The sequence below is a fragment of the Bradyrhizobium sp. I1.14.4 genome (assembly GCF_050435825.1).
In the GTDB taxonomy this organism is placed as follows: domain Bacteria; phylum Pseudomonadota; class Alphaproteobacteria; order Rhizobiales; family Xanthobacteraceae; genus Bradyrhizobium.
Map to the genome: position 1 here is coordinate 714,382 of NZ_JBNDLA010000001.1, position 46,810 is coordinate 761,191.

Below are 46,810 nucleotides of genomic sequence, written 5' to 3' on the forward strand. Positions count from 1 at the left end.
TCGAATGCCCTGGCTTGAACCGATCACCCTTCGCGGCGCACATGCGCGGCTCGAACCGCTGTCACACGATCACCGCGACGGGCTGGTCGACGCGGTGAAAGACGGTGGTCTCTCGAACCTCTGGTACACCGCGATTCCGCAGCCGGAGAACATGGCCAAGGAGATCGACCGAAGGCTTGGGTTGCAGGCGGCCCGATCAATGTTGCCGTTCACCGTGTTCGACGCCGACGGCAGGATATCGGGCATGACGACCTACATGAACGTCGACACGCCGAACCGCCGCGTCGAGATCGGCTCGACCTGGTACGCCAGGCGTGTGCAGCGCAGCGCGGTCAATACGCAATGCAAACTGCTGCTGCTCAACCATGCCTTCGAGAAGCTTGATTGCATCGCGGTCGAGTTCCGCACGCATTTCTTCAATCACCAGAGCCGGCGCGGCATCGAGCGCTTGGGTGCCAAGCAGGACGGCATCCTGCGCAGCCATCAGATCGCGCCCAACGGCACGTTGCGCGACACCGTGGTTTACAGCATCATCGCCAGCGAGTGGCCGACGGTGAAGGCGCATCTCAACTATCAACTCAACGAAAAGCCGCGCTGACACTTCGGTCGGCGCCAGAAGCGAGACGATGGAAACGTTCGATTATGTGATCATCGGCGCAGGTTCCGCCGGGAGCGTGCTAACCAACCGGTTGAGTGAAGACGCTGCTGTCAGGGTGTGTGTGCTCGAGGCGGGGCCGAGCGACTGGCATCCCTACATCCATCTGCCGGCCGGCTTCATCAAGACCTTCCACATGAAGAGCGTGAACTGGGCCTACCAGCAGGAGGTGGGTCCTTACACCGGCGGGCGCAGCATCTACGCGCCGCGCGGCAAGACGCTCGGCGGCTCGTCCTCGATCAACGGCCACATCTACAATCGCGGCCAGCGCCAGGATTTCGACACCTGGGCGCAGCTCGGCAATCGCGGCTGGGGCTATCCCGATGTGCTGCCCTATTTCCGGCGCATGGAGCGGCGGATCGGCGAGGGCGACGACACCTATCGCGGCCGCGACGGCAATCTCACGGTCACCACGATGGACTGGCAGGATCCGCTTTGCGAGGCCTTCATGGAAGGCGCGGTCAGCCTCGGCATTCCGCGCAACCCTGATTACAACGGCCAGATCCAGGAGGGCGTGTCGTACTGCCAGCGCACCATCCTGAACGGCCGCAGGGTCAGCGCTGCGACCGCGTTCCTGCATCCGGCGCGCCGGCGGCCGAACGTCGACGTGCGCACGCATGCCCACGTCACCGGCATCGTCTTCGAGGGCAAGCGGGCGGTCGGCGTGCGCTACAACCGCGGCGGCAAGCACGGCGATCCGCTCGAGATCCGGGCCACCAAGGAGGTCATTCTCTCCGGCGGTGCCTACAACTCGCCGCAACTGTTGCAGCTCTCCGGCGTCGGCTCGCCCGAGTTGTTGCAGTCGCACGGCATCGAAGTGCGCCACGCGCTGCCCGGTGTCGGCGAAGGATTGCAGGATCACTACGCGCCGCGCTCGGTGGCACGGGTCAAGAATATCCGGACCATCAACGAGCTTCGCCGCGGCTTCAGCCTGTGGGGCGAGGCGTTGAAATGGGCGACGACGCGGCGCGGGCTGTTGTCGCTGTCGCCGACCATGGTCTACTGCTTCTGGCATTCCGGCGAGACCACCGAGAGCTCCGACCTGCAGCTCACCTTCACGCCGGCGAGCTACAAGGAAGGCGTGCAGGGCCAGCTCGAGGATGAGCCCGGCATGACGGTGGCGTCATGGCAGCAGCGGCCGGAGAGCCGTGGCTATGTCCGCATCCGCTCCGCCGATCCGTTCGCGCCGCCGATCATCCAGACCAACTACCTGGCCGAGGAGATCGACCGCCGCGTCGTCGTCGCCGGCATGAAGCTGGCGCGCCGGCTGCTCGCCTCCGAGCCGCTCAAGCCGTATTTCGCCTTTGAGGACTTTCCCGGCCCGAAGGTCACGAGCGACGACGAGCTGCTCGCGGCCGCGACCCAGCGCGGCACCACCACCTTCCATCCCGGCTGCACCTGCCGGATGGGTCCGGCCGACGCGCCCTGGGCCGTGGTCGACGACCAGCTTCGGGTCCATGGCATGGAAGGCCTGCGCGTGATCGACGCCTCGATCATGCCGCGGATGATCTCAGCCAATCTCAACGCCTCGACCTTGATGATCGCCGACAAGGCCTCAGACATGATCCGCGGCAGGACGCCGGAGGCTGCGGCGAAACTGCCGGAATATGCGTGAGAGAGCTTGCTTACCTCGCCCCGCTTGCGGGGAGAGGTCGAAATTCGCGGGACGCGAATTTCGGGTGAGGGGGACTCTCCGCGCACTGAACGCGTGGAGAGTCCCCCTCATCCCGACCTTCTCCCCGCAAGCGGGGAGAAGGGGAAGAGAAGGAGCTCAGCCGTAGACGAACGCCTTATCCTCGAGGTCGATCGCCGGGAATTCGTCCTTCTCGGCCCAGTAGTCCTGGTTGTGCTGCCATTCCGGTTTGTCGCCGCGCTTCGGCAGCAGGTGCATGCCGCGCATCATGTAGCCGGGGTTGAAGTTCTCCGGATCGATCCACGGCAGCAGCGGCATGTTGTGGTCTTCGGGCCGCAGCTCGGGCGTCACTTTCTTCACGCCGGTCGCCTTCATGTGTTGCAGCAGGCGGCAGACGAAGTCGCCGACCAGATCGACGCGCAGGGTCCAGCTGGCGCGGAAATAGCCGAACACCCAGACGAGGTTCGGCACGCCGGTGAACATCATGCCGCGATAGGTCACCGTGTCGGCGAAGTCGAGCGGCTTGCCGTCGATCTCGAAGTCGATGCCGCCATTGGCGGAGAGGTGGAAGCCGGTCGCGGTGATGATGATGTCGGCCTCGAGCTCCGTGCCGGACTTGAGCAGGATGCCCTTCTCGCTGAAGCGGTCGATCTCGTCGGTGACGACGGACGCCTTGCCGCCCTTGATGGCCTGGAACAGGTCGCCGTCCGGAATGAAGGCGATGCGCTGCCGCCACGGCCGGTAGCGCGGCGTGAAGTGGGTGGCGATGTCGTAGTCCTTGCCGAGATAGGCTTCGACCGCCGACAGCAGGTCCTTCTTGGCGCCCTCCGGCTCGGCGAAGGTACGCTTGGTGAACGCGTCCTGCTCGAACAGGATCTTGCGGCGTGTGATCTCGTGGATCCAGTGCTCGTCGACCTGCAGCCTGCGCAGCTCCTCGGCGATCTCGATCGCGTTGCGGCCGGTGCGGAAGTAGGTCGGCGAACGTTGCAGCATGGTGACATGGCCGGCGTCCTTGGCCATCGCCGGGATCAGGGTCGCGGCGGTGGCGCCGGAGCCGATCACGACCACGCGCTTGCCCTTGTAGTCGAGGTCGTCGGGCCAGGTCTGCGGATGCACGACCGTGCCCTTGAACTTCGCCATGTCGGTCCACTCGGGCGTATAGCCCGCGTCGTGGCGGTAGTAGCCCTGGCACATCCAGAAGAAGTTGGTGGTGAAGCGCAGCTGCTCTCCGGTGTCGATACGGACAGCATCGATAGTCCAGAGATTGGTCTCGTTCGACCACTTCGCCGCGGTGATGGTGTGGCGGTAGCGGATGTGGCTGTTGAGGTCGTTCTCCTCGATCACCTCGCCCATGTATTTCAGGATCTCGGTCGCGCTGGCGATCGGCGCGCTGGTCCACGGCTTGAAGCGATAGCCGAAGGTGTGCAGGTCGCTGTCGGAGCGGATGCCGGGATAACGATGCGTGGACCAGGTGCCGCCGAAGGTGTTCTGCGTCTCCAGCACCACGAAGCTGGTGCCGGGGCATTGCGTGGTGAGGTGATAGGCGGCGCCGACGCCGGAGATGCCGGCACCTGCGATCAGCACGTCGAAGTGCTCGGTCGTGACGGGCTCTGCGGCGCGAATTTGGGTCTGGACGTTCATCTTCCCTGGTCTTCTTGTTTGTTGGCTTGTTCGTTGTGCTGTGGAAGCAAAACGCCGGAGCCATTGCCCCGGCGCCTGCCGATATCGAAGCTAGACTTCGCGGCGGCTGAGGAACGCCAGCCGCTCGAACAGATGCACGTCCTGTTCGTTCTTGAGCAGCGCGCCGTGCAGCGGCGGGATCAGCTTGCGCGGATCGCGCTCGCGCAGCATCTCGGGCGTGATGTCCTCGTTCAAGAGCAGCTTGAGCCAGTCGAGCAGCTCCGAGGTCGAGGGCTTCTTCTTCAGGCCCGGCACCTCGCGGACCTCGAAGAAGATGCGCAGCGACTCTTCCACCAGCCGCTTCTTGATGCCGGGAAAGTGCACGTCGACGATCTTGTTCATCGTCTCAGCGTCGGGGAACTTGATGTAGTGGAAGAAGCAGCGGCGCAGGAAGGCGTCCGGCAGTTCCTTCTCGTTGTTCGACGTGATCATCACGATCGGGCGCAGCTTCGCCTTGATGGTCTCGCCGGTCTCGTAGACGTGGAACTCCATGCGGTCGAGTTCGAGCAGCAGGTCGTTGGGGAATTCGATGTCGGCCTTGTCGATCTCGTCGATCAAGAGCACCGGGCGCTTCTCGTGGGTGAAGGCCTCCCACAGCTTGCCGCGCTTGATGTAATTCTTGATGTCGGACACGCGGGCGTCGCCGAGCTGGCTGTCGCGCAGGCGCGACACCGCGTCGTATTCGTAGAGGCCCTGCTGCGCCTTGGTGGTCGACTTGATGTGCCAGGTCAGCAGCGGCGCGTCGATCGCCTTGGCGACTTCCTCGGCCAGCACGGTCTTGCCGGTGCCCGGCTCGCCCTTCACCAGCAGCGGGCGCTCGAGCACGATGGCGGCATTGACGGCGACCTTGAGGTCATCGGTGGCGACGTAATCCTTGGTACCCGTGAATTTCATCTATCTCTTTGCCTTGCTGCGTTCGCTGGCGGCCCGGGCCCCCACACGAAACGACCGCTCTCGCAGCGGTCGCATGTCCTGTCCAATGTCTTGTCCGGTGCAATTCTAGTTGAAAAAGCGGGGCGGTCTAGCGTGGATTCCGCGGCGCAGCGGTGCCTGACGCGGACTTCCGCATGGAATGTCAGGCGTCATCTTTCCGCTCTGCGGAATGACTGTCGGCGTGGTGCGACCCGGTCGCGACGGTGCGGGCGCCTCCACGAACTGAAGATGGCAGAGGTAACCGGGTGAAAGCGGATGGCTGATCTCGGGATGAAGCACGGCCGGGGGCCCTTGACGCCACCGGCCCCGCGGGCGATCTAGATGGGTATGTTCCTGCAGTTTTTCACATCGCTGCGCGACGCCCAGGTCCCCGTGACGCTACGGGAATATCTGACCTTGATGGAAGCGCTCGACGCCGATCTCGCCGAACAGACGGTCGAGAACTTCTACTATTTGTCGCGCGCCGCCCTGGTGAAGGACGAGCGCAATCTCGACAAGTTCGACCGGGTGTTCGGCACCGTGTTCAAGGGGCTCGAGAGCCTGCTCGACGCCATGGGCAAGGCGGAGATCCCCGAGGAGTGGCTGAAGAAGCTCGCGGAGAAATATCTCACCGAGGAAGAGAAGAAGCAGATCGAGGCCATGGGCTGGGACAAGCTCATGGAGACCTTGAAGAAGCGGCTCGAGGAACAGAAGGGCCGCCACCAGGGCGGCAGCAAGTGGATCGGCACGGCCGGCACCTCGCCGTTCGGCGCCCATGGCTATAATCCCGAGGGCGTGCGCATCGGGCAGGAGAAGAACCGCAACAACCGTGCCGTCAAGGTGTGGGACAAGCGCGAGTTCAAGGATCTCGACGGCAATGTCGAACTCGGCATCCGCAACATCAAGGTCGCGCTGCGGCGGCTGCGCAAGTTCGCGCGCACCGGCGCGCCCGACGAACTCGACCTCGACACCACGATCAAGGAGACCGCCAACCACGGCTATCTCGACGTGCACATGCGCCCCGAGCGGCGCAACGCAGTTAAGGTGCTGGTGTTCTTCGATATCGGCGGCTCAATGGATTCGCATATCGAGCAGGTCGAGGAACTGTTCTCGGCCGCCAAGAGCGAATTCAAGCACATGGAATATTTCTACTTCCACAACTGCCTCTATGAAGGCGTCTGGAAGCAGAACAAGCGGCGCTTCACCGATCGCACGCCGACCTGGGACGTGCTGCACAAGTATCCGCACGACTACAAGGTGGTGTTCGTCGGCGACGCCTCGATGTCGCCTTACGAGATCATGGTTCCCGGCGGCTCGGTCGAGCATGTCAACGAAGAGGCTGGCTCGGTCTGGCTCGACCGCATCATCCGCACCTATCCGCACGCGGTGTGGCTCAATCCGGTGGCGCAGAAGCACTGGGACTACTCGGAATCGACCACCATCATCCGCCGCCTGTTCTCCGAGCGCATGTATCCGATCACGATCGAGGGTCTGGAGAACGCGATGAGGGAGCTGGTGCGGTAACGCACGAGGCGTCGCGCCGGCGGGCGCGCCAACAACATCCAGGGAGAGCCCCATGCCCCAGAACATCCACCGCGGCATCAAGGTGATGATCGACGAGGCCAATGCCGAGATCGAGACCATCAGCGCGGCCGATGCGATCACGCTGATCGGCAAGAACGACGTCGTGATCGTCGACATCCGCGATCCCCGCGAGATCGAGCGCGACGGCAAGATCCCCGGCGCGTTCTCCTGCACCCGCGGCATGCTCGAGTTCTGGATCGATCCGAACAGCCCCTACGCCAAGCCGATCTTCCAGGAAGACAAGAAGTTCATCTTCCACTGCGCCGGCGGCCTGCGCTCGGCGCTCGCCGCCAAGACCGCGAAGGACATGGGCCTGAAGCCGGTCGCGCATATGGGCGGCGGCTTCGCAGCCTGGCGCGAAGCCGGCGGTCCGATCGAGGCGTGGGAGCCGAAGAAGAAGAGCTGAGCAAGATGTCACACGCGGGCTTGACCCGCGTGTCCATCGTTACGAAGCAAGATGGATTGCCGGATCAAGTCCGGCAATGACGATGGAGAGACACGTAAGATGACCACCACCGACGATCCGCTCGTATCGACCGAATGGCTGGCCGCGCATCTCGGCGACGCCAACGTCAAGGTGCTGGACGCGACCTTCAAGCTGCCGGGCGTGCTGCCGCTGCCGAAGGACGATTATCTCGCAGCGCATCTGCCCGGCGCCGTGTTCTTCGACGTCGACGCGGTGTCCGACCACTCCAATCCGCTGCCACACATGTTTCCGAGCGCCGAGCAGTTCGGTCGCGACATCGGTGGGCTCGGCATCAGCAATGCCGACACCGTCGTGATCTATGACGCCGGCGGCTGGGTCGCCGCGCCGCGCGCCTGGTGGATGTTCCTGTCCTATGGCCATCGCAATGTGCGGATTCTCAACGGCGGCCTGAAGAAGTGGCGCGCCGAGGGCAGGGCGGTCGAGAGCGGCGAGGTGACGCGGAAGCCTGCAACGTTCAAGGCGAGCTACGATCCGAAGCGCGTGCGCAGCATCGAGCAGATGATCGCCAATGTCGAAAGCCGTGCCGAGCAGGTGATCGATGCGCGCGCCGCCGATCGCTTCGAGGGCCGCGCGCCGGAGCCGCGGCCGGGCATTCGCGCGGGCCACATCCCGGGCGCCCGCAACGTGCCCTACAACCAGCTGTTCGATGCCGCGACCGGCGAGATGAAGCCGCTCGACGATCTGCGCAAGTCGTTCTCGGGTGCCGGCGTGAAGCTTGATGCGCCTGTTGTCACGAGCTGCGGCTCCGGCGTCTCGGCCGGCGTGCTGACGCTTGCGCTCTACCGGCTCGGCGTCACCGAGAGCGCGCTGTATGACGGCTCGTGGTCGGAATGGGGGCAGGCGAGCGGCCCGCCGATCGCGACGGGACCGGCCTGATCGGCAACTGGCGATTTCGGACGAAGCGGACGACGTTTGGCGTGAAGAAAACGCGTCAAGACAAGAGCCCTAACGCCGCGTGACCGGCACCAGGGTGGTCTGGCCGAACGGATCGATCTGCTGCTGCATGACCTGTCGAACCGGGCGCGCGCGAACAATCCGCCGCCGCTCCTTGCGGTGTGTCGGCTTGCCGCTCGCGTTGCGCTCGGGCTTCTTCGCCTCGGCGGCCTTCGGCGCCGCCGGCGCGTCGACAACAACTTCAGGTCCGCCCAGCGTTGCGATCTTCGTTGCGGCCGCGATGGCCTCCGGTGACGGCGGCGGCGAGGGCTCCGGCACGGCCATCGCTGGTGCCGGAGCAGCAGGCGGGGGCTCGCTGGTTGCAGCAGGCGGATCGGCCACTGCGGCGACCTTGGCCTCGGTGGTCGACGGTTCGGTGGCCGCGGGTGTCGGTTGCGATGCCGGCGGGAAATCTGTGGTCGGAGGTTGCGGAGCGACGTCGGCGGATAGTGCTGGTGCGGGCGTCTCGGTTGCCGGGGCTTCCGGCTCGGGCGGCGCGGACGGATCATCCGCCTTGGCAGCGGCGACCTTCTCCGGTTCGGCCGGAGGCGAGACTTCGGCGGGAGCGGCCGACTCGGATGCGGCTGGTTCGGACGGGGTCGAGGCTGCCGGAGTATCGGCCGCCACCTTGTCCGCGGCGGCGGACGGGTCGACACGCACCATAGCAAGCACCGGCGGCGTCTCGGGCTGCTGCGCGAACTGCGGCGCGGGCGGTGCCATGCGGGCCGGAATACTTGCGAATTCCTCGTGCGCCGCGCGAAACAGCGCGGCTGCCCCTAACCCGAACACCAGAAGCGAGGTCGCCAGCACGATCGCAGCGAACAGGAAACGAAGGCCGGGGAGCATGGGCGCGGGTTCCCCCTTCTACGGAGGGTGTTGATGTCAAGGGAACGCGGTGACCACACGAGAAAGCCGGCGTCGCGAGTGCGAATCAGGCTGATTCGAGGATATCGCAACGTCCCGCGACTGTTTGTTACAAAATGCGGGCGATTGATGACTTTGGCCACGTAGACAGACTTTGCCGGGCCATGAGACATCTTTGCCGCAGCGTTGACGCGAAATCACAATGAGCCCGAAATAGCCCGGGTTTCGTGGAATTGTCTTGAATGCGCCGCTATCTTCCTTCATTGGGCCGTTAACGGTCCGGTGTGGCTTGGGGACTATACAAGAGCAATGATGATCAACCGCATTCTGACGATTTGCGTTGCCGCGGCTCTCGGCGTGGCAGGAACCTCGCTCGCGCATGCGCAGGGTTATCCGGCGCCCCAAGGCACAGCCTATTCGACCGCGCCCCAGCCCTATCCGCCCGGCAACCTGCCGGATTTCGACGCCCTCAATGACGATGAAGCGCCGCAGGACTCGGCTGCACTGCCGCCGCCCGGTCCGGTGATGTCGCCGAACGATCCGCGCTATGGCCGTGCGCCGGCCTATTCCGATCGTGGTGCGCCGACCGGTCCGGTAATGTCGCCGGACGATCCGCGTTATGGCCGTCCGATGAACGCTCCGGTCTATTCCGATCGTGGTGCGCCGACTGGCCCGGTGATGTCGCCCGATGATCCCCGCTATGGCCGTCCCATGGGGCCGCCGCCGGTGATCTATGGTGATCGTCCGGGCGCGCAACAAGCCAATCGCGACAATGGTGTTCCCGCCGCCGGAGTTTCCTACGGCGACGACCGCGGCGGCATGCGTCCGCCCGAGGGAGTTACCGGAGCCGTGCCGCAGCAGCAGGCGCCGGTCGATGCCAATGGCAAGCCGGTGCAGATCGCGGCGCTGCCGCCCGATGAGCAGCCGGAGAACGGCCCCGCGCAACTGCCGCCCAACCTCCGCCGCCAGGAAGTGGCGTTCGCCACCAAGGAGCCGGCTGGCACGATCGTGGTCGATACACCGAACACCTATCTCTATTACATCCTCGGCAACGGCCGGGCGATCCGCTACGGCGTCCGTGTCGGCCGCGACGGCTTCACCTGGACCGGCGTGCAGAAAATCACCCGTAAGGCCGAGTGGCCGGATTGGCATCCGCCGACGGAGATGATCGAGCGTCAGCCCTATCTGCCGCGCTTCATGGCCGGCGGACCCGGCAACCCGCTCGGTGCCCGCGCGATGTACCTCGGCTCGACCGTGTATCGTATTCACGGCACCAACCAGCCGTCGACCATCGGCAAGTTCGTCTCGTCGGGCTGCATCGGCATGCTGAACGAGGACGTCTCGGATCTGTTCGAGCGGACCAAGGTCGGCACCCGCGTGGTCGTACTGCCCGGCGGCGCAGCCCCGGGCACGACGACGGCTTCGGCCGCGCCGCCCCCGAACCCGATGGCCCCCGCCCAGGCCGCGCCGCTGCCCGGCACGCAGCCGACCTCGGTGCAGCCGCTGCCCGCACCGGTCACGGTGCGCTAGGCCAACCGGCAATTCTTCAAGAAAAAGGCGCGCGAACAGCGCGCCTTTTTTATTGCAACAAGCCGGCCTGTCTCGGCGTTGCCGCCGTGAGGCAATGCGTTGCAGGAATCCAACCTGACATATCCGCCGCTGAACACGCCGAAGCCGGTTACCGACGACGTGTGGATCGTCGATGGCCCTGTGATCCGGTTTGGTACGCGCTGGCTCAAGATGCCGTTTCCGACGCGCGCGACGATCTTTCGTCTGCCGGGTGCGCGGCTCTTCATTCACTCGCCGACCCCACTGGTGGATGAACTCAAGATCGCGGTCGCGCGCTTGGGCGTGCCGAGCTGGATCATCGGGCCGAACCGCCTGCATTATTGGTGGATTCCGGAATGGCATGCCGCCTATCCCGATGCGCGCGTGTTTCTCGCGCGCGGAATTGCGCAACAGGGAGGCGACCGGCTCGCTCTTGATGGCGACCCGCTCGATCAGCGATCCGGCTATCCGTGGGACCAGTGGATCGCGACGCTTCCGGTCGCTGGCAGCTATATGACGGAGGCCGTGTTCTTCCATCGGCCGTCGCGGACTTTACTGTTGACCGACCTGATCGAGAATTTTGAAGCCGAACGAATTCGCTCGCCGTTGATGCGGCTCTTGACTTGGCTCGGCGGCGTGCGCGATCCGGACGGCAGCACGCCACGCGACATGCGATTGACGTTCTCGCGCGACCGCGCCGCGCTGCAGGCCGCTGTCACCTGCATGATCGAATGGGATCCGGAACGGATCATCCTTGCCCATGGGCGCTGGTATGACCGGAACGGCCGCGCCGAGCTCGAACGCGCATTCCGCTGGCTCGGCTAGTTGCAGCGAATGCTGCGGTCAGGTCAGCCGCCGAGGCGGCTCGCCGCCCTTGGTGAAGGTATCGATGCACTCGACCATCTGCTGATAGTGTGTCTGCAAGCTCTCGCGCGTGGCGTAACCGAGATGCGGCGTGATCACGACATTGTCGAGCTTGCGGAGCGGGTGGTCTGATGGCAGCGGCTCGACCGAGAACACGTCGATGCCGGCGCAGGCAATCTTCCTGTCGCGCAGCGCCGCGAGCAGGGCGTCTTCGTCGACGATCGGCCCGCGCGCGGTGTTGACGAGATAGGCCGACGGTTTCATGCGGGCGAGATCGGCGGCACCGACCAGTCCGCGCGAGCGCGGGCTCAGCACGACATGGATGGTGATGACGTCGGCGGTCGCGAACAGTTCGTCCTTGCCGGCGTAGTCGACGCCGGCCTCCTTGCACTTCTCCGGCGTCAGGTTAGGGCTCCAGGCGATGACGTGCATGCCGAACGCCTTTGCCATACCGGCGACCTTGCTGCCGAGCTTGCCGAGGCCGACGACGCCGAGCGTCTTGCCCTCGATCTCGGTGCCTGCAAAGGTCTGCCAGGCCTCGCCGGCGTGCATGCGCGCATTCTCGCGGCCGATGCCGCGCGTCAGCTCCAGGATCAGGCCCATGGCCAGGGCCGCGGTGGGGTCGCGGCTATATTGGGTGCCGCACAGCACCACCTTGTGGTCCTTGGCGGCTTCCATGTCGATCGCGGCGTTGCGCATGCCCGACGTGATCAGGAGCTTCAGTCTGGGCAGCGCGTCGAGCAGGCTGCGCGGGAACGCCGTGCGCTCGCGCATCGCGCAGATGATCTCGAAATCCTTCAGCTTCGTCGCGGCGTCCGCTTCGCTCGCGAACGGCTTGTCGAACACGGTGACCTCGACCCGGTCCTTGATCGCCGGCCAATCGGCCACCGAAAGCGCGATGTCGAAATAGTCGTCGAGGATTGCACAGCGGAGCCGCGTCATCGAAAAGTCCATTCAGGGTGAGGGCGACGGCGGGAGATCAACCGTCGGGATACCCGTCATGGTCGCGCGCAATCGGCAGGCGCGCAAGCGGCCGTGCTTTCAAATAAGGGCGATTGTGTCACGCCGTCCGGGATGGCTTGTGTGCCTTCGCGGTCCGTATATCGGCGAGCATCGACCGCACCGCCGGCGACAATGCCATCTGCTTGGCACGGCAGGCCGGGCCGGGGCCGCGCATATAGTGCAGTTCCGGTCGATAGGGGTTGAAGGCCTTGACAACGAAGGCCCGCCAGAAGGCGCGGAATTCGGCGAACAGCGTCGCCTCGCCCTTGATCGCCGGGCGCGAGAGAGGTGCTGAAATAATGGTAGCCATGACGCGGCCTCAACTGTTTGGTCGCGGTTCTGCCGCGAAAATCGCCGTTTTTCGGCGCTGAAGTCGAGTTTTGGCCTGATTTATTAAAAGATAGTTTCAATTGTCGTGATCCGGCGCATAGATGGTGTCCAACCCGTAATCATCCGTGGGTGAACGGACGGAACATGGTGAACGGATGGAAAACGCCGCGCCCGCGGTTGCGCTTTCAGGGGCCGGCCGTTACATCGGCGGCAGCAAAATTTCCACAAATCGGATCAATTCCAGGGACAGCGGATGGCGCGCCAGTTCATCTATTTCATGCAGGGTCTGACCAAGAGCTATCCGACCCGCAAGGTGCTCGATAACGTCCATTTGAGCTTCTATCCGGACGCCAAGATCGGCGTGCTCGGCGTCAACGGCTCGGGCAAGTCGACGCTGCTCAAGATCATGGCTGGTCTCGACAAGGAATATAACGGCGAGGCATGGGTCGCTGAAGGCGCCCGCGTCGGCTATCTTGAGCAGGAGCCGCACCTCGATCCCACGCTCAGCGTCCGTGAAAACGTCATGCTCGGCGTCGCCAAGCAGAAGGCGATTCTCGACCGCTACAACGAACTCGCGGTCAACTATTCAGACGAGACCGCCGACGAGATGACCAAGCTGCAGGACGAGATCGAGGCGCAAGGCCTGTGGGATCTCGATAGCAAGGTCGACCAGGCGATGGACGCGCTGCGCTGCCCGCCCGACGATGCCGATGTTACCAAGCTCTCGGGCGGTGAACGCCGCCGTGTGGCGCTGTGCCGCCTGCTGCTCGACCAGCCGGAATTGCTGCTGCTGGACGAACCGACCAACCACCTCGACGCCGAGTCGGTATCGTGGCTGGAAAGCCATCTGCGCAACTATCCCGGTGCGATCCTGATCGTCACCCACGACCGCTACTTCCTCGACAACGTCACCGGCTGGATCCTCGAGCTCGATCGCGGCCGCGGAATTCCCTATGAGGGCAACTACTCCTCCTGGCTGGTGCAGAAGCAGAAGCGGCTCGAGCAGGAGGGGCGCGAAGACGTCGCCCACCAGAAGACGCTGGCCCGCGAGCAGGAATGGGTGGCGTCCTCGCCGAAGGCGCGGCAGGCCAAGTCGAAGGCCCGCTACCAGCGCTATGAGGATCTGCTCAAGAAGGCGGGCGAGAAGCAGGCCCAGACCGCGCAGATCATCATCCCGGTCGCCGAGCGCCTCCGCGCCAACGTCGTCGATTTCGAAGGTCTCAGCAAAGGCTTTGCCGATCGCCTCTTGATCGACGATCTCACCTTCAAGCTGCCGCCTGGCGGCATCGTCGGCGTGATCGGTGCGAACGGCGCCGGCAAGACCACGCTGTTCAAGATGATCACCAAGCAGGAGACGCCCGACAAGGGCACCATCACGGTCGGCGAGACCGTGCATCTCGGCTATGTCGACCAGTCGCGCGACGCGCTCGAGGGCAACAAGACCGTGTGGGAGGAAATCTCCGGCGGCAACGAGCTGATCCTGCTCGGCAAGAAGGAAGTCAACTCGCGCGGCTATTGCTCGGCATTCAACTTCAAGGGCGCCGACCAGCAGAAGAAGGTCGGCGCACTCTCCGGCGGTGAGCGCAACCGCGTGCATCTCGCCAAGATGCTGAAGTCGGGCGCCAACGTGCTGCTGCTCGACGAACCGACCAACGATCTCGACGTCGACACGCTGCGCGCGCTGGAAGAGGCGCTGGAGGATTTTGCCGGTTGCGCCGTCATCATCAGCCATGATCGCTGGTTCCTCGACCGCATCGCGACCCACATCCTCGCCTTCGAGGGCGACAGCCATGTCGAGTGGTTCGAGGGCAACTTCCAGGATTACGAAAAGGACAAGATGCGCCGGCTCGGCCAGGACAGCATCATCCCGCATCGCGTGAAGTACAAGAAGCTGACGCGCTGATCCAAGATATCGTCATGCCCGGCCTTGTGCCGGGCATCCACGCCTTTTCTTCCAGGATGCAAAGACGTGGATGGCCGGGACAAGCCCGGCCATGACGAGTGGATAGGGCAAGCATCGCGATGCCCTTCGTTGGCGGGATCATGACGGCATCGCGGCGCAATCTGCGGCCAGTTGTCGCTTTTCAAGCGCGCGGGATTGCGTAGATAGAGCGCTCCGCAATTTCAATTTCGCGAGCACTCCAACATGTCCGCACTTTCAGACGCGCCCGGCCGCTCCAAGGGCCGGTCGCTGCGTCCCGTTCCCATGCTGATCTTCGGATCGCGCTGGCTGCAATTGCCGCTCTATGTCGGCCTGATCATCGCCCAGGGCGTCTATGTCGTGCTGTTCCTGAAGGAACTGTGGCACCTGTTCGCCCATGCCTTCGATTTCAGCGAGCAGCAGATCATGCTTGCCGTCCTCGGCCTGATCGACGTCGTCATGATCTCGAACCTGCTGGTGATGGTGATCGTCGGCGGCTACGAGACCTTCGTCTCGCGCCTCAATTTGCAGGGACATCCCGACGAGCCGGAATGGCTCAGCCATGTCAACGCGAGCGTGCTGAAGATCAAGCTGGCGATGGCGATCATCGGTATCTCCTCGATCCACCTGCTGCGCACCTTCATCGAGGCCGGCGCGTTGTCGTCCGGCAAAGGCAACTACACCGAGACCGGCGTGATGTGGCAGACCATCATCCACTGTGTCTTCATCCTGTCGGCCATCGGCATCGCCATCGTCGACAAACTGTCGAACGACTCGATCGAGGGCGCCAAGCAGCAGACCGTGCATTAGCGCGGCCGCCAAAGGTTCACAGCAATCCAGTGTCGTGATAAGGCTCACGACACGAACATCGCGGGCGTTCGCCGAGTGGCGCGCCTATTGGACCGCTGCGTGAACAGGTTGTTGCATTTGACATTCCTCCGCGCGCTTGCCTTCGGGCTTCTGCTCGTATCCTTGTCCGTCGTCTCGCCTGCGCGTGCCGCCGACGCCGCGTTCACCCAGTTCATCGCCTCGCTCTGGCCGGAAGCCAAGGCTGCAGGGGTGTCGCGTGAAACGTTTGATCGTGAGACGCGCTCCCTCGAGCCCGACTACAAGTTGCCCGACCTGATCCTGCCCGGACGTCCAAAAACCGGCGCGCCGGCGCAGGCCGAGTTCGTGCAGGTGCCGGGCGATTACATCAAGGAAGCCTCGATCGCGCGGCTCGCCGCGGAGGGGCAGCGGCTGTTGCAGAAGTATCGTCCGTCGCTCGATGCGATCGAGAAGCGGTTCGGCGTTCCCGCCACCGTCGTGCTGGCGATCTGGGGCCGTGAGACCGACTACGGCCGCTACTCGCTGCCTTACGACACGCTGCGCGTGGTGGCGACGCAGGCCTATGTCGGCCGCCGCAAGGATCAGTATCGCACCGAGTTCATCCTCGCGCTGAAGATCCTCGGCGAGGGCGCGGTGACGCGCAAGGAGATGCGCTCCTCCTGGGCGGGGGCGACCGGCTACACCCAGTTCCTGCCGTCGGAATACTACAAGCACGGCGTCGATCTCGACGGCGACGGTAAGGTCGACATCTGGCACTCGGTGCCGGATGCGCTCGCCTCGGCCGCGCAGCAACTCGTCAACAAGGGCTGGCAGCCGGGCGTGCGCTGGGCTTATGAGGTGCAGGCGCCGGCCAATGCCGACTGCACGATGGGCGTGCCCGAAGTGACCAAGCCGATCAGCCAGTGGCTGCGGGCGGGCTTCGTGCCGGTGCGCGGGCAGAAGCTCAGCGCCACCGAGCAGGCGCAATCGGCCTCGCTGCTGCAGCCGGAAGGCGTTTACGGTCCGGCTTTCCTGACCACGCCGAACTATTTCGTGATCAAGGAATACAATTTCTCCGATCTCTACGTGCTGTTCGTCGGCCATCTCGCCGACCGCATGACGAGCCCGCAGCCGTTCGCCACGCCATGGTCGGCGTCGAAGCAGCTGCGCTCGGCCGATGTCGAGGCGATGCAGCAGCAGCTGACGAAGATCGGCCTCTACAAGGACAAGCTCGACGGCAAGGCCGGGATGCAGACCCGCGCCGCACTCGGCGCCTATCAGAAGCAGGCCGGGCTGAAGGTCGATTGCTGGCCGAGCGAGGCGGTGCTGCGCGCGATGAACGGGCAGCGCTGATGGGCCGCTAGACTGCTTGGCGGCGGAAAACAAAAACCCGGCCGCAAGGCCGGGTTTCGGGAGTGATGCGGAAATCGCGTCGATGGATCAGTCGCAAACCTGGATGCGACGGAAGCGCCAGCCGTAGCCGTCCCAGAACCGCTCACGAACCATGCGGCACGGGGCTTCTTCGACGTAAACCGGCGCCGGCGCGACATAGACCGGGGCGGGACGAGCGCCTGCGATAGCGCCGCCGAGCAGGGCGCCGCCGATCAGGCCGCCGGCAACGCCGGCCGCGACGGCGCCGCCGTCACCAGCCTTGGCAGCCGGAGCAACGGCCAGCGAACCGGCAATCGTAGTAACGGCGACAAGGGCAGCTAAAGTCTTCTTCATGTCTTTGGCTCTCCTGGAACGTGGTGGCGTCGTGGCCCGACGCCGGGTTTAGGTGACTCGCACGCTGATCTCGAACTGCTGTCTTGCTAAACAGCGCAGAACAGTCAACCGAAAGTAAACGTCCGCAGCCTCATCGCGCAAAAAAGCGGTTTTTTCTGGCCGCGATAACAGACGTCCCGGAGATGCAGTCGGTTTTCCGGGACATCTGGTTCGATTTAATCGAGATGAACGACGATCAATCGCAAACGCGGACGCTGCGGACGCGCCAGGTGTAGCCGTCCCAGAACCGCTGGCGTTGCCAGAAGCAATCAGGGCCGTAGCCGGGTTCGGCGACATAGGCCGGACCGGGTGCGTAGTAGCCATATCCGGGACCGTAATAGCGGTTCTGCGATGCGATCGCGCCGCCGACGATGGCGCCACCGATCAATCCCGCAGCGACGCCAGCGGCGACACCGCGTTGTGCCTGGGCGGGGGCGGGCACCGCCAAAGCCGAAACCGCCAGAGTGGCGGCGGCGCAAAGCGCCAGCAATGTCTTCTTCATGACCTCACCTTTCTCACGGGAGCAGGGACAGCGTTCGTTGGCGATCTGTCTCGCCTGAGGGTTCCATATTCCGCTTGAATGATCAATGAACGACGCTGCCGTATTCGCCTCCAAATGCTTGCAGCTTTCGGAATATCTTGCAACGCACAAGCTTGTTGCGCGCTTGCGGCGGTTCGCGGCGGTGGAAGCTGGGATTGGTCTGCCAGACCTGCTGGGTGCACTTCGTATTCCCGAAAGCCCGGCCCGATCGATTTAGATTCATTCCAATATGAATCCCGCATCAGTTTGGAATTGCTACAAGAACCGCTTTTCCTTTTGCATCCGGCGGGGGCCGACAATATCCATATTGGCGAGCATCACCCGTTGGACCCTGCCTTCCCCGATGATTGTCTGTTCCTGTAACGTCCTCAGCGACCACGATGTCCGCAATGCCGTCAATGGCGGTGGGTCCGTGACACGAAATGCCAAGCAGGTGTACGGCTGCCTCGGCTGCAATGCCGAATGCGGCCGCTGCGCGCGCACCATCAAGGCGATCATCGACGAGGCGCTCGGTCCCTGCGCCAAGGCCTGCTGTTCCGGCTGCCCCCACGGCGGCCATCCGCACGCCGCTAACGAGGACGCCGAGCCGGCCGAATTCGCGCTCGCGGCCTGCTGAGGCGATATTCGATTCCGATCGAATAGGAATCCAAGCTCCAGCTTCTTGTTTCGACGCGTTTTCTTCCCGCGAGCCTGCTTTCGCATCGCCGGAAACGCCCTGCCTCCGACAGATCCACTCGAATTCGGTTATCCACGCGCTGCTTCCGCTGAGGGTTGCTCTCTCCGGTGATCTGATTTAGAAGCATTCTAAATTTAGTGTCGGCCGGTTTGGCCGCGACAGGTGGAGTGGATCATGCAAGGCGACCCGAAGGTCATCGATTATCTGAACAAGGGGCTGCGCAGCGAACTGACCGCCATCAATCAGTACTGGCTGCACTACCGGATGCTCAACAATTGGGGCCTCCTGGAGATGGCCAAGGTCTGGCGCAAGGAGTCCATCGAGGAGATGGAGCACGCCGACAAGTTCGTCGATCGCATCCTGTTCCTCGACGGCTTCCCGAACCTGCAGGTGCTCGATCCGCTGAAGATCGGCCAGGACGTCAAGGAGATCATCGAGTGTGACCTCGCCGCCGAGATCGGCGCCCGCACGCTCTACCAGGAGGCGGCGACCTACTGCCACGGCGTCAAGGACTATGTCAGCCGCGACCTGTTCGAGGAGCTGATGAAGGACGAGGAGGACCACATCGACTTCCTCGAGACCCAGCTCGACCTGATCAAGCGCATTGGTCTTGAGCTCTACACCCAGAGGCACGTCGGTCATCTGAAGGCTGAGGAGTCCTGAGCTTCGGTCGGCTGGCGCGGCGAGACGTCTCCTAAAATGCGAGAGGCCGTCCTTGCGGGCGGCCTCTTTTGTTTTGCGATCCGGATTGATGCGGTGCCCGTCAGTAGCACCGGATGATGTTGATAGTGCGGTCGCCGCCGCGTCCAGGCACCGTGACGCTCTCGGTGGGACAGCTCGACACATAGGGACGATCCGACGGCACCACGGCCGGCGGGTATCGATGCGCCCAGTCCCAGGGCACGTCCTGGGTGTAGGTGTAGCGAACGTCGTTCGAGACCGGCGCCGGGACTTCGGCGGCGAAGGGAACGCCCGCGACGGCGTCTTCGTAGTATCCGCTTGTCCCGGGCAACACGATGCCGGGCACCCGCACATGATGGCGGAAGGCTGGATGGTGCGAGGAAAACGTGCCGCGCGGCGCTGTTCCGGATCTCGCATAAGTCTCGGTCGAGGAAGCGAGCAGCAGCGCTGCAACGCCGAAGGACGCAATCAGCGCCCCACATGTTCGATACGCCATTCTTCGAAAGGCCATGGCACGCACCAACTCGCGGTTACGGAGCATTGTGCGGACGCTAGGCCGGGCCGCGTTGCGCCTGCAAACTCATCCTTAATTATTGGTTAAAAAGTAAGCTTAACAAGGAGTAATTGTCTCAAATTGGCGCGATCTCGCACGGGGTCCGCGCAGACGGCGGCGTTGTTCAGACCGTGTCGGCCGGAACGAAGCAACTGATGATGATGCTGCCGCGATGGTGCACGTACCATACGACGGCCTCACCGACCGGATTGCCGCGATCGCGGATGACGGCGCGCTCCGGCACCATCATCCACTCGCCCTCGATCGGTACCCAATAGGCGCCGTTGCGAACGTCATAGCTCGTGCGATGGCCGTCGGAGATGTCACAGCACGGCACGCCATTCGGCGCGATCACGCTCTTGAACCAGGCGCGGATATCGGGCGGCACATTGTCGTATTGGCCGTTGTCGAACGCCAACGCAGCGCCCGCCATGATGACGAGCGGCGCAAGCACCGCGACATGCGTGAGCCTTCGCATTGCCTTCCTCCGGCAGAAAACTTCTGCGTGACCCGCGCATGGCGTCGCGCGAATCCGGTGTTTGCGCGATTAGGCACGAACCGTGCGCGGGATGCATGCTCAAAGAATCAGCGAAGCAGCGCAGTGCTCCGTGATGCAGTGCGGAATCGCCGCGCTCAGGACGGTCGCTTCGCGCGTACCTTCTTCGCGGGCTTCGCCGCGATATTGTCCCGGGCCATTGTGAGGGCGCTGCGCAGCGTGACCTGATCGGCTTTCGCGAGGCGGACATTGGTGCTGCCGCTCTTGCCCCAGCCGCCCGGCACCGGCCGGAAGATCCCCGGTTCGGCCTCGACCACCATCGCCTGCTGCTCGGGCGTCAGCTTCACCATGCCCCAATCCTTGTCGGGATAGCCGAGCGTTGCGAAGATGCGCTTGCCGACGCGGAAGTCGGCGGTGCCGTGATGTGCGCCTTCAATCACCTCGGGCAGGCTCAGCGCTGTGCGGCGGAAGCGGTTTGCGGACATCGCCTTGATCCCGATCGCTACATCGTCCGCTGCGGCGCGGTCTGCAACAATTCCTGCAGTTGCCTGGCATAGAATTTGGCATCGCCGGTCGTGAGGTGGCCGCGCGTCTCGCTGCTCGCCGGGATCAGATCAATCTTGCCGTTCTTGATCCGCTTTACCGCTGCCTCGGTGACGCCGGTCTCCGGCGGATTGCGCTCGTCGTCAGCCGCGTTGATCGCGAGCAGCGTGGCCTCGATCTTCTCCATTCCCGCCGACGGATCGTAGTCGTGCGAGGCTTCCCATTGATAGATGTAGTCGTTGGCATCTGCGGTGACCGGCAATGCCAGCTGGTCATCGACCATCTTGTCGGCCTGCGGCGCAGTCGACGCCAGCGTCTGGTAGCCGAGCGTGCCGCCGGCGCTTGCGAAGCGATAGGCCGCGATGGCGTATTTCATCATCCGCGGCTGGCTCGTGTAGTTGCCGCCGTTGTAGTCGGGATCGTTGCGGATCGTTTCCAGCATCGTCCGCCGCAGGATCCAGTTGCGCGCCGCCATCGCTGATGGCTGCGAGGCCATCGGCACCAGGACGTCCATCATCTGCGGATAGCGCACGCCCCAGATCCAGGTGTGCATGCCGCCCATCGAGTTGCCGATCACGAGCCGCAGGTGCTTGATGCCGAGGCCTTCGGTGACCAGCCGGTATTGCGCGTCGACCATGTCGTTGTAGTCGTATTTCGGAAAGCTCGTCCGCATCGCATCCGACGGCTTCGACGATTTGCCGTGTCCGATGCCGTCGGGGATGACAATGTAGTATTTCGTCGCGTCGAGCGGCTGGCCCGGGCCGAACAACTGGCCGGCAAATGTCGGCGTCAGCATGCTGGCGGCCGAGCCGCCGGAGCCGTGCAGCACAGCACCGGCTGTCCGGTCGGCGCGCCGACCGTGGTGTAGTGCAGCCGCAGTTCCGGCATCACCTCGCCGCTGTGAAACTTGAAGTCCTTTGCGATCCACTCGCCGTCCTGCGGCGCGGGATAATCTGCGGCCATGACGGGTACCGACATCGAGACGAGAGCGGCCAGGAGCGCCGCGCACAAACGGATCATGATGCTTCTCCCCACGCGCGGCGCGCTTGTCCAGCCGCTTCGGTGCAAGCCTAGCATGACGGAAAGCGTTGTCCGAGAGTACGCCAGCGCGACTGGCGAAGATGTGTTCGGCTAGCTCGCCCTCAGCACGTTCAGCGCATACCATCCCCAATAGATACGATGACGCTGGATCAGGCCGTCCTTGATCTCCATGACCTCGACGAGGTCCATCTGATCGCCGTCCGGAGACTGGCGCGGATATTCCCAGGTGAGAATTCGGCCGTCGCTGAAGAAACCCTGTTTGAACCGCCTCCGCTGCGGCGGGTTGGTGCAGAACACCCGCGTGATGAACTCGCGCAGCGCATCCCGGCCCTGGACGATCCCGTCGCTCGTCTGCATCAAATGCTGGACCAGTGGGCTCTCGATCGAGGCGTCAGGAGCGTAGAGCGCGAGCGCCGCCTCGAGGTCCTTGTTGCCGAGGGCCTCGTCCCAAAGCCTGTAGACGCGTTCCGCGTCGGCGTTGCCGGCTGTCATGATTATTCCCTTGTGTTTCGTTGATTGCCGCCCATTTGAGCGGATCAGGCAATCGCGACGTTTCAGGAAAATCTGAAATGAGTATCGCGGCACGGCGAATGCCGGTAGGACGTTTCGGGATGGATTGGAGGCGATGCGGTGGGATCATCCCAACCGGTGCAGACAGGATTTTCGCGGATCGCCGAGGCGTTGGGTGATCCGGTGCGCGAGGCGATGGTCAGCGCGCTGGCCGACGGCAAGGCGCTGCCGGCGGGTGAGCTTGCTGCGGTCGCTGGCATCTCGCCGCAAGGCGCCAGCGCGCATCTGCAGAAGCTGGTGGATGCGCGTGTGCTGTCGGTGTGGGCACAGGGCAGGTTCAGATATTACCGGATCAGGGACGACGACGTCGCGGCGCTGATCGAGAACCTGGTCGATCTCGCAGCGAAAACCACTGCCCGGCGCAAGCGTGCGATGCCGGCCGAGCAGCTCAGGCGATCGCGCACCTGTTACCATCATCTTGCGGGTGAGCTCGGCGTGCTGTTGTCGAATGCGCTGATCCGCCGCCGCCTTGTCATCGTCGATGGCCGCGATGGGCGCGTGACTGAGCAGGGGCTGGCCTGGTGCCGCGCCGAGGAGATCGATTTTGATCCCGCGTGGCAGCCGCATCTGCGGCTCTGCAACGACTGGACCGAGCGGGTGCCCCATCTCGCCGGTCCCTTTGCCAATGCCGTGCTGGCGCGACTGGTCGAGATGCGCGGCGTTGCGCCGCATCGGATTCCGCGTGCGCTGCGGATCACCGACCGCGGGCGGGCATTCTTTGATCGGCTCGGCGTGCAGGTTCCGTTCTGAAGCCGCGCGAATGTGAAATTAGCGGCCGTCCTCGACCTCGGTCTCCGGGCGGTCGTTGCCGGAGGCGGTTTCGGTCAGCCATTTGCCGTCCGGCGTTTCATACTGGATTGCCTCGGTGCGTCCGGGAACACGCTGTTCGTTGGCGGCGCGCCGGGCGGCGGCGAGTGCCGCAGCGCGGGTTGGAAACGGTTCCGAGAACACCCCGTTGACGGTATAGGCCCAGCCGCCGTCGTGCTGGACAACCTTGTAGATCACGTGGCTCATCCGGAACCTCGTTTCCATCTTGAACGATGAGGCTGCCAGAATAGACCACGATGTCGTATTTTGCAGCAGCCGATCGTCTTTGAGACAGCCGCCCCGTTGCTGCGGGCGAGGGAGACCGACATGTGCCGCAATATCAAGACACTGTTCAACTTCGAGCCGCCCGCTACCGAGGACGAGATCCACGCGTCGGCACTGCAGTTCGTGCGCAAATTGTCCGGCTTCAACAAGCCGTCGCAGTCCAATGAGGCCGCCTTCAACCTTGCCGTGACCGAGGTCTCGGACGCCGCGCGCAAGCTCCTGATCTCGCTGCAAACCGGGGCGCCGGCGCGCGATCGCGAGGTGGAGGCGGAGAAGGCGAGGGAGCGTTCGCGCCTGCGGTTCGGCTGAGGCCGGGGTATTCCGTGATGCAGGTCACGGTACGGCGTCATGCCCCCAGGCACCATCGCCGTTCACCCCGGCCCCGGAGCAACGCCATGAAGCCTGCCGTCCTGCTGACATTCTGTTCGATTGCGTTCGCCGTTCTCTGGACCTGCGGCATGCTGTGGTCGAGCGGTACGATCGACCTCGCCAATGTCATCATTCTGTCGGCCTGCGGGGCGTTCGCAGGTGTTGCCTGGTACTACGCGATGCGCTGGGTCTTTCAACTCATGCACCTCGTTCGGCCCTCGGATCCCCCGGCTAACCACGGCGCCGAGCGATGAGTGCCGCGCTTGCAAAACCGAGGTAACAGGCGTTGTTTATGGCGAGCTGAGGGGACACCATGCGCATCATCATTGCGCTCGCCGTCGCGCTGACGTCGTCAGCCGCTCTTGCTGGCACGTCCGAAGGTTACGGCATGGGCGGCTGGATCGGGAAATTCCAGCCGGAGATCGACCGCGCCAACGCTTCCGGCGAGCAATTCCGCATCAAGGGCCATTGCCAGTCGAACTGCACGTTGTTCCTCGGGCTGCGCAATATCTGCGTCGAGCGCAGCGCGACGCTGTTGTTTCATGCCGGCCATGACCGCCAGCGCAACATCAATGCGACATCAACCCAGCGGATGCTGGACGCGTACAAGCCCGCGCTTCGCGACTACGTCCTCGCGCACCACTACATGGATACACTGGAATTCCACGCGATCCCTGGCGCGATGATCATCGACCGGTTCGGTTACAAGGAGTGTCCACGAAGCTAGAGCGTTTTCGAGCGAAGTGGACGCCGGTTCGCGTGAAGAAAACGCGTCAAGAGAAGGAGCTTGAGCTTCGGTTCTGATTCAATCAGAACCGAAAAGCTCGAGGGACAAGAAGGGTTACTTCTTGTCCTTCTTGCGATGCTTCTTCTTTTTCTTGTGATCGCCGTCTTCGTCGTCGTCATCAGCGAAATCGACCGCGTCGTCGACGTCAAGGGCGATCGCCTCCGCTGCCGCGCGCTCGGCGGCATCGCGCTCGGCGAGCTCCGCGGCTTCACGCTCCTTGGTGCGCCTGTAGTCTTCCCAGGCGTCGAAGACCATGTGCAGCCACGGCATCACCTGCTCGATCGACGGCAATTGGCCGGGCGGGCCTGCTTCACCGCGTGGGCCGGCCGGACCCTGCGGCCCCTGTGGACCAGCCTCGCCGCGCGGACCCTGTACGCCCGGCTTGCCTTGCGCCCCCGGCTTGCCCTGGGGGCCAGCTTTTCCGACCACCCCAGCCTTGCCCTGTGGCCCCGGCTTGCCGCGCGCACCTTCCGGCCCCGGCCGCCCGGGATGTCCCTGCGGACCGGGCCGTCCCGGTTCGCCCTGACGGCCCTGCGGCCCCTGCGCCCCTCGTGACCCCTGGCGGGAAGTTGTCTCGTCAGCCACTGATATACTCCGTCGCGATTTCAAGCCGCTTGTAACAGAGGTTGGAGGACGGCTTCAATTCTGCCTGTCGGGTCGGGTGCAAGCGATCAACAGTCATAATTCTATGCGCATATGACGACGGAGGGCGTGTTGCGGGTTTTGAACGGCAGGTATGGCGAGGCCGCAGGCGAAGTACAGCAACCGCTCGACATCGTCGTGACGCGAGACGATGTGGTGGACGAGGAGGCCTTTCGCAGCACCAGTGTGCTCGAGCTCTATGAAGAGCTGTTTCCTCCGAGCGAGCGCGACAATTCTGACGACATCGTGCGCTGGCTACTATCAGATGACATCGGCGAACAGCGACAGTTCAGCGTCGGTGCTCAGAAGCTGTCATATCGTCTCGACTCGCGCTGCTTCATCCTGCGCGCCGCGGAGCGCGCGATCGGGCTCGGCTTCTTCACCTACGATCACGCAAGCGAGCTGATCTACTGCAACTACATCGGCGTGGCGAAGGCGTGGCGCGGCGGCGGCCTGGCGCGCGAGTTCTATCGCGAGACGATCGAAATGCTCGACGCGCTGTTTCCGCGCAATATCGGCATGGTGCTCGAGGTCGAACCCTACGATCGCGATCGGCTGGAAACGATCATCGCTGATCTCGAACGAACGGGCGCGAGGCGGCTCGCGGCGGATCAACAGGCCGAGATTCGCAGATTGCTGCGCGTGAGCTGGTACGACAAGCTCGACTACCGCTTCTTTCGCGACGCGCGCAGGATGCAGCCGCTTGACTGTCGTTCGCCATGCCTCGATCCGTCGTTGCTGCCATCCGCTTGGGCAGGCGCGGAGGAAAATTACTGGCTGGCTTGGCAGGCGCGGACCGGCGCGCCCTCGGCGGAGGGGAGCGCCGGCGATCTCTGGCAAAAGGCCGTCGCTGCGATCTATGTCGAGATCCTCGCAAAATCCCTGGTCGAGGACGATCCGAATGGACGGCGCGACTATTGGGACTATGCGACCGCACTGGTCGCGCAGACGCTGCAACAGGTCGCGACGACCGAGGTGCGTCTCGCACGGTGCCTCGATGCCGACGGCCGCGCGTTGCTGTCGCGCTGGCGACGCCTCGCGGTCGACCTGCCGATCTGAGATCGACGTGTCGATCTGAGATCGAGGTGTCGATCTGAGATCGAGGTGTCGATCCGAAACCGCTAGGCTGCGGCGTGCTCGCTATGCGGCACGTCGATGCCGTCGGCGGAATATTCGCGGATCTTGTTCCGCAATGTCCGGACCGACAGCCCGAGCACGCGCGCGGCGCGAGTGCGGTTGCCGTTGCAGCGCGCGAGCGTCTGCAGCACCAGTTCCCGCTCAACTTCGTCGACGGTGGCGCCGATCAGCAGCGGAACGATTTCATTTGGAGCCAGCGACGGCAGCAGTGCTTCCGGCGACGGTACGGTGGACGCGTAAGACATGAACTCCTCCCGATCAAAGCCCGCTTCGTCGGAGAAGCGAAGACATCGAGAACCAACTACCCCGTAGATCCACGGTGTCCCGGTTTGGTTAACAGATCCCTAACGTGCCGTTAACTCCCTGCCTTGTAAGCAAAATACCCAGAAATTGCCACGATTTGGGTTCCATCGGTCATAGTGTCCGGTAACCGCCATCGACCATCACGATCGATCCCGAGACATAGGCGGACAGGTCCGAGGCGAGGAAGATCGCGGGACCGACGATGTCCTCCGGTTTGCCGGCACGGCCGAGCGGGGTGTGGTCCATGAAGACCTTCACGAGGTCGGGATTGGCGGCGCGCACCTTCTCGTTCAGCGGCGTCTCGATGAAGCCGGGACCGATCGCATTGACGCGAACGCCATCCTTGCCGAGCTCGGCGGCCAGCGCCTTGGTGAAGCCGAGCACGCCGTGCTTGGAGGCGGTATAGGCAGGCGAGCTCGGCGTCCGCAGATGCACGAAGGACTGGATCGAACCGATATTGACGATGCGTCCCTTGGCCTTGCGCAGCGGTGCGAGGAAGGAATGCGTCACGTTGAAGACACCGGTGAGATTGATCGCGATGATGTCTTCCCAATCCTTGATCACGGCCTCGTCGGCGCCGAGCATGCCGTTGCGGCGCGCGATGCCGGCATTGTTGACCAGGATCGAGACCGCTCCAACCTTGTCGGCCACCTGCTTTGCCATCGCGATGCAGGCGTCGCGATTGGTCACATCGAGAGCAAAGCTGTCCGCCTTGCCGCCGGCGTTACGGATCTCCTTGGCTGCTTCCGCCGCCGCATCGCCGTTCATGTCGAGCAGCACCACGCCCGCACCCTCGCGGCCGTAGCCTGCAGCGATGGCACGCCCGATGCCCGAGCCTGCACCGGTGATGACGGCGATGTGATTGTCGAGAAGGGCCATGGCGTTTCCTCGTTCTGATTTGTGAGCGTTGTCGACAACACTATTCAAAACTGCGCCAACCGAAACGCCAAGCCGCGTTTGCGCGTTGCTGTTATCCGGATTCGGATGACAGTACGGACCGATCATGGACCCGCATATCAGACACTGGAAAGTTGCGATCGAGCGCTTCTGCGCGGCGCCGGATCCCGACTATCGCGAGATGGCGAGAATGATCGCCGAGATCGCCGCGACCGACATCGACGAGACACTGCGGCATGCGGCCGCACAGGTGCTGCCGATCCTGCGCCAGGCGACGCTGAAATCGGCCGACCGCCGGACCAGGTCGATGGCGCTGCGCCGTCTCGGCATCGTCAGCGATGCGCTGCACATGCTGTCCGCGCCACAGTTCGGACGGCGCGGCTCAACGCCGAAGGTGCTGACGCAGGAAGAGCGCTACCGGCAATTGCTTGGCCTGCCGTTCGGCCGCCGCCTCGCGGCGACCGAAGTCCATCAAGCGTTCAAGCGCGCCGCCAAGACGGTGCATCCCGATGGTGGCGGCAACGGCGCCGCATTCCTTGAACTCGCCGCGGCGCGCGACGCATTGATGAAGCATCACTGACGCTTGATCGCGCCAGGTCCGACGGAAGGGCGGACGCCGCGCCGTTGCCGCGTGTTCGCCCGGGCGTGATCGATGGGCGATGGCTCAGAACGAGCAGGTGCCGTTGTTCAGGAGGCTGGTCTTGAAGCTGAACGCGGCATCGAAGGTTGGCAGCTCCTCGCTGACGACGGCATAGTTCGCCGGCCACGGCGCGGTCGGGATGCTCTGGTCCCAGATCTGGCAGAAGCCGGTGTCCTGCCAGAGGATCAAATGATAGGGCGTGGCGCTGGCCGGGCTTGCGGCGGCAAGCACGGACTCGGTGGCGGCAACGGCGGCACAGGCAATCGCAAGACGACGCATCGGAAATCTCCGGTTTGAAAAAATGAATGTTCCGCGGGGCAATCCCGGAGCTCAGGGGCTGATCGCCCCGGACATGCAGTGAGTGCTGCAGCCCCGGGAACAGGTTCAACGCCGGGTCGCGCGGAAACACCCGTCAGCAAATCGGCCAGCGCTGTGCCAAATTGCGCCTGGTTACGCGCTTGCTACAGTCGGCGCATGGCGATTCGCGCCAGCGTCGCGACACATGCCAATCGACGTGAGCAAATCCTGGGGAGACCGCACATGAAATTTTCATCCACCCTTCGCGCCGCGCTGGTCGCACTGCTGGCGTTCACGGGAGCTGCCTTCTCTTCAGCGGCTCGTGCCGACAGCGGCTTCGTGACGCTCACGATCTACAAGGCCGGCTGGATCATCGGCGGCTCCGGCGGCAGCGGCGTCCTGACCTTCCGCGGCCGCTCCTATCGCCTCTCGACCGGTGGTCTCGATTACGGCCTGGTGTTCGGCGGCTCCAAGACCGTGCTACGCGGCCGCGTCAGCAACATCAATCGTCCGTCCGACGTCGCTGGAGTCTACGGCGCAGCAGGCGCGGGGCTTGCCATCGGCCGCGGTGCCCGCGCGATCGTGCTCACCAATCAGAATGGGGCGGTGCTCGAGCTGACCGGCCACCAGGTCGGACTGATGGCCAACGCCGATCTGAGCGGCCTTGCGATCACCATGCGGTAGCGCATGATGGTGTGGAGCGGGACCAGTGAGTGGCCCCAATCCTACTGTGCATGGGGTTGTTTTCGATGTTTTTGTCCAGCTGATCGCGCGAGCCGCCTCGGTCCAGGCCGGGGCGAGGCGGCGTTCACTTGAACAGATGCAGCGCTGCGTATTGCAGCAGCATGATGGTCTTGGCGTCGACGATTCGGCCGTCGCTGATCATCGCGAGCGCGTCGTCGATCGCAAGCTCCAGCACCTCGATGTCCTCGCCCTCGTCGGCGAGCCCGCCGCCATCGCTGACGCGCATCGCGGCGTCATATTCGGCGATGAAGAAATGCAGCTTCTCGGTCACCGCGCCCGGCGTCATGAAGGCTTCGAACACCTTGCGCACGTGCGCGAGCCGGTAGCCGATCTCTTCCTCAGCCTCGGCGCGTATGCGTGCTTCCGGCGCGGCGTCGTCGAGCATGCCGGCGGCGGCCTCGATCAGGAGATCATCATAGCCGTTGGCGAAAGCGGGGTAGCGGAACTGCCGCACCAGCACGACGCTGCGGATGTTCAGATTGTAGGGCAACAGCGCCGCGCCGTTGCCGCGATCGTAGACCTCGCGCACCTGGGTCTGCCATTCGCCATTGGCGCGTCGGTAGTCGAATGTCGCGCTCTTCAGCTCGTAGCGGCGCTTCGAGAGCAGCTCGACGTCCTTGACGCGGACGCGGTCGGCGATGCTCATGCGTAAATCCTCAACTCCCTCACGGCGTCGCTTCGCGGCCATCGAGCCATTTGGCCAGCATCACCGAGGTCGACTCCTCATAGCCGAGCGATTGGTAGAATGCGCCGGCCGTGGCGTTTTCGCGCCGCACCAGCAATTGCAGCTTCGGCACGCCGGCGGCACGCAGCCAGTCCTCGGCCGCTGCCATGATGGTGCGGCCAAGTCCCTTGCCCTGGCTGTTGGGATCGACCGCGACGTAATAGACCCAGCCGCGATGGCCGTCATGACCGACCATCGCGGTCGCCACGATCGCACCTGAGTTGCGGCCGACCAGCACGACCGAGTTCGGTCCGCGCCGCGCCAGCGCGATGTCAGCTGAGGCATCGTTCCACGGCCGCGTCAGGCCGCAAGCCTGCCACAGCGCGACGACGTCGGCGACGTCGGCGTCGGTGATCGGTGCAATGGCGAGGGAGGGCATTGTCGCCTGCACGGTCACAGCACCTTGCCCGGGTTCATGATGCCGAGCGGATCGAGCACCGCCTTGACCTGCCGCATCAGCTCGATGGCGACCTTGTCCTTGACGTCGGGCAGTTCGCCGCGCTTGAGCACGCCGATGCCGTGCTCGGCCGAGATCGAGCCGCCCATCCGCAGCACGATCTCGAACACGACGGCGTTGACGTCGTGCCAGCGCGCCAGGAAGTCGGCTGTGTTGGCGCCGACCGGCTGGCTGACATTGTAGTGGATGTTGCCGTCGCCGAGATGGCCGAACGGCACCGGCCGCGCACCCGGGATCAACTTCACCACCGCCGCGTTGGCCGCAGCGATGAAGGCGGGCACGGCGGCGACCGGCACCGAGATGTCGTGCTTGATCGAGCCGCCTTCCGGCTTCTGCGCCGCCGACATCTCGTCGCGCAGCTTCCAGAACGCCTGGCGCTGGCTCAGATTGGCTGATATCACGGCGTCGTCGACGATGCCGTCGTCCATGCCCTGGGCCAGGATCGCCTCCAGCGTGTCGCGTGCATCGTCGCGCGACGACGACAATTCCATCAGCACGTACCAGGGGTGCTTGTCCTCAAGCGGATCGCGGATATCGATGCCGTGGCGGATCGAGAAATCGACCGCAATGTCGGCGAGCAGTTCGAAGCTCGTCAGCGCGCCGGCCGCCTCGTTGCGCGAGATCGACAGCAGCTTGAGCGCGGCCGCCGGCGACTTCAGGCCGACATAGGCGGTCTCGACCGCCCGCGGCCGCGGAAACAGTTTCAGCGTCGCCGCGGTGATGATGCCGAGCGTGCCCTCGGCGCCGATGAAGAGGTTGCGCAGGTCGTAGCCGGTGTTGTCCTTCTTCAGCTTCGACAGCGCATTCAGCACGCGGCCGTCGGCCAGCACGACTTCGAGCCCGAGCGCCATTTCGCGCGCCACGCCATAGGCGAGCGCCGCCGTGCCGCCGGCATTGGTCGAGAGGTTGCCGCCGATGGTGCAGCTGCCTTCGGCGCCGAGCGACAGCGGGAACAGCCGATCGACGTCGCTCGCCCTCTGCTGCGCGATTTGCAGCACCACGCCGGCTTCGCAGGTCATGGTGTTGGATTCGACGTCGATGTCGCGGATCTTGTCGAGGCGCCGCAGCGAGACCACGACCTCGCCATTGTGCGGGGTCTGGCCGCCGACCAAGCCCGTGTTGCCGCCCTGCGGCACCAGCGCGATCCTGTGCTCGGTCGCAAGCTTGCAGATTGCGGCGACTTCGGCGGTCGAGCCCGGGCGCAGCACCAGCGGCGAGCGGCCGTGGAACAGATCGCGCTCCTCGGTGACGTAAGGCTTGATGTCGGCGGCGTCGGTCAGCGCATATTTCTCGCCGACAATGGCGCGGAATTTTTCAAGCAATTCGGGCGGAAGCGGCGGCACCGCTGATTGGACGACGTTCATTTTTTCTTGGTCTTTCACTCGGTCGGGTATCTTTGCTTAAGCATGACCTCCGCGCAAACGCTTCGCGTTTGTCGCGAGGGAATACCGGCTCCCACTTTTCCGGGTCATGCTTGTTCCCGCCCAACCGCTGCGCGGCGCAGCCGGTCGTTGATGGCTTCGCCCAAGCCGTCCTCGGGAATGGGCATCACTGCGATAGCATCCGCGTTTCTCTTGTCGAGCGTGCGAAGGTAACCGAACAGATTGGCGGCAGCCTCGGCGAGATCGCCGCGCTCGGACAGATTCATCACCGCGGAGGCACATTCGCGCCGCGCGACCTTGGCCGTCCCGAATGCCAACAAGGCTTCGCCGACGTGGACGTCGCTGGCATTGAGCCGGACCGGGGTCCGCGGCGCATAATGCGAGGCGAGCATGCCGGGGGCGACCGGCTGACCGTCGGTCTCGGCGTCCTGCGGCGGCGACTGCAGCGGGTGGCCGAGCACGCGCTCGATCTCGGCGCGCGTCAGGCCGCCCGGCCGCAGCAGCACCGGATCGGAGAAGCAGCCGACAATGGTGGATTCGACGCCGACCTCGACTGGGCCGCCGTCGACGATCAGGTCGATGCGGCCGGCGAGATCGCCGTTCACATGCTCGGCGGTGGTGGGCGAGACATGGCCCGAAAGATTGGCCGACGGTGCTACCACGGCACCGCCGAAAGCCTTGATGATGTCGCGCGCGACCTTGTGGGCCGGGATGCGAATCGCGACCGTATCGAGGCCGGCGGTCGCCAGTTCCGCGACCGGGCAGGAGAGCGCCTTCGGCAGCACCAGGGTCAGCGGACCGGGCCAGAACGCTTCCGCGAGCCGCAGGGCCTGGCCGTCGAACAGGGCGATCCGGCGGGCGGCGCCAAGATCGGCGACGTGGGCGATCAGCGGATTGAAGGCCGGCCGGCCCTTGGCCTGGTAAAGGCTGGCGATCGCGGCGGCATTGCCGGCATCGGCGCCGAGGCCATAAACCGTCTCGGTCGGAAACGCCACCAGGCCGCCCTCGGCCAAAACCCCGGCGGCGGTGGCCGTGGCGGCGGCGCCGGCAGGCATAATGTGCGTTTTCAGGCCTGTTTCCACTGTGACTAGATTCCTCAATTCGGTGCCTTGCAGTCCCCGAAACCCGACGCTATAAGCCGGTCCTCTTAGTCGGAGTGTGGCTCAGCCCGGTAGAGCACTGCGTTCGGGACGCAGGGGTCGCAGGTTCGAATCCTGCCACTCCGACCAAGATTTTCTTACGCTTTTTGTCTTCTTTCACGATACGCGGCCAAGTCAACCCCGCGATCAACCCCAGATACGATGTTCTTGTTTTGTTTCGTCGTGATGGCTGCTGCCGCCTCGCGCAAGAATTCCGGGTGGTGGTGGCCATAGGTATCGAGCAATACCTCGACCGACATCCCAAGAAACCCAGCTGACTTCCATGGATCTGCGCCGCGCTGCATCAGCCAGGTCGCGGCCGTGTGCCTCAAGGTGTGCGGCGTGACCTTGCCCGCTTCGGTGGACAGCTTGGCGACTCCAACGGCGCTTCGGAACCCCGACTTGACGGATTTGACCGCCGCGCCGTTGAACTCGACAAAGTGTGAGACGATTGCGCCCGTCCTAGCCCAGCGACGCATATGGGCGAGCAATCGGTCAGGAATTGGCGCCGGCGGCTGCCGTTTTTTGGTCGGACGCCGTCCCTGGGCGCGTCGATAAAAGATGCCGTTTTCAAGATCGACATACGATCGACCCGTGTCACGGTACGGCGACGCTGAGGCGATCGCGCCGGCGCGCGTACCGGTATAGAGCCCGATCAAAATAAAGCGCGCGATATGACGAAGCGGGCGCTTGCCCGTCTCAATTTTTTGGTTCTTGAGAGGTCCGCGATGCCGTGTCTGGACTTCGCGGTATCGCCAGCACGCCCACAGCAGTGCAGCGGCTTCGCTGCGGCTCAGCCACCGCTCACGACCAGGTCCTTTTGCGGGAAGCGCGACGCGAACCAACCCGCGATGCAGGCCTTCCCGCGCATGATGATTGATTGCTGCACGCAGATCTTCCAAATCGCGCCGGGCTCCCCCGGGACGCCCGCGAGCCTTCACATACTGCCCGCAAGTCTGCGCATTCACCTCAGCCAGCATCTTGCCACCGAAAAAATCGTTCAGGCGACCGATCCGGTCCGCGAACTCCGTTATTTCGGACTGAGCAGAGCCTCGTTCAATGTAAATCGCCTCGCGATGAGCGTGATAGATTGCAAGTACATCGGCGACATCGATGTCTTCAATGTCGCGGACGCGACGCGGAGGGCGGTACTTCGAGGTGATATACGTTACGAGGGCGTCTTCGGCGGCCCTCGGCGGCTTTCGCTCAGCCTCGCTCGCAAAGACTCCTGTGGCAACCTCGCGGTCTCCATCGCGGATGGTCCAGACAGCGTTGGCGATGAGGCGTCCGTTTCTTCTCTTGGCCTTGCGTTTGTAGAGTCTCGGGCCTTTGCTGATACGCGGCATAGCTCCCTCATGCGCTCGATATGTGCCAGCGTCGTAAAATCCTTACCTGCGATGCGCTCGATGATCAGGCGACCGCGCAAAGCTTCCTTGCGAAGCCCAGAACTGGTCATCGACCCATCCGGAAATGCCAACGAAGCTGCCGTAGACAGTCGAATTGGATCGTTGGGAGCAATTTCGCTTCGACGGTTTGTTGGTGCGCCCATGGCAGCAGACTCGCTGGACTTCCTCGACGTTGCGCAGGCAGTTGCGCGTCGCAGCGATGTTGCCTCTCCTAACGACCAAAGAAAACGACGCTCTCGTTGCAGCTTGCCTGCCACGCATTGCATGCCAGCGGATCTTAGCGAGCTCGCTCGTAGAGAAACCTGAGCTATCAAAGCGCAGCGTAGCAAAAATACTTGCGCGTTTCGGAGACACTCCCAACATTGGATCTCTCAATCGTTGTCTTCACAGGGCGCCGATTGATATGCTGGCGCTCAAGGTCGCCGGCATCGAAAGGCGTGCCTTTCGCCAGCAACGACTCGGACAGTTCGAAAACGCCATCCAGACCCTGGAGAAGCTGATCGCCGATAAAGAGCTTGCTGACGACGCGGAGCGCCGGGCCTGGGCTCTCAGCGTCGGCCACACGCATCGCCTATCAAATCGAAGACGAAGGTCGCGGCCGGAAGCTTCAAACGAGCGCTTACACGGTCAACAACAATCATTCGCCGCCGAAGGTCAGGCCTGCCTACGTGCCGCGTCCGCTCCCGGGTAGGCAGTCGGCAGCGATCGTCAGTCGCATGCTCGAGTACGATCAATGATCGCCGAATTCGACGAGGCGGTCGCCGAACTAGTACCGGAGGCCTCCGCCGGCCGTTACGAGGCAGCGCTTGCCAACCTCGGCGCATTCCTTGGCTTCGAAGCGGAGCGGCCCGAGAAGATCCATGGTGTCGGTCCTGATGTTCTTTGGCGAACTGACAGCACCTTCGATTTCGTTATCGAGGCGAAGAGAGAAAAGGACCAGGACAATCCCCTCTACAAGAAGGACCATGCCCAGCCCCTGGAGGCCGAGCATTGGTTTAAGAACGCCTATCCCGGGCGCAGGGCGCTGCGGGTCTCGGCGTTGCCGGAGGCCGTCGCCGACCCGAAGGCGACGCCGGCCGGCAGTTTCGCCCTGCGTCTCGATGACATCACCAAATTGGTGGGCGCTCTGCGAGGGGTTTTGCTCGAAGTGTCCAGTCCCGGAAAATCTGACGCGCTACGGGAGCGCTGCGAAGCAGCACTTGTAAAGGCACACCTGAAACCGGACGGGATCAAGGCTAGCTTTCTCAAGCTGTTCGGCAAAAAGGCCAAGGGCATCTAAACCGCCTCTAGGCGCAACCATCGTTGCGCCTAGACTTCATTCTTGCGCCTAGCCCTAATTCCTGCGCCTAGATCGGCCATTCTTGCGCCTAGATTCTACGCGCAGGAAAGGCCGCTTTGGCGAACCAGATCCCAGAAGAAGCACTGGCCGCTATTGAGGATGCCGTGCGGCGCGACCCCAACGGCGTGTCGGCGCCGGAGATTCTGCGCGCCCTGGCGACTCCCGTCCCGCCGCGCACCCTCCAATATCGCCTCAAACACCTCGTCACCCGAAATCGCATCATCATGGACGGCGAAGGGCGGTGGGCACGATACCGGCTGCCCGATGCGGCCATTGACGCGGCAGCGCGGGAAGATGCCAACGAACCTGTCATTCCGCTCTCTGAAGCGGGGACATCGATTCGCGACTATGTCCGTCAGGCGCCGGAGGCTCGCAAGCCAGTCGGCTACGATCGAAAATTCCTCGACCGCTATCGACCGAACGCTTCCTTCTACTTGACCGAGCAGGACCGCGCGCATCTAGCGGCCGTTGGCCGCCCGCAGATCGCGGAACAGCCTGCGGGCACCTACGCCAAACAGATCCTCGGCAGGCTGTTGATCGATCTCGCCTGGAATTCGCGCCGTCTGGAAGGCAACACGTACTCGCTCCTCGACACCAAACGCCTCATCGAGCTGGGCGAGGAGGCGGTTGGCCGCGCGCATCTCGAGGCGCAGATGATCCTGAACCACAAGGATGCGATCGAATTCCTGGTCGGCGCCGCTGACGAAATCGGCTTCAACCGCTACACCTTCCTCAATCTCCACGCGCTCCTCGCCAACAACCTCCTTGCCGATCCCACCGCGGCCGGCAGGCTGCGCTACATCGCCGTCGGCATCGAACGCTCCGCCTTCCATCCGCTGGAGGTGCCGCAGCTCATTGAGGAAAGCTTCGATCACATCCTGGCCACCGCTGCCGCGATCAGCGACCCCTTCGAACAAGCGTTCTTCGTGATGGTGCAGCTTTCATATCTGACCGATACCGCACCGCCAGCCAAACTGCCGGCCGCAGCGATCTACACTCTCACCATCGAGCGCTTTCGCGGCATCACCTCTCTCAAGTGCAAGCCATCGCGCGGCGTGAATGTCATTCTCGGCGGCGGCGACGTCGGCAACAGCTCATAGACCTGGTCAAGATCAGAGCGAATTACGCGAGACTTTGCGTCTCGGCCGATAGCACCGGTGATAAGGTTCTCTTCCACTGTCAGCGAGCGGAAGCAATGCCGGCCCTCAAGCACTGGAATGTCGCCACCTGTGCCAACTCGGCGACTTGCGGCCTTACCGCTTCACGCACATCCGGCTCTTTGGCCCATTCCCATTTTGGATCCGCCTCGGGGTTCTCATGATAGCTGTCGGGTGCCGCGGGGTAGATCTCGTTCCACACGAGGTGATCGCTGACTCGCGCCAGTACTTCGGTGCACCTGGGTCAGCCTCGTGCTGCTTCACGAACCAAATGTACCAGCGGCCCGCAAGTGCGAGGGCGTTAAGCCGAGTGAGCGGTTGCCCTACCCCGTTAAGCTGCGCCCGAAGAGTGGCAATGCGCGTTTCAACCTCAGCTTCCCACTCTCCGAGGCGTACCTTTGCCTCGTGCCGGGGGTGTGTCCGCGGCTAGCTTCAAATGGGCTTCTCGCTTGACCCCATAGAGCCGCGCATACCCCCTCACGGACATCTTGGGGGGATGCTCGTCGAGGACGATTCCCTGCACGGCTTCCAGCATATCGATCTCGTCCCCGCTCAAGCGCAGGTGCTGCGAGCGGGCGCGACAGATCTACCAGCTGCGTCAACGCGGGAATGGTTTGCATTAACCGCAAGAAGCTGATGCATCCTCATTCTGCTGCGATTTTGGCGACCTCAGCCAGAGGTCCCGGTTCTACTCGGATATCACCGGAAAAAGGACGCTCTTGCAGACCAATGAGTCCCAGCGCCATCACGACGGCGATTGAGAACACGCTTAGCGCCGTGATTTGCGCACCGGCCTTCTTCAGGTGCACCAACCCGATCGATATCTGTGTCACCACGCCAAGGATCACGACGAGAATCCATTTGGCATCGATCGTGCGGTCCGAGGCTAACGCGAGCCGCTCGGAGCGCGCGCTGCCCGCTCCGACTGCGGCATTTAGCACGGCCGTCTGCACCGCAGCACCCACTGCTTGACCCATCCGAGGATCGCTGACTTCTCGCAGCAAAGCGTCATAGACGAACTCAACCGAATGGGCCTCCTGGTCCTGCGCCATCGCCGGCCACTCGTCATCCACGAGGGCGGCGACGTATTTCGCCAGCGCCGAGCGGAGGCTGCCCATGTCCGATACGGACGCGTTACTAACAGCATAAATGTTGCGCAGTTCCGCCGCCTCCGACTGCACCGCGCGGGCCGCCTGACGGTTGCGATCGGTTATATCATTGGCCAAAAATCCGGTCAGGAACGCAAACAACACTCCGACCGTGCCGAAAAACGGAGCGACCACGCCTTCTACGCGGCGCACCAGCACAACCGTTGCAGGGCTGAAACTCGCGATCACAATGACAGCGCCAGTCGCTGCGAAAAGGGCGATGAGGACTGCGAACAATTCAAATGCTGGAAGGTCCAACCAACCTTTGATCATTGGGTTAGGCGATCCTCTCTTGCAAGGCGGCGAATCCGATTAGAAACATATGAGCATTGAGCCGCCCAACAATATATTGCTAGTGAAAGCACAACCAAGGGGCCGCGACAGAATGGTTCAGGGATTGGGTTTGTTCGCTTAAGGATCATTATTCTCTCAAAATTTTTTCCATGGCTTTTGCATGGCCAACTTTGGGCACGCCAGATCACGTCGCTCGGGCACTTGGTCTGCATGATGCCGCTAGCCTACGTGAAGTCTTATGTCCAGGCGCCGCCGCATGTCCGCCGATGAGCACCTCGGCTTGCGGCTTGGGGGCTTGGGCATGCCGATGTCGAGAGGGGGCGGGCGGGATGTCCTTTGCGGCCATAACCCAAAGCTCCTGCTCGCCTTACAGACGAAAGGCACCCGGGTTGGCGAGATCGAACATCGCTAAAACCGAAATATCGGCCAGAGTGCGTAAGTGAATGCCGGTTTTTTTGCCGATAGGGGCGGTGATCAACCCTTCCAGCTTGTCGTCGGAGACGACGGCAATGATGTTTTCTTCGATGCAGAGCGCCGGCCAACGGAAGAGCAATTGGCCGAGTTTCGTGTGAAGCTTGGCCCAGCGCGTGGGATGTTTGCCCTCGTCGATGGCGAGCGCCGACAATCGGCGGGTTCCGGCTCCCCAGCTCGCAAGGGGCAATTGGATGCCGGAGCGATCTGCGGTGAGGCCGATCATTGACGCGATCGACGGACCTTGCCCGCCAGTGATCGCGAGATCGAGGCCGGCAGGTAGGCTTTCTCTTTGGAACGCGGTATCGAGATTCTTGAGCGCAGTCTGTGCTTCGGTGGTCAGCTCGTTCTTGACGTCGTTTTTCGCCAGCTCGCTCGCCATGCGGGAGCGTAGGCCTTTGTCGGAGAGTAGGCGGTCGAGCGCAGACCCCTGGACTAACCTGAGATCGCGATCATTGCGATCATCGCCGCTCAAGCGGACGAGGCCGATCGCGCGTCGCAGCGCGACGGGAAAGCTATCCGCAGAGCCGTCAGGCTGGACGATCTCATAGGCGAGTTCGAGGTCTTCGGTGCCGCGAACACGGTAGACCGGTTCACCGGCGAGCTTGCCGTCGTGCTCCAGGGCAGGAACGGCTGCTTCTTCGCCGATCCATTCCCAAGGCCAAGAGGGTTTCATCTGGCTGCTCATTCCGGCGCCGCTGTCTGGGAAGGGGTGGCCCGCGGCGCCTTGAACGCGGCGGTCAAGCACACCACGAGTTTCGTGCACAAGGATCGAAACAAGAGTCTATCCGACTATCAGGCGATCCGGCAGGAGCTCGGCGCGGCCAAGGTCCTGGTCGAAACGTTACGGCCGTGGCGCCTCGAGCTGGCAGCAAAGCTCGACGAGCTCTGGCAGGCTGGCAAGCCGCAGAGCGAGATCCTGATCCCACTGACCGAGTTCAAGGTTCATGCCGCCGAGGTCGCAAACAAGGTCGCAGCAGCGGCACTGACCGTGACGGGAGGCTATGGCTATCATCGCGGGCCGATCGAGCGTTCCTTCCGCGACGCGCGCGCAGCCATCGCAATGGGGCCGTCGAATGTGATTGCTCGGGACTGGATTGGCAAATCGCTGGTCGGCCTGCCGCTCGAGCTGTTCGACGAAGGGGGAGAGTAGTTTGAATCCGCGACCCCAGAGCCTCGGAGACCCGAGTCTCTGAATGGGGCAGACGCACTGGACGCCCGTTCGTTTCCTGAATCGCTCGGCCCATCACCCTGGTGCGCGAGTGGCTCCTCTGCTACTTCCGCCCACCGACATCATCACCATGTGGCTTCGCTCCAAGCCGAGAACGAAACCTGGTGGCTTAAGACAACACGATCACGCGCTCGAGCGCTTTCGCCCGCGCAAGTTGGCTCGGTGCCTTGAACCTCGCCAGGACGGTTTCGGCCGCTTCTCCTGCTAAATTCGCGATGAAGTTGTCTATCTGCTCTCGGCTCTGGATACCGAGCAAGGGCTGTGGCTCAGAGAGGAAATCGAAGAACGCGCTTCCGATCTTTGCGTTGACGGCAGCGGCGGGGAATAGCAGCTCAGCATGCGTCTTGTATTTTTCATCACGCAAAAACAGCCGGGTAACTTCCGTCGCTGCCTCGGCGCGATGGTCCCAATGCGTGTTGAATTGATCCTGCAGCCATTCGTAGGTGATCTTGTCCTTGTGCTCCCTGAGCGCTCGGATCAGAAGCACGGATTGGACGGTCGCATTTTGCGCGCCCTGGCCGCCAAGCGGATCAAAGGAGACTGCGGCATCTCCGATTGCAGCAACAGCGTGTCCGCTTTTGGTGCGGGCTACGGCGCGTCGAACAGTCGGCGGGACTGCGCCGAGGAGCCAGGAGTGCGGATCCTCGTGCAGAGGCTCCAGCTGATCGATCAGCTCCACATCTTCCAGAAAATAGGTCGCGAACAGTTTCACCACGGCGTCACGCGCGCTCTGAGTATCGGTCACGGTGTTGAAGATGTCGATCCACGGGCTGCCAGGCTTGGCGAACCCAATGAACGCCCGCGTGGCGCCGAGATCCTTGTGCAGATAAGGTCCGAAGAAGGTCTCGCCGAAATCGGCATGGATGTTGAACCAGTTGTGCCTGGCGCCGTGCGAGCTGCGATAGGCGAACTGATGATCTGCACGATCCAGCTCCTTGAATGTCGCGAGCAGCAGGTGCCGCTGCGGTTCGGCGTAGACAGTGCGATCCGGGTCAACCGGGAATAGGGCCGACAAGCCGCCCTTTCCTGTCGCCACGAGGGTGAGATCGGCGTCCGCCGCAATCGTGTCCAGATCTTCCGGGGTGACCGCGCGCACGGCGAATTTGCCGCCTCGCGCCAGGAAACGACTGAGGCGATCGTCGGCACGGAGCCGGGTATCGACCGCCTGCGCCCGATAGTTGAAGGCACTGTCGAATTCGATAACGGGAGTTCGGGTTTCGCCGGTGCCGGAGAAGATCCGAACACTCATCCCGGTGCTGGTACCGATGTCATAAAGATCCTCGACGACCTCGGCCTCGTATTCGAGGGATTTGCCGAAATAGACAGCAGTCCCCGTCGGAGGCACATCGTTGCGCGGCGACGCCCGGTCTCGATCGCTGTAGATGATAACGTCAAATCCCGCATTGACAAGGCCAAGCCCGGCGGTTGTCCCGGCAAGACCTGCTCCGATGATCGCGACTTTGCGTTTGGTGTTGGACACGTGGCTCTCCTGAAGGAAGAATGACTCGGCGCCGGAGGCGGGATCTGGACGCGCCTCGCCTCGACGCGTGAAGCTCGCTAGAAAGTGGGGTGCTAGTGGCTCTGCACAGTGATTATGACTCTTTGGAAGTCGCGGGATAGGCGCGGCCCATTTTGGCGCGGGCCTTGTCTGTTGTGAACATCCATTTGATGCGGGAGCGGGCGGCATTTTGCTTGCGTTCCCAGGCTTTGATTTCGCGGCGCAGGCGCTTGGGGTCGTCGATCCTGCGATCCAGGCACTGGCCTCGCAGGACGCCGATCTCGATCTCGACCATGTTGAGCCAGCTTGCGTGCTTGGGGGTGTAGTGGAACTCGAGCCGTCGCAAGATCCGCCTGGCTTCGGTGGGCGGGAATGTCTGATACAGGGCACCGGCGGAATGGGTCGATAGATTGTCCTGGACGACCCGGATGATCTCGGCGTCGGGATAATGGATGTCGACGAGGTCGTGCATGCATCGGGCATAGTCTTCCGCCGCTCGCCGTTCGGTGACTTTGACCTTGCGCCAGGGCCGATGCACGTCGAGGAGGACGAAGAGATTGACCGTGCCATTGCGACGATACTCGTAGTCGTAGCGTTCGAGCCGGCCCGGCTCGGCCGGGATGGGTTGACGCGCCTCGCCGATGAGCTGCACCGGGCTTTCGTCGAAGTACACCACCGGCCGCTTGGGATCGGGCGCCCCGGCGTAGAGGTCGAGCACATCCTCCATGCGGGCGACGTATTCGCCGTCGACCTGCGGTATGCACCACATGTCCCTGCGCCAAGGCTTGAGGCCATTTTCCGCCAGGCGCCGCCGAACCGTCTCGTGCGACAGGCTCTTGTGTTCGGTGAGCTTGACCATCGCACCTGCCAGCAGCTCGAGCGTCCAGCGGGCGCGGCCCTTTGGCGGACTGGAGCAGGCCGTCGCCACCAGCAGGGCTTCTTCCTTGCCCGTGAGTTTGCGCTCCGCCCCGGGACGCGGCTCGTCACTCAGCGCCCGCTCCAGATTGCCTTCCACGAAGCGGCGCTTGGTTCGGTACACGGTCGAGCCGCCCACGCCGACGCTCCGCGCGATCTCCTCGTCGCCGGCACCGGCGGCCAGCAAGATCTGCGCGCGCTTGAGCTTGCGCGACGCATGCTTGCCGCCGCTGAGCAGCGCCCTGAGTTCCGTGCGCTCAATTTGGCTGAGGTCGACCCGGTAGCGTACATTCATGGCGTGCCTCCGTGTTAGAGGCACGCACCAACAACTGAATCGGATGGCCGGCGTGAGTCCTTCGGCAAAACCCTTCACGCCCACGCAGGGGCAGTACCTGGCCTTTATCCACCTCTACACGCGGCTGCACCGCAGACCCCCGGCCGAAACCGACATGCAGGAATATTTCCGCGTCAGCCCGCCTTCGGTCCACCAGATGGTGCTGACGCTGGAACGAGCCGGCCTCATCAGGAGGCAGCCAAGAACCCCGCGCAGCATCGAGGTCCTCGTTGATCCCAAACTCCTCCCGGAGCTAATCTGACCACCAGACGCAACCCGTCATAATCACTGTGCAGAGCCACTAGTTGCCGTTGCCCTGTTGTCCTGTCCGACGAACGCCAGCACTCCAGGCATACGGAAGTGTCTGACCATTCAACTCGTACGCACCGATTGCGCGGAGCCTGAAGATCGCTGGGTTGTGGGAAGCGATGGTACGTGCGTTACGCCAGTGCCGATCGATGGCGAGCTTCTCCGAGCTGAGAGAGGCGCCGCCTACTTCGAAAAGCGTGGTCACGGCGTCGAGCACGAGCTTGATGACGGTCACCTGCGCCTGCGCCGCCGCAAGTTCGGAGGCATCGAGCCGCTGAGGGGTCTGGTGGCCACCGTCAAGCGTCCGCGCGAGCTCATCGACCGCGGCAAGGACCGTTGCCCGTGCGCCAAAGGCCGCGCTGAAGAGCTGACCGATGACCTGCTGTACCAGCGGATCGTTGCGTGGCAGGTCAGCGACAGCATGGGTGAACGTGCGGGTTCGCTCCTTGATCCAGTCGGTCGTATCCGCCGCGGCACGTTTCGCAATCCCCGCGAGCGTGGCGAGCAGGATCAGCTGAACGTGGGCCGTTCCAAACACCCGGCCTTCCGTTCCATAGCCGGGACCGATGATCCGGTCCTGGGTGACCGTGACATTGTTGAACTTCGCCGTGCCGCTTGCCGTGAGCCGCTGGCCGAAGCCGTCCCAGTCGTCCACAACATTGACGCCAGGCTGGCTGGTGTCCACAAGGACGGTAATTCGTTTGCCGTCCCGGTCGGCCGCGACAAGCAGGTGATCGGCGTAAAGTGTGCCAGTCGTGTAATACTTCAGCCCGTCGAGCCGCAGCGCGGCTCCTTCCGATGTGACGGCGGTCCGGTAGCGATCGACCGCACCAAGGCCCGGCTCGGTAACGGCGACGCCGACGAGCGCGCCGTTCGCGATGGCTCCGAGCCACCGCGCCTTGACTGCCTCATCCTTGTTCAGCTGCAAGTCCTCGACCAGGTTGAAGTGTGCCCGTAACGCCTGTGGCAGGTTGGAATCTGCGGCCGCAAGCTCGATAAGGAGGTCGAACGTCTGGCGGAGCGTGGCGCCGAGCCCTCCGAACTCGATCGGCACACGCAGCGCTCCGAAGCTGGCCTCCTTCAACAGTCTAATTTCCTCGATCGGCAGCGTGCGGCCTCGTTCGCGCGCCACCGCACCCGCCGCGATCGTCTCGAAGATCGGAGCGAAGCGCTTGTGAAGTTCGTCATCGCTGATGCTCGGTCTGCCTGGGTGAATGGTCATCGCACTGCGTCCGCTCGTTCTTTGAGTCCTTGGATGGACAGAGTTTGTTGTCTCGAAGAATAGTCCGCTCTCCTACGAGAGCCAGACTGTATTTTTGCTTGGATAGAACACGATCGTTTGCAGCGGAACATCGCACGAAGAAAAATCTGCTGCGCGATCCTGCCGGTCGATGTTTCGAGAAATGAGGTCAACGCCGCTTGCAGAAGATCGCGATGCTCGCAATCGCGTCCAACTCGAAAGGACCATTCTCCGAGGTGCGATATATGCGGCGAATCGTGTCGGGACGCGATCGGATCGAAGCTAATTGTTGCCTTGGATCGCATCGAGTGTGCTGCGTGACCAGAGCTTGTGGCAGCGAATGAGATTGTGCCAAGAGCTGGTTTTTCATCCCGCAACGAGATGCGACGAAAGATGCATCTCGAAAACGGCCGATAAACGCGATGGACGATCGATTGCGTGTTGTGGCGAGATGGCTGCGTGGATGAACAAGGGCGACGCGACGGAGACGTGTGAATGGCGCGACAGATTCGGTTCAATGCCTTCGACATGAATTGTGTCGGCCATCAGTCTCCCGGCGTCTGGGCGCACCCGCGCGACCGTTCCTACAAGTACAAGGACCTCGACTATTGGCAGGATCTCGGGCGAACGCTGGAGCGCGGAGTCTTCGACGGCATCTTTATTGCCGATGTCATCGGGTATTATGACGTCTACAAGAACTCGCTATCCCACGCGCTTGAGCAGGCGGCACAAATCCCAGTCAACGATCCGTTGCAGCTGGTGGCGCCAATCGCGCTCGCGACCGAGCATCTCGGAATCGGCATCACCGCATCGACGTCGTTCGAGCATCCCTATACTTTCGCGCGCAGGCTCTCGACTGCGGATCACCACAGCAAGGGACGCCTCGGCTGGAACATCGTGACCTCTTATCTGGAGAGCGGGGCCAAGAACATCGGCCAGGGCGGGTTGCGCCGCCACGATAATCGGTACGAGGTGGCGACCGAATATGCCGAGGTTCTCTACAAATTGCTGGAGGGCAGCTGGGAGGAGGGGGCCGTCCTGCGTGATGCCGGGAAGCGGATATTCACCGATCCTTCGAAGGTCCACGAGATCGAGCACAAGGGAAAATACTTTGAGGTGCCGGGCTATCATCTCTGCGAGCCGTCGCCGCAACGAACGCCGGTCCTCTACCAGGCCGGTGCGTCTGGGGCCGGCAAAGCCTTTGCGGCCCAACACGCTGAATGCGTGTTCGTTGCCGCGCCGATCAAGCAGGTTCTGAAATCCTACGTCGCGGAGGTGCGACGGCTCGCGGCTGAAGCCGGCCGCGATCCGCGCAAGATCCTGACCTACAATCTGGTCACGGTGATCGTCGATGAAACCGACGCGAAGGCGGAGGCGAAGTTCAGGGAGTATCGGCAATACGCCTCCTATGACGGCGCGCTGGTGTTCATGTCCGGCTGGAGCGGCATCGATTTCGGACAGTACGCGCCGACCGATCTGGTCAAAAAGGTCGAGACAAATGCGATCGTTTCCGTCGTCGATCATCTCGCGGGTGGCAGCAAGGCCTGGACCATCGAGGAGCTGGCGGCCTGGGGCGGCATCGGCGGACTTGGTCCGGTGTTTGTCGGTTCGGCGTCGACGGTGGCCGATATCCTGCAGGAGTGGGTGGAGGAGACTGACGTTGACGGCTTCAACCTCGCTTATGCGGTGACGCCGGAGACCTTCGAGGACGTGGTCAAACTGCTGGTTCCGGAGCTGCAGAAGCGCGGTGTCTATCCGACCAGCTATCGTCCCGGGACCCTGCGGGAGAAGCTGTTCGGAGAAGGGCCGTATCTGCCGTCGAGCCATCCGGCTGCAGCGTATCGCGACATCCAAGCGGTGAAGCGCCGCGCGGGCGAGGCGACAGTCGCGGCTCCGCGCCAGACCGTCGAAGCGTGATGCGCGATGGCAGAGCCCATTCTGCAGTTGCGTGACGTCTCGCTGTCGTTCAAGGGGATCAAGGCGCTGAATGCGCTCAGCTTCGATGTGGAGCGAGGCGAGACGATTTCTCTAAATCGATCCTCGATGCGGCCGCTGTGGTCGTCTGTCCAGGAATCGCCGGTGGCTGAGATTTCCAGGCGCAGGATTTCGTGAGCTTCATGCGGTGTCTGCATTCGTCCGTTGGACTGCGTCCTTGCCCTGGGGTGGTCAAGCGTGAACGAGATCTTCTGGCTGCGCACTGTCACACCGACATTGCGGGCCTGTTCGCCAAGCCAAGGCTGGTGGCCGGCCCTGGTCAAAACAAGGAACAGGTTTTCAGAATCCGCAGCCGTCTCCATTCGAAAGGGCTATCGAAGAAGGGTTCGCTGTAACGGAGTCTGTACGGAGCATCGCTGGGTTTCAGACGACGCAACGCATCTTCGTCGAGGCGAATCAACTTGTGGGCCGATCCGAGATCGCGCACAAAGCGGACCTTCCCGAGTGATTGGTCGACTCTGACGACGACAGCTTCGATAGCTTCAGGGAACGTGGGTTCAGCCGGCGGCGGCGCGGCAAGTTCGGCTTCAGGATTGAGAGGCCATGGATATGAGCGGGGACCGGTTCCGATCGTTACGTCTGCCGCCATTCCCGGTGACCGTGGCGGCAGTTTTTGGCGGACGACCTTCTTGTCTGCGCGGAGCTTTGCCCAATAGCCCCGGTCCGGTACGGGAATGTCGGCCCTAAAGCGGATTCCGGTCATTTTGAAACATAGCCTGCGTGAGCGAAATAGTTGGCGCATTCGCTTGGGCTTAGTTGTGGGATGAACGAACGGATC

The 46,810-nt window shown here is 63.2% G+C and carries 53 protein-coding genes, 1 tRNA gene and 3 pseudogenes; 28 read left to right on the forward strand and 29 right to left on the reverse strand.

The window, feature by feature from the left end; all coding sequences use genetic code 11:
• Positions 1 to 4: 4 nt before the first annotated feature.
• Together ABIB78_RS03350 and ABIB78_RS03355 are read left to right on the forward strand one after the other, a co-directional pair.
• Positions 5 to 598, forward strand: a complete 594-nt coding sequence (locus tag ABIB78_RS03350; protein WP_429021355.1) for a GNAT family N-acetyltransferase — start codon at positions 5 to 7, stop codon at positions 596 to 598.
• 28 nt (positions 599 to 626) lie between these two features.
• Positions 627 to 2,270, forward strand: coding sequence for a GMC family oxidoreductase (locus ABIB78_RS03355; protein ID WP_429021358.1), 1,644 nt, complete (start codon positions 627 to 629; stop codon positions 2,268 to 2,270).
• A 156-nt stretch (positions 2,271 to 2,426) separates the two neighbouring features.
• Here ABIB78_RS03355 and ABIB78_RS03360 read toward each other — a convergent pair whose 3' ends face one another.
• Together ABIB78_RS03360 and ABIB78_RS03365 are read right to left on the reverse strand one after the other, a co-directional pair.
• The gene (locus tag ABIB78_RS03360; protein WP_429021360.1) at positions 2,427 to 3,929 is read right to left on the reverse strand and encodes a flavin-containing monooxygenase; all 1,503 of its coding nucleotides are present in this window, start codon (positions 3,927 to 3,929) and stop codon (positions 2,427 to 2,429) included.
• 90 nt (positions 3,930 to 4,019) lie between these two features.
• Positions 4,020 to 4,862, reverse strand: a complete 843-nt coding sequence (locus tag ABIB78_RS03365; protein ID WP_429021362.1) for an AAA family ATPase — start codon at positions 4,860 to 4,862, stop codon at positions 4,020 to 4,022.
• Positions 4,863 to 5,228: 366 nt separating this feature from the next.
• Here ABIB78_RS03365 and ABIB78_RS03370 point away from each other — a divergent pair, with 366 nt between their 5' ends.
• The 3 genes from ABIB78_RS03370 to sseA all read left to right on the forward strand — a co-directional run bounded on the left by ABIB78_RS03370 (position 5,229) and on the right by sseA (position 7,827).
• Complete coding sequence (locus ABIB78_RS03370) at positions 5,229 to 6,404, forward strand: vWA domain-containing protein (RefSeq protein ID WP_016847779.1); 1,176 nt, start codon at positions 5,229 to 5,231, stop codon at positions 6,402 to 6,404.
• A gap of 52 nt (positions 6,405 to 6,456) precedes the next feature.
• Positions 6,457 to 6,870 carry a rhodanese-like domain-containing protein gene (locus tag ABIB78_RS03375; RefSeq protein ID WP_429021365.1) on the forward strand — a complete coding sequence of 138 codons (414 nt, stop codon included), beginning with the start codon at positions 6,457 to 6,459 and terminating at the stop codon, positions 6,868 to 6,870.
• A gap of 99 nt (positions 6,871 to 6,969) precedes the next feature.
• Positions 6,970 to 7,827 (forward strand): 3-mercaptopyruvate sulfurtransferase, encoded by an 858-nt coding sequence (gene sseA, locus ABIB78_RS03380; protein WP_429021368.1) that lies wholly within the window; start codon positions 6,970 to 6,972, stop codon positions 7,825 to 7,827.
• A gap of 69 nt (positions 7,828 to 7,896) precedes the next feature.
• On the opposite strand, the gene ABIB78_RS03385 is transcribed toward sseA, so the two are convergent.
• Positions 7,897 to 8,730, reverse strand: coding sequence for a hypothetical protein (locus ABIB78_RS03385; protein WP_429021370.1), 834 nt, complete (start codon positions 8,728 to 8,730; stop codon positions 7,897 to 7,899).
• A gap of 327 nt (positions 8,731 to 9,057) precedes the next feature.
• On the opposite strand from ABIB78_RS03385, the gene ABIB78_RS03390 reads away from it, so the two are divergent.
• Positions 9,058 to 10,278: a L,D-transpeptidase gene (locus ABIB78_RS03390; protein ID WP_429021372.1), complete on the forward strand. Its 1,221-nt coding sequence runs from the start codon at positions 9,058 to 9,060 to the stop codon at positions 10,276 to 10,278.
• A gap of 99 nt (positions 10,279 to 10,377) precedes the next feature.
• Positions 10,378 to 11,121 carry a DUF4336 domain-containing protein gene (locus ABIB78_RS03395; protein WP_429021374.1) on the forward strand — a complete coding sequence of 248 codons (744 nt, stop codon included), beginning with the start codon at positions 10,378 to 10,380 and terminating at the stop codon, positions 11,119 to 11,121.
• 18 nt (positions 11,122 to 11,139) lie between these two features.
• Here the strand turns inward: ABIB78_RS03395 and ABIB78_RS03400 are convergent, their stop codons facing one another.
• Positions 11,140 to 12,102: a D-2-hydroxyacid dehydrogenase family protein gene (locus ABIB78_RS03400; protein WP_429021376.1), complete on the reverse strand. Its 963-nt coding sequence runs from the start codon at positions 12,100 to 12,102 to the stop codon at positions 11,140 to 11,142.
• Between the two features lie 118 nt (positions 12,103 to 12,220).
• Positions 12,221 to 12,472 carry a hypothetical protein gene (locus ABIB78_RS03405; protein ID WP_429021378.1) on the reverse strand — a complete coding sequence of 84 codons (252 nt, stop codon included), beginning with the start codon at positions 12,470 to 12,472 and terminating at the stop codon, positions 12,221 to 12,223.
• Between the two features lie 273 nt (positions 12,473 to 12,745).
• On the opposite strand from ABIB78_RS03405, the gene ettA reads away from it, so the two are divergent.
• From ettA to ABIB78_RS03420, 3 genes are all read left to right on the forward strand, one after another.
• Positions 12,746 to 14,395 carry an energy-dependent translational throttle protein EttA gene (gene ettA / locus ABIB78_RS03410; RefSeq protein WP_429021381.1) on the forward strand — a complete coding sequence of 550 codons (1,650 nt, stop codon included), beginning with the start codon at positions 12,746 to 12,748 and terminating at the stop codon, positions 14,393 to 14,395.
• A 243-nt stretch (positions 14,396 to 14,638) separates the two neighbouring features.
• Entirely contained in the window at positions 14,639 to 15,223 is a 585-nt protein-coding gene (locus ABIB78_RS03415) for a TIGR00645 family protein (protein WP_429021384.1), read from the forward strand.
• Between the two features lie 117 nt (positions 15,224 to 15,340).
• The gene (locus ABIB78_RS03420) at positions 15,341 to 16,573 is read left to right on the forward strand and encodes a lytic murein transglycosylase (protein ID WP_429021559.1); all 1,233 of its coding nucleotides are present in this window, start codon (positions 15,341 to 15,343) and stop codon (positions 16,571 to 16,573) included.
• An 87-nt stretch (positions 16,574 to 16,660) separates the two neighbouring features.
• Here ABIB78_RS03420 and ABIB78_RS03425 read toward each other — a convergent pair whose 3' ends face one another.
• Positions 16,661 to 16,945, reverse strand: a complete 285-nt coding sequence (locus ABIB78_RS03425; RefSeq protein ID WP_016843728.1) for a hypothetical protein — start codon at positions 16,943 to 16,945, stop codon at positions 16,661 to 16,663.
• Positions 16,946 to 17,180: 235 nt separating this feature from the next.
• Complete coding sequence (locus ABIB78_RS03430; RefSeq protein ID WP_429021387.1) at positions 17,181 to 17,486, reverse strand: hypothetical protein; 306 nt, start codon at positions 17,484 to 17,486, stop codon at positions 17,181 to 17,183.
• A gap of 85 nt (positions 17,487 to 17,571) precedes the next feature.
• Between ABIB78_RS03430 and ABIB78_RS03435 the strand changes: the two genes are divergently transcribed.
• The 3 genes from ABIB78_RS03435 to bfr all read left to right on the forward strand — a co-directional run bounded on the left by ABIB78_RS03435 (position 17,572) and on the right by bfr (position 18,864).
• On the forward strand, positions 17,572 to 17,742 hold the full coding sequence (locus ABIB78_RS03435) for a hypothetical protein (RefSeq protein ID WP_429021389.1): 171 nt from the start codon (positions 17,572 to 17,574) through the stop codon (positions 17,740 to 17,742).
• A gap of 126 nt (positions 17,743 to 17,868) precedes the next feature.
• A complete protein-coding gene (locus ABIB78_RS03440) occupies positions 17,869 to 18,141 on the forward strand; it encodes a (2Fe-2S)-binding protein (RefSeq protein ID WP_429021561.1) in 273 nt (90 codons plus the stop codon).
• A gap of 234 nt (positions 18,142 to 18,375) precedes the next feature.
• Positions 18,376 to 18,864 (forward strand): bacterioferritin, encoded by a 489-nt coding sequence (bfr, locus tag ABIB78_RS03445; protein WP_429021391.1) that lies wholly within the window; start codon positions 18,376 to 18,378, stop codon positions 18,862 to 18,864.
• Positions 18,865 to 18,964: 100 nt separating this feature from the next.
• On the opposite strand, the gene ABIB78_RS03450 is transcribed toward bfr, so the two are convergent.
• From ABIB78_RS03450 to ABIB78_RS03470, 5 genes and pseudogenes are all read right to left on the reverse strand, one after another.
• A complete protein-coding gene (locus tag ABIB78_RS03450) occupies positions 18,965 to 19,393 on the reverse strand; it encodes a hypothetical protein (protein WP_429021393.1) in 429 nt (142 codons plus the stop codon).
• A 166-nt stretch (positions 19,394 to 19,559) separates the two neighbouring features.
• Entirely contained in the window at positions 19,560 to 19,913 is a 354-nt protein-coding gene (locus tag ABIB78_RS03455; RefSeq protein WP_429021395.1) for a hypothetical protein, read from the reverse strand.
• Positions 19,914 to 20,068: 155 nt separating this feature from the next.
• On the reverse strand, positions 20,069 to 20,416 hold the full coding sequence (locus ABIB78_RS03460) for an MmcQ/YjbR family DNA-binding protein (protein WP_429021397.1): 348 nt from the start codon (positions 20,414 to 20,416) through the stop codon (positions 20,069 to 20,071).
• A gap of 17 nt (positions 20,417 to 20,433) precedes the next feature.
• Positions 20,434 to 21,494: pseudogene (locus tag ABIB78_RS03465) on the reverse strand (alpha/beta fold hydrolase).
• A gap of 111 nt (positions 21,495 to 21,605) precedes the next feature.
• Positions 21,606 to 22,007: a nuclear transport factor 2 family protein gene (locus tag ABIB78_RS03470; RefSeq protein WP_429021399.1), complete on the reverse strand. Its 402-nt coding sequence runs from the start codon at positions 22,005 to 22,007 to the stop codon at positions 21,606 to 21,608.
• Between the two features lie 138 nt (positions 22,008 to 22,145).
• Here ABIB78_RS03470 and ABIB78_RS03475 point away from each other — a divergent pair, with 138 nt between their 5' ends.
• Complete coding sequence (locus ABIB78_RS03475) at positions 22,146 to 22,835, forward strand: ArsR/SmtB family transcription factor (RefSeq protein ID WP_429021402.1); 690 nt, start codon at positions 22,146 to 22,148, stop codon at positions 22,833 to 22,835.
• A gap of 18 nt (positions 22,836 to 22,853) precedes the next feature.
• Here ABIB78_RS03475 and ABIB78_RS03480 read toward each other — a convergent pair whose 3' ends face one another.
• Complete coding sequence (locus ABIB78_RS03480) at positions 22,854 to 23,099, reverse strand: DUF2188 domain-containing protein (RefSeq protein WP_429021405.1); 246 nt, start codon at positions 23,097 to 23,099, stop codon at positions 22,854 to 22,856.
• Between the two features lie 120 nt (positions 23,100 to 23,219).
• Between ABIB78_RS03480 and ABIB78_RS03485 the strand changes: the two genes are divergently transcribed.
• The 3 genes from ABIB78_RS03485 (at position 23,220) to ABIB78_RS03495 (ending at position 24,273) form a co-directional block, all read left to right on the forward strand.
• Positions 23,220 to 23,486, forward strand: a complete 267-nt coding sequence (locus tag ABIB78_RS03485; RefSeq protein WP_429021407.1) for a DUF2277 domain-containing protein — start codon at positions 23,220 to 23,222, stop codon at positions 23,484 to 23,486.
• Between the two features lie 86 nt (positions 23,487 to 23,572).
• Complete coding sequence (locus ABIB78_RS03490) at positions 23,573 to 23,800, forward strand: hypothetical protein (protein WP_429021409.1); 228 nt, start codon at positions 23,573 to 23,575, stop codon at positions 23,798 to 23,800.
• A 59-nt stretch (positions 23,801 to 23,859) separates the two neighbouring features.
• Positions 23,860 to 24,273, forward strand: a complete 414-nt coding sequence (locus ABIB78_RS03495) for a hypothetical protein (RefSeq protein ID WP_429021412.1) — start codon at positions 23,860 to 23,862, stop codon at positions 24,271 to 24,273.
• A 114-nt stretch (positions 24,274 to 24,387) separates the two neighbouring features.
• Here the strand turns inward: ABIB78_RS03495 and ABIB78_RS03500 are convergent, their stop codons facing one another.
• Positions 24,388 to 24,918 carry a collagen-like protein gene (locus tag ABIB78_RS03500; protein ID WP_429021414.1) on the reverse strand — a complete coding sequence of 177 codons (531 nt, stop codon included), beginning with the start codon at positions 24,916 to 24,918 and terminating at the stop codon, positions 24,388 to 24,390.
• 126 nt (positions 24,919 to 25,044) lie between these two features.
• On the opposite strand from ABIB78_RS03500, the gene ABIB78_RS03505 reads away from it, so the two are divergent.
• The gene (locus ABIB78_RS03505; RefSeq protein WP_429021417.1) at positions 25,045 to 26,034 is read left to right on the forward strand and encodes a hypothetical protein; all 990 of its coding nucleotides are present in this window, start codon (positions 25,045 to 25,047) and stop codon (positions 26,032 to 26,034) included.
• Between the two features lie 62 nt (positions 26,035 to 26,096).
• Here ABIB78_RS03505 and ABIB78_RS03510 read toward each other — a convergent pair whose 3' ends face one another.
• A complete protein-coding gene (locus ABIB78_RS03510; protein WP_429021420.1) occupies positions 26,097 to 26,357 on the reverse strand; it encodes a helix-turn-helix domain-containing protein in 261 nt (86 codons plus the stop codon).
• A gap of 169 nt (positions 26,358 to 26,526) precedes the next feature.
• Positions 26,527 to 27,294: an SDR family NAD(P)-dependent oxidoreductase gene (locus ABIB78_RS03515; protein WP_429021422.1), complete on the reverse strand. Its 768-nt coding sequence runs from the start codon at positions 27,292 to 27,294 to the stop codon at positions 26,527 to 26,529.
• 124 nt (positions 27,295 to 27,418) lie between these two features.
• On the opposite strand from ABIB78_RS03515, the gene ABIB78_RS03520 reads away from it, so the two are divergent.
• Positions 27,419 to 27,892: a hypothetical protein gene (locus tag ABIB78_RS03520; protein ID WP_429021425.1), complete on the forward strand. Its 474-nt coding sequence runs from the start codon at positions 27,419 to 27,421 to the stop codon at positions 27,890 to 27,892.
• Between the two features lie 84 nt (positions 27,893 to 27,976).
• Here the strand turns inward: ABIB78_RS03520 and ABIB78_RS03525 are convergent, their stop codons facing one another.
• Positions 27,977 to 28,231, reverse strand: a complete 255-nt coding sequence (locus ABIB78_RS03525) for a hypothetical protein (protein ID WP_429021428.1) — start codon at positions 28,229 to 28,231, stop codon at positions 27,977 to 27,979.
• Positions 28,232 to 28,492: 261 nt separating this feature from the next.
• On the opposite strand from ABIB78_RS03525, the gene ABIB78_RS03530 reads away from it, so the two are divergent.
• Positions 28,493 to 28,933 carry a hypothetical protein gene (locus tag ABIB78_RS03530; protein WP_429021431.1) on the forward strand — a complete coding sequence of 147 codons (441 nt, stop codon included), beginning with the start codon at positions 28,493 to 28,495 and terminating at the stop codon, positions 28,931 to 28,933.
• A 124-nt stretch (positions 28,934 to 29,057) separates the two neighbouring features.
• On the opposite strand, the gene ABIB78_RS03535 is transcribed toward ABIB78_RS03530, so the two are convergent.
• The 4 genes from ABIB78_RS03535 to ABIB78_RS03550 all read right to left on the reverse strand — a co-directional run bounded on the left by ABIB78_RS03535 (position 29,058) and on the right by ABIB78_RS03550 (position 32,638).
• Complete coding sequence (locus tag ABIB78_RS03535) at positions 29,058 to 29,639, reverse strand: GDP-mannose pyrophosphatase (RefSeq protein WP_429021434.1); 582 nt, start codon at positions 29,637 to 29,639, stop codon at positions 29,058 to 29,060.
• A gap of 19 nt (positions 29,640 to 29,658) precedes the next feature.
• Positions 29,659 to 30,096, reverse strand: coding sequence for a GNAT family acetyltransferase (locus ABIB78_RS03540; RefSeq protein WP_429021437.1), 438 nt, complete (start codon positions 30,094 to 30,096; stop codon positions 29,659 to 29,661).
• A 14-nt stretch (positions 30,097 to 30,110) separates the two neighbouring features.
• A complete protein-coding gene (locus ABIB78_RS03545; protein ID WP_429021439.1) occupies positions 30,111 to 31,538 on the reverse strand; it encodes an FAD-binding oxidoreductase in 1,428 nt (475 codons plus the stop codon).
• A 104-nt stretch (positions 31,539 to 31,642) separates the two neighbouring features.
• Positions 31,643 to 32,638 (reverse strand): L-threonylcarbamoyladenylate synthase, encoded by a 996-nt coding sequence (locus tag ABIB78_RS03550; protein ID WP_429021442.1) that lies wholly within the window; start codon positions 32,636 to 32,638, stop codon positions 31,643 to 31,645.
• Between the two features lie 70 nt (positions 32,639 to 32,708).
• On the opposite strand from ABIB78_RS03550, the gene ABIB78_RS03555 reads away from it, so the two are divergent.
• Positions 32,709 to 32,785 (forward strand) — tRNA-Pro (locus tag ABIB78_RS03555).
• Positions 32,786 to 32,793: 8 nt separating this feature from the next.
• Here ABIB78_RS03555 and ABIB78_RS03560 read toward each other — a convergent pair.
• Positions 32,794 to 34,041: a tyrosine-type recombinase/integrase gene (locus tag ABIB78_RS03560; RefSeq protein WP_429021445.1), complete on the reverse strand. Its 1,248-nt coding sequence runs from the start codon at positions 34,039 to 34,041 to the stop codon at positions 32,794 to 32,796.
• Between the two features lie 463 nt (positions 34,042 to 34,504).
• Here ABIB78_RS03560 and ABIB78_RS03565 point away from each other — a divergent pair, with 463 nt between their 5' ends.
• The 3 genes from ABIB78_RS03565 (at position 34,505) to ABIB78_RS03575 (ending at position 36,540) form a co-directional block, all read left to right on the forward strand.
• Positions 34,505 to 34,792, forward strand: coding sequence for a hypothetical protein (locus ABIB78_RS03565; RefSeq protein ID WP_429021447.1), 288 nt, complete (start codon positions 34,505 to 34,507; stop codon positions 34,790 to 34,792).
• Positions 34,793 to 34,834: 42 nt separating this feature from the next.
• On the forward strand, positions 34,835 to 35,380 hold the full coding sequence (locus ABIB78_RS03570) for a hypothetical protein (protein WP_429021450.1): 546 nt from the start codon (positions 34,835 to 34,837) through the stop codon (positions 35,378 to 35,380).
• A 116-nt stretch (positions 35,381 to 35,496) separates the two neighbouring features.
• Entirely contained in the window at positions 35,497 to 36,540 is a 1,044-nt protein-coding gene (locus tag ABIB78_RS03575; protein WP_429021452.1) for a hypothetical protein, read from the forward strand.
• Here ABIB78_RS03575 and ABIB78_RS03580 read toward each other — a convergent pair.
• From ABIB78_RS03580 to ABIB78_RS03590, 3 genes and pseudogenes are all read right to left on the reverse strand, one after another.
• Positions 36,525 to 36,665, reverse strand: a pseudogene (locus ABIB78_RS03580) (ABC transporter ATP-binding protein); the annotation flags it as partial. The gene ABIB78_RS03575 and the pseudogene ABIB78_RS03580 overlap by 16 nt on opposite strands.
• A 576-nt stretch (positions 36,666 to 37,241) precedes the next feature.
• On the reverse strand, positions 37,242 to 38,018 hold the full coding sequence (locus tag ABIB78_RS03585; RefSeq protein WP_429021454.1) for a DUF4239 domain-containing protein: 777 nt from the start codon (positions 38,016 to 38,018) through the stop codon (positions 37,242 to 37,244).
• 388 nt (positions 38,019 to 38,406) lie between these two features.
• Positions 38,407 to 39,198 (reverse strand): hypothetical protein, encoded by a 792-nt coding sequence (locus ABIB78_RS03590; RefSeq protein WP_429021456.1) that lies wholly within the window; start codon positions 39,196 to 39,198, stop codon positions 38,407 to 38,409.
• Positions 39,199 to 39,222: 24 nt separating this feature from the next.
• Here ABIB78_RS03590 and ABIB78_RS03595 point away from each other — a divergent pair, with 24 nt between their 5' ends.
• Complete coding sequence (locus ABIB78_RS03595) at positions 39,223 to 39,663, forward strand: acyl-CoA dehydrogenase family protein (protein ID WP_429021458.1); 441 nt, start codon at positions 39,223 to 39,225, stop codon at positions 39,661 to 39,663.
• A 187-nt stretch (positions 39,664 to 39,850) separates the two neighbouring features.
• Here the strand turns inward: ABIB78_RS03595 and ABIB78_RS03600 are convergent, their stop codons facing one another.
• Complete coding sequence (locus tag ABIB78_RS03600; RefSeq protein ID WP_429021460.1) at positions 39,851 to 41,221, reverse strand: styrene monooxygenase/indole monooxygenase family protein; 1,371 nt, start codon at positions 41,219 to 41,221, stop codon at positions 39,851 to 39,853.
• Positions 41,222 to 41,333: 112 nt separating this feature from the next.
• Positions 41,334 to 42,449 (reverse strand): IS630 family transposase, encoded by a 1,116-nt coding sequence (locus ABIB78_RS03605; RefSeq protein WP_429021461.1) that lies wholly within the window; start codon positions 42,447 to 42,449, stop codon positions 41,334 to 41,336.
• 52 nt (positions 42,450 to 42,501) lie between these two features.
• Here ABIB78_RS03605 and ABIB78_RS03610 point away from each other — a divergent pair, with 52 nt between their 5' ends.
• Positions 42,502 to 42,750, forward strand: coding sequence for a LexA family protein (locus ABIB78_RS03610; protein ID WP_429021463.1), 249 nt, complete (start codon positions 42,502 to 42,504; stop codon positions 42,748 to 42,750).
• A gap of 39 nt (positions 42,751 to 42,789) precedes the next feature.
• Here the strand turns inward: ABIB78_RS03610 and ABIB78_RS03615 are convergent, their stop codons facing one another.
• Positions 42,790 to 44,019, reverse strand: coding sequence for an acyl-CoA dehydrogenase family protein (locus ABIB78_RS03615; protein ID WP_429021465.1), 1,230 nt, complete (start codon positions 44,017 to 44,019; stop codon positions 42,790 to 42,792).
• Between the two features lie 513 nt (positions 44,020 to 44,532).
• Between ABIB78_RS03615 and ABIB78_RS03620 the strand changes: the two genes are divergently transcribed.
• Together ABIB78_RS03620 and ABIB78_RS03625 are read left to right on the forward strand one after the other, a co-directional pair.
• Positions 44,533 to 45,954, forward strand: coding sequence for an LLM class flavin-dependent oxidoreductase (locus ABIB78_RS03620; protein WP_429021467.1), 1,422 nt, complete (start codon positions 44,533 to 44,535; stop codon positions 45,952 to 45,954).
• Between the two features lie 6 nt (positions 45,955 to 45,960).
• Entirely contained in the window at positions 45,961 to 46,149 is a 189-nt protein-coding gene (locus ABIB78_RS03625; RefSeq protein ID WP_429021469.1) for a hypothetical protein, read from the forward strand.
• A 142-nt stretch (positions 46,150 to 46,291) separates the two neighbouring features.
• On the opposite strand, the pseudogene ABIB78_RS03630 reads toward ABIB78_RS03625, so the two are convergent.
• Positions 46,292 to 46,810 (reverse strand): annotated as a pseudogene (locus ABIB78_RS03630) (hypothetical protein); the annotation flags it as partial.

Bases quoted from the DNA above. Each gene is read 5' to 3' on its own strand.
- ABIB78_RS03350 (WP_429021355.1), top strand. From the start codon at position 5: ATGCCCTGGCTTGAACCGATCACCCTTCGCGGCGCACATGCGCGGCTC.
- ABIB78_RS03355 (WP_429021358.1), top strand. From the start codon at position 627: ATGGAAACGTTCGATTATGTGATCATCGGCGCAGGTTCCGCCGGGAGC.
- ABIB78_RS03360 (WP_429021360.1), bottom strand. From the start codon at position 3,929: ATGAACGTCCAGACCCAAATTCGCGCCGCAGAGCCCGTCACGACCGAG.
- ABIB78_RS03365 (WP_429021362.1), bottom strand. From the start codon at position 4,862: ATGAAATTCACGGGTACCAAGGATTACGTCGCCACCGATGACCTCAAG.
- ABIB78_RS03370 (WP_016847779.1), top strand. From the start codon at position 5,229: ATGTTCCTGCAGTTTTTCACATCGCTGCGCGACGCCCAGGTCCCCGTG.
- ABIB78_RS03375 (WP_429021365.1), top strand. From the start codon at position 6,457: ATGCCCCAGAACATCCACCGCGGCATCAAGGTGATGATCGACGAGGCC.
- sseA (WP_429021368.1), top strand. From the start codon at position 6,970: ATGACCACCACCGACGATCCGCTCGTATCGACCGAATGGCTGGCCGCG.
- ABIB78_RS03385 (WP_429021370.1), bottom strand. From the start codon at position 8,730: ATGCTCCCCGGCCTTCGTTTCCTGTTCGCTGCGATCGTGCTGGCGACC.
- ABIB78_RS03390 (WP_429021372.1), top strand. From the start codon at position 9,058: ATGATGATCAACCGCATTCTGACGATTTGCGTTGCCGCGGCTCTCGGC.
- ABIB78_RS03400 (WP_429021376.1), bottom strand. From the start codon at position 12,102: ATGACGCGGCTCCGCTGTGCAATCCTCGACGACTATTTCGACATCGCG.
- ABIB78_RS03405 (WP_429021378.1), bottom strand. From the start codon at position 12,472: ATGGCTACCATTATTTCAGCACCTCTCTCGCGCCCGGCGATCAAGGGC.
- ettA (WP_429021381.1), top strand. From the start codon at position 12,746: ATGGCGCGCCAGTTCATCTATTTCATGCAGGGTCTGACCAAGAGCTAT.
- ABIB78_RS03415 (WP_429021384.1), top strand. From the start codon at position 14,639: ATGTCCGCACTTTCAGACGCGCCCGGCCGCTCCAAGGGCCGGTCGCTG.
- ABIB78_RS03425 (WP_016843728.1), bottom strand. From the start codon at position 16,945: ATGAAGAAGACTTTAGCTGCCCTTGTCGCCGTTACTACGATTGCCGGT.
- ABIB78_RS03430 (WP_429021387.1), bottom strand. From the start codon at position 17,486: ATGAAGAAGACATTGCTGGCGCTTTGCGCCGCCGCCACTCTGGCGGTT.
- ABIB78_RS03435 (WP_429021389.1), top strand. From the start codon at position 17,572: ATGAACGACGCTGCCGTATTCGCCTCCAAATGCTTGCAGCTTTCGGAA.
- ABIB78_RS03440 (WP_429021561.1), top strand. From the start codon at position 17,869: ATGATTGTCTGTTCCTGTAACGTCCTCAGCGACCACGATGTCCGCAAT.
- bfr (WP_429021391.1), top strand. From the start codon at position 18,376: ATGCAAGGCGACCCGAAGGTCATCGATTATCTGAACAAGGGGCTGCGC.
- ABIB78_RS03450 (WP_429021393.1), bottom strand. From the start codon at position 19,393: ATGGCCTTTCGAAGAATGGCGTATCGAACATGTGGGGCGCTGATTGCG.
- ABIB78_RS03455 (WP_429021395.1), bottom strand. From the start codon at position 19,913: ATGCGAAGGCTCACGCATGTCGCGGTGCTTGCGCCGCTCGTCATCATG.
- ABIB78_RS03460 (WP_429021397.1), bottom strand. From the start codon at position 20,416: ATGTCCGCAAACCGCTTCCGCCGCACAGCGCTGAGCCTGCCCGAGGTG.
- ABIB78_RS03470 (WP_429021399.1), bottom strand. From the start codon at position 22,007: ATGACAGCCGGCAACGCCGACGCGGAACGCGTCTACAGGCTTTGGGAC.
- ABIB78_RS03480 (WP_429021405.1), bottom strand. From the start codon at position 23,099: ATGAGCCACGTGATCTACAAGGTTGTCCAGCACGACGGCGGCTGGGCC.
- ABIB78_RS03485 (WP_429021407.1), top strand. From the start codon at position 23,220: ATGTGCCGCAATATCAAGACACTGTTCAACTTCGAGCCGCCCGCTACC.
- ABIB78_RS03490 (WP_429021409.1), top strand. From the start codon at position 23,573: ATGAAGCCTGCCGTCCTGCTGACATTCTGTTCGATTGCGTTCGCCGTT.
- ABIB78_RS03495 (WP_429021412.1), top strand. From the start codon at position 23,860: ATGCGCATCATCATTGCGCTCGCCGTCGCGCTGACGTCGTCAGCCGCT.
- ABIB78_RS03510 (WP_429021420.1), bottom strand. From the start codon at position 26,357: ATGTCTTACGCGTCCACCGTACCGTCGCCGGAAGCACTGCTGCCGTCG.
- ABIB78_RS03515 (WP_429021422.1), bottom strand. From the start codon at position 27,294: ATGGCCCTTCTCGACAATCACATCGCCGTCATCACCGGTGCAGGCTCG.
- ABIB78_RS03520 (WP_429021425.1), top strand. From the start codon at position 27,419: ATGGACCCGCATATCAGACACTGGAAAGTTGCGATCGAGCGCTTCTGC.
- ABIB78_RS03525 (WP_429021428.1), bottom strand. From the start codon at position 28,231: ATGCGTCGTCTTGCGATTGCCTGTGCCGCCGTTGCCGCCACCGAGTCC.
- ABIB78_RS03530 (WP_429021431.1), top strand. From the start codon at position 28,493: ATGAAATTTTCATCCACCCTTCGCGCCGCGCTGGTCGCACTGCTGGCG.
- ABIB78_RS03535 (WP_429021434.1), bottom strand. From the start codon at position 29,639: ATGAGCATCGCCGACCGCGTCCGCGTCAAGGACGTCGAGCTGCTCTCG.
- ABIB78_RS03540 (WP_429021437.1), bottom strand. From the start codon at position 30,096: ATGCCCTCCCTCGCCATTGCACCGATCACCGACGCCGACGTCGCCGAC.
- ABIB78_RS03545 (WP_429021439.1), bottom strand. From the start codon at position 31,538: ATGAACGTCGTCCAATCAGCGGTGCCGCCGCTTCCGCCCGAATTGCTT.
- ABIB78_RS03560 (WP_429021445.1), bottom strand. From the start codon at position 34,041: ATGCCGCGTATCAGCAAAGGCCCGAGACTCTACAAACGCAAGGCCAAG.
- ABIB78_RS03565 (WP_429021447.1), top strand. From the start codon at position 34,505: ATGCTGGCGCTCAAGGTCGCCGGCATCGAAAGGCGTGCCTTTCGCCAG.
- ABIB78_RS03570 (WP_429021450.1), top strand. From the start codon at position 34,835: ATGATCGCCGAATTCGACGAGGCGGTCGCCGAACTAGTACCGGAGGCC.
- ABIB78_RS03585 (WP_429021454.1), bottom strand. From the start codon at position 38,018: ATGATCAAAGGTTGGTTGGACCTTCCAGCATTTGAATTGTTCGCAGTC.
- ABIB78_RS03590 (WP_429021456.1), bottom strand. From the start codon at position 39,198: ATGAGCAGCCAGATGAAACCCTCTTGGCCTTGGGAATGGATCGGCGAA.
- ABIB78_RS03605 (WP_429021461.1), bottom strand. From the start codon at position 42,449: ATGAATGTACGCTACCGGGTCGACCTCAGCCAAATTGAGCGCACGGAA.
- ABIB78_RS03615 (WP_429021465.1), bottom strand. From the start codon at position 44,019: ATGACCATTCACCCAGGCAGACCGAGCATCAGCGATGACGAACTTCAC.
- ABIB78_RS03620 (WP_429021467.1), top strand. From the start codon at position 44,533: ATGGCGCGACAGATTCGGTTCAATGCCTTCGACATGAATTGTGTCGGC.
- ABIB78_RS03625 (WP_429021469.1), top strand. From the start codon at position 45,961: ATGGCAGAGCCCATTCTGCAGTTGCGTGACGTCTCGCTGTCGTTCAAG.